This window comes from Serinibacter salmoneus (assembly GCF_002563925.1).
Taxonomy (GTDB): domain Bacteria; phylum Actinomycetota; class Actinomycetes; order Actinomycetales; family Beutenbergiaceae; genus Serinibacter; species Serinibacter salmoneus.
In genome coordinates this window covers 2,465,464-2,521,644 of sequence record NZ_PDJD01000001.1, presented here as the reverse complement: position 1 = coordinate 2,521,644, position 56,181 = coordinate 2,465,464, and the positions used below count along the sequence as shown (strand labels likewise).

Annotated in this window: 56 protein-coding genes, 1 tRNA gene and 1 pseudogene (2 of these 58 cut by a window edge); 43 read left to right on the top strand and 15 right to left on the bottom strand. The window is 70.8% G+C overall.

The window, feature by feature from the left end; translation table 11 throughout:
• Positions 1-36, bottom strand: partial view of a helix-turn-helix domain-containing protein gene (locus ATL40_RS11300; protein ID WP_245867035.1) — the start only. It extends 414 nt beyond the left edge of the window; only the first 36 of its 450 coding nucleotides appear in the window; its start codon is at positions 34-36; its stop codon lies beyond the left edge, outside the window.
• 61 nt (positions 37-97) lie between these two features.
• Here ATL40_RS11300 and ATL40_RS11295 point away from each other — a divergent pair, with 61 nt between their 5' ends.
• The 4 genes from ATL40_RS11295 (at position 98) to ATL40_RS11285 (ending at position 3,669) form a co-directional block, all read left to right on the top strand.
• Complete coding sequence (locus tag ATL40_RS11295; protein ID WP_169925953.1) at positions 98-1,726, top strand: alpha/beta hydrolase; 1,629 nt, start codon at positions 98-100, stop codon at positions 1,724-1,726.
• Positions 1,727-1,834: 108 nt separating this feature from the next.
• On the top strand, positions 1,835-1,960 hold the full coding sequence (locus tag ATL40_RS15590) for a hypothetical protein (RefSeq protein WP_281254901.1): 126 nt from the start codon (positions 1,835-1,837) through the stop codon (positions 1,958-1,960).
• A gap of 123 nt (positions 1,961-2,083) precedes the next feature.
• Positions 2,084-2,740 carry a hypothetical protein gene (locus ATL40_RS11290; RefSeq protein ID WP_098469617.1) on the top strand — a complete coding sequence of 219 codons (657 nt, stop codon included), beginning with the start codon at positions 2,084-2,086 and terminating at the stop codon, positions 2,738-2,740.
• 410 nt (positions 2,741-3,150) lie between these two features.
• Positions 3,151-3,669: a hypothetical protein gene (locus tag ATL40_RS11285; RefSeq protein WP_143556953.1), complete on the top strand. Its 519-nt coding sequence runs from the start codon at positions 3,151-3,153 to the stop codon at positions 3,667-3,669.
• A gap of 43 nt (positions 3,670-3,712) precedes the next feature.
• Here the strand turns inward: ATL40_RS11285 and ATL40_RS11280 are convergent, their stop codons facing one another.
• From ATL40_RS11280 to ATL40_RS15470, 5 genes are all read right to left on the bottom strand, one after another.
• Positions 3,713-4,087, bottom strand: a complete 375-nt coding sequence (locus ATL40_RS11280; protein ID WP_098469615.1) for a type II toxin-antitoxin system death-on-curing family toxin — start codon at positions 4,085-4,087, stop codon at positions 3,713-3,715.
• A complete protein-coding gene (locus ATL40_RS11275; RefSeq protein WP_098469614.1) occupies positions 4,084-4,287 on the bottom strand; it encodes a ribbon-helix-helix protein, CopG family in 204 nt (67 codons plus the stop codon). The genes ATL40_RS11280 and ATL40_RS11275 overlap by 4 nt, the downstream gene beginning before the upstream one ends.
• Positions 4,288-4,348: 61 nt before the next feature.
• The gene (locus tag ATL40_RS11270; protein WP_281254900.1) at positions 4,349-4,738 is read right to left on the bottom strand and encodes a type II toxin-antitoxin system PemK/MazF family toxin; all 390 of its coding nucleotides are present in this window, start codon (positions 4,736-4,738) and stop codon (positions 4,349-4,351) included.
• Positions 4,735-4,986 carry a ribbon-helix-helix domain-containing protein gene (locus ATL40_RS11265; RefSeq protein WP_169925952.1) on the bottom strand — a complete coding sequence of 84 codons (252 nt, stop codon included), beginning with the start codon at positions 4,984-4,986 and terminating at the stop codon, positions 4,735-4,737. Before ATL40_RS11265 ends, ATL40_RS11270 begins: the two co-directional genes overlap by 4 nt.
• A 158-nt stretch (positions 4,987-5,144) precedes the next feature.
• Entirely contained in the window at positions 5,145-5,585 is a 441-nt protein-coding gene (locus tag ATL40_RS15470) for a hypothetical protein (RefSeq protein WP_098469612.1), read from the bottom strand.
• Here ATL40_RS15470 and ATL40_RS15705 point away from each other — a divergent pair.
• Together ATL40_RS15705 and ATL40_RS15465 are read left to right on the top strand one after the other, a co-directional pair.
• Positions 5,574-5,693: pseudogene (locus tag ATL40_RS15705) on the top strand (DUF2510 domain-containing protein); the annotation flags it as partial. The gene ATL40_RS15470 and the pseudogene ATL40_RS15705 overlap by 12 nt on opposite strands.
• Before the next feature lie 165 nt (positions 5,694-5,858).
• Positions 5,859-6,161: a hypothetical protein gene (locus ATL40_RS15465; RefSeq protein WP_245867031.1), complete on the top strand. Its 303-nt coding sequence runs from the start codon at positions 5,859-5,861 to the stop codon at positions 6,159-6,161.
• Positions 6,162-6,235: 74 nt separating this feature from the next.
• On the opposite strand, the gene ATL40_RS11250 is transcribed toward ATL40_RS15465, so the two are convergent.
• Genes ATL40_RS11250 through ATL40_RS15040 form a run of 3 tightly spaced genes read right to left on the bottom strand, consistent with a single transcriptional unit; the run spans position 6,236 to position 7,810 of the window.
• Positions 6,236-6,703 (bottom strand): hypothetical protein, encoded by a 468-nt coding sequence (locus ATL40_RS11250; RefSeq protein ID WP_098469610.1) that lies wholly within the window; start codon positions 6,701-6,703, stop codon positions 6,236-6,238.
• Positions 6,700-7,488: a hypothetical protein gene (locus ATL40_RS11245; RefSeq protein ID WP_098469609.1), complete on the bottom strand. Its 789-nt coding sequence runs from the start codon at positions 7,486-7,488 to the stop codon at positions 6,700-6,702. Before ATL40_RS11245 ends, ATL40_RS11250 begins: the two co-directional genes overlap by 4 nt.
• A gap of 40 nt (positions 7,489-7,528) precedes the next feature.
• Complete coding sequence (locus ATL40_RS15040) at positions 7,529-7,810, bottom strand: DUF3892 domain-containing protein (RefSeq protein ID WP_169925951.1); 282 nt, start codon at positions 7,808-7,810, stop codon at positions 7,529-7,531.
• A 198-nt stretch (positions 7,811-8,008) separates the two neighbouring features.
• On the opposite strand from ATL40_RS15040, the gene ATL40_RS11235 reads away from it, so the two are divergent.
• The 7 genes from ATL40_RS11235 to ATL40_RS11205 all read left to right on the top strand — a co-directional run bounded on the left by ATL40_RS11235 (position 8,009) and on the right by ATL40_RS11205 (position 18,969).
• Entirely contained in the window at positions 8,009-10,003 is a 1,995-nt protein-coding gene (locus ATL40_RS11235) for a thioesterase domain-containing protein (RefSeq protein WP_169925950.1), read from the top strand.
• Positions 10,004-10,034: 31 nt separating this feature from the next.
• On the top strand, positions 10,035-11,612 hold the full coding sequence (locus ATL40_RS11230; protein WP_098470458.1) for a type I restriction-modification system subunit M: 1,578 nt from the start codon (positions 10,035-10,037) through the stop codon (positions 11,610-11,612).
• A complete protein-coding gene (locus tag ATL40_RS11225) occupies positions 11,609-12,793 on the top strand; it encodes a restriction endonuclease subunit S (RefSeq protein WP_098469606.1) in 1,185 nt (394 codons plus the stop codon). The genes ATL40_RS11230 and ATL40_RS11225 overlap by 4 nt, the downstream gene beginning before the upstream one ends.
• 303 nt (positions 12,794-13,096) lie before the next feature.
• Positions 13,097-13,465, top strand: coding sequence for a hypothetical protein (locus ATL40_RS11220; RefSeq protein ID WP_098469605.1), 369 nt, complete (start codon positions 13,097-13,099; stop codon positions 13,463-13,465).
• Positions 13,466-13,704: 239 nt separating this feature from the next.
• On the top strand, positions 13,705-15,072 hold the full coding sequence (locus tag ATL40_RS11215) for an SNIPE associated domain-containing protein (RefSeq protein ID WP_245867028.1): 1,368 nt from the start codon (positions 13,705-13,707) through the stop codon (positions 15,070-15,072).
• 82 nt (positions 15,073-15,154) lie between these two features.
• Positions 15,155-15,661: a helix-turn-helix domain-containing protein gene (locus ATL40_RS11210; RefSeq protein ID WP_098469603.1), complete on the top strand. Its 507-nt coding sequence runs from the start codon at positions 15,155-15,157 to the stop codon at positions 15,659-15,661.
• Entirely contained in the window at positions 15,658-18,969 is a 3,312-nt protein-coding gene (locus tag ATL40_RS11205; protein ID WP_098469602.1) for a type I restriction endonuclease subunit R, read from the top strand. Before ATL40_RS11210 ends, ATL40_RS11205 begins: the two co-directional genes overlap by 4 nt.
• Positions 18,970-19,011: 42 nt before the next feature.
• On the opposite strand, the gene ATL40_RS11200 is transcribed toward ATL40_RS11205, so the two are convergent.
• From ATL40_RS11200 to pepN, 3 genes are all read right to left on the bottom strand, one after another.
• Positions 19,012-19,848, bottom strand: coding sequence for an aldo/keto reductase (locus ATL40_RS11200; RefSeq protein WP_098469601.1), 837 nt, complete (start codon positions 19,846-19,848; stop codon positions 19,012-19,014).
• A 207-nt stretch (positions 19,849-20,055) separates the two neighbouring features.
• A complete protein-coding gene (locus ATL40_RS11195; RefSeq protein ID WP_169925949.1) occupies positions 20,056-21,861 on the bottom strand; it encodes a glycoside hydrolase family 30 protein in 1,806 nt (601 codons plus the stop codon).
• Positions 21,862-22,217: 356 nt separating this feature from the next.
• A complete protein-coding gene (gene pepN, locus ATL40_RS11190) occupies positions 22,218-24,845 on the bottom strand; it encodes an aminopeptidase N (protein ID WP_098469599.1) in 2,628 nt (875 codons plus the stop codon).
• 114 nt (positions 24,846-24,959) lie between these two features.
• Here pepN and ATL40_RS11185 point away from each other — a divergent pair, with 114 nt between their 5' ends.
• The 6 genes from ATL40_RS11185 (at position 24,960) to topA (ending at position 32,459) form a co-directional block, all read left to right on the top strand.
• Positions 24,960-25,193: a hypothetical protein gene (locus ATL40_RS11185; protein ID WP_245867025.1), complete on the top strand. Its 234-nt coding sequence runs from the start codon at positions 24,960-24,962 to the stop codon at positions 25,191-25,193.
• A gap of 4 nt (positions 25,194-25,197) precedes the next feature.
• Positions 25,198-25,461: a DNA polymerase II gene (locus tag ATL40_RS11180; RefSeq protein ID WP_098469598.1), complete on the top strand. Its 264-nt coding sequence runs from the start codon at positions 25,198-25,200 to the stop codon at positions 25,459-25,461.
• A 93-nt stretch (positions 25,462-25,554) separates the two neighbouring features.
• Positions 25,555-26,346 (top strand): non-homologous end joining protein Ku, encoded by a 792-nt coding sequence (gene ku / locus ATL40_RS11175; RefSeq protein ID WP_098470456.1) that lies wholly within the window; start codon positions 25,555-25,557, stop codon positions 26,344-26,346.
• Between the two features lie 3 nt (positions 26,347-26,349).
• On the top strand, positions 26,350-28,353 hold the full coding sequence (gene ligD / locus ATL40_RS11170) for a non-homologous end-joining DNA ligase (RefSeq protein ID WP_098469597.1): 2,004 nt from the start codon (positions 26,350-26,352) through the stop codon (positions 28,351-28,353).
• 250 nt (positions 28,354-28,603) lie between these two features.
• Positions 28,604-29,455, top strand: a complete 852-nt coding sequence (locus ATL40_RS11165; protein WP_169925948.1) for a phosphatase PAP2 family protein — start codon at positions 28,604-28,606, stop codon at positions 29,453-29,455.
• Positions 29,456-29,591: 136 nt separating this feature from the next.
• Positions 29,592-32,459 carry a type I DNA topoisomerase gene (gene topA / locus ATL40_RS11160; protein ID WP_098469595.1) on the top strand — a complete coding sequence of 956 codons (2,868 nt, stop codon included), beginning with the start codon at positions 29,592-29,594 and terminating at the stop codon, positions 32,457-32,459.
• A gap of 263 nt (positions 32,460-32,722) precedes the next feature.
• Here the strand turns inward: topA and ATL40_RS14775 are convergent, their stop codons facing one another.
• A complete protein-coding gene (locus tag ATL40_RS14775; RefSeq protein ID WP_143556952.1) occupies positions 32,723-33,355 on the bottom strand; it encodes a DUF559 domain-containing protein in 633 nt (210 codons plus the stop codon).
• A gap of 734 nt (positions 33,356-34,089) precedes the next feature.
• Between ATL40_RS14775 and ATL40_RS11150 the strand changes: the two genes are divergently transcribed.
• From ATL40_RS11150 to ATL40_RS11130, 5 genes are all read left to right on the top strand, one after another.
• The gene (locus ATL40_RS11150; protein WP_098469593.1) at positions 34,090-35,130 is read left to right on the top strand and encodes a Gfo/Idh/MocA family protein; all 1,041 of its coding nucleotides are present in this window, start codon (positions 34,090-34,092) and stop codon (positions 35,128-35,130) included.
• A gap of 15 nt (positions 35,131-35,145) precedes the next feature.
• Positions 35,146-36,654 carry an LssY C-terminal domain-containing protein gene (locus tag ATL40_RS11145; protein WP_098469592.1) on the top strand — a complete coding sequence of 503 codons (1,509 nt, stop codon included), beginning with the start codon at positions 35,146-35,148 and terminating at the stop codon, positions 36,652-36,654.
• Positions 36,651-37,283, top strand: a complete 633-nt coding sequence (gene tmk / locus ATL40_RS11140; protein WP_098469591.1) for a dTMP kinase — start codon at positions 36,651-36,653, stop codon at positions 37,281-37,283. Before ATL40_RS11145 ends, tmk begins: the two co-directional genes overlap by 4 nt.
• Positions 37,280-38,452, top strand: a complete 1,173-nt coding sequence (locus ATL40_RS11135; protein WP_098469590.1) for a DNA polymerase III subunit delta' — start codon at positions 37,280-37,282, stop codon at positions 38,450-38,452. Before tmk ends, ATL40_RS11135 begins: the two co-directional genes overlap by 4 nt.
• Positions 38,453-38,553: 101 nt before the next feature.
• The gene (locus ATL40_RS11130) at positions 38,554-39,039 is read left to right on the top strand and encodes a DUF1269 domain-containing protein (RefSeq protein ID WP_098469589.1); all 486 of its coding nucleotides are present in this window, start codon (positions 38,554-38,556) and stop codon (positions 39,037-39,039) included.
• 117 nt (positions 39,040-39,156) lie between these two features.
• Here ATL40_RS11130 and ATL40_RS11125 read toward each other — a convergent pair whose 3' ends face one another.
• On the bottom strand, positions 39,157-40,128 hold the full coding sequence (locus ATL40_RS11125) for a DUF4862 family protein (RefSeq protein ID WP_098469588.1): 972 nt from the start codon (positions 40,126-40,128) through the stop codon (positions 39,157-39,159).
• 154 nt (positions 40,129-40,282) lie between these two features.
• On the opposite strand from ATL40_RS11125, the gene ATL40_RS11120 reads away from it, so the two are divergent.
• The 17 genes from ATL40_RS11120 (at position 40,283) to ATL40_RS11040 (ending at position 54,284) form a co-directional block, all read left to right on the top strand.
• A complete protein-coding gene (locus tag ATL40_RS11120; protein WP_098469587.1) occupies positions 40,283-41,350 on the top strand; it encodes a TRAP transporter substrate-binding protein in 1,068 nt (355 codons plus the stop codon).
• 28 nt (positions 41,351-41,378) lie between these two features.
• Positions 41,379-41,882 (top strand): TRAP transporter small permease, encoded by a 504-nt coding sequence (locus tag ATL40_RS11115; protein WP_098469586.1) that lies wholly within the window; start codon positions 41,379-41,381, stop codon positions 41,880-41,882.
• Positions 41,883-41,893: 11 nt separating this feature from the next.
• Positions 41,894-43,198, top strand: a complete 1,305-nt coding sequence (locus tag ATL40_RS11110) for a TRAP transporter large permease (protein WP_098469585.1) — start codon at positions 41,894-41,896, stop codon at positions 43,196-43,198.
• A gap of 118 nt (positions 43,199-43,316) precedes the next feature.
• Positions 43,317-44,147 carry a 5-dehydro-4-deoxy-D-glucuronate isomerase gene (gene kduI / locus ATL40_RS11105; protein WP_098469584.1) on the top strand — a complete coding sequence of 277 codons (831 nt, stop codon included), beginning with the start codon at positions 43,317-43,319 and terminating at the stop codon, positions 44,145-44,147.
• 21 nt (positions 44,148-44,168) lie between these two features.
• Positions 44,169-44,933, top strand: coding sequence for an IclR family transcriptional regulator (locus ATL40_RS11100; protein WP_245867229.1), 765 nt, complete (start codon positions 44,169-44,171; stop codon positions 44,931-44,933).
• Between the two features lie 86 nt (positions 44,934-45,019).
• Positions 45,020-45,769 (top strand): SDR family oxidoreductase, encoded by a 750-nt coding sequence (locus ATL40_RS11095; RefSeq protein WP_098469582.1) that lies wholly within the window; start codon positions 45,020-45,022, stop codon positions 45,767-45,769.
• Positions 45,766-46,794 carry a C-terminal binding protein gene (locus tag ATL40_RS11090; protein WP_211283109.1) on the top strand — a complete coding sequence of 343 codons (1,029 nt, stop codon included), beginning with the start codon at positions 45,766-45,768 and terminating at the stop codon, positions 46,792-46,794. The genes ATL40_RS11095 and ATL40_RS11090 overlap by 4 nt, the downstream gene beginning before the upstream one ends.
• Positions 46,791-47,840 (top strand): zinc-dependent alcohol dehydrogenase, encoded by a 1,050-nt coding sequence (locus tag ATL40_RS11085; RefSeq protein WP_169925947.1) that lies wholly within the window; start codon positions 46,791-46,793, stop codon positions 47,838-47,840. The genes ATL40_RS11090 and ATL40_RS11085 overlap by 4 nt, the downstream gene beginning before the upstream one ends.
• Positions 47,837-48,589, top strand: coding sequence for an SDR family oxidoreductase (locus ATL40_RS11080; RefSeq protein WP_098469580.1), 753 nt, complete (start codon positions 47,837-47,839; stop codon positions 48,587-48,589). The genes ATL40_RS11085 and ATL40_RS11080 overlap by 4 nt, the downstream gene beginning before the upstream one ends.
• Positions 48,589-49,521, top strand: coding sequence for an NAD(P)-dependent oxidoreductase (locus ATL40_RS11075; protein WP_098469579.1), 933 nt, complete (start codon positions 48,589-48,591; stop codon positions 49,519-49,521). Before ATL40_RS11080 ends, ATL40_RS11075 begins: the two co-directional genes overlap by 1 nt.
• Positions 49,522-49,557: 36 nt before the next feature.
• Entirely contained in the window at positions 49,558-50,307 is a 750-nt protein-coding gene (locus tag ATL40_RS11070; RefSeq protein WP_098469578.1) for an IclR family transcriptional regulator, read from the top strand.
• 90 nt (positions 50,308-50,397) lie between these two features.
• Complete coding sequence (locus ATL40_RS11065) at positions 50,398-51,039, top strand: bifunctional 4-hydroxy-2-oxoglutarate aldolase/2-dehydro-3-deoxy-phosphogluconate aldolase (protein ID WP_098469577.1); 642 nt, start codon at positions 50,398-50,400, stop codon at positions 51,037-51,039.
• 100 nt (positions 51,040-51,139) lie between these two features.
• Positions 51,140-52,264 carry a sugar kinase gene (locus ATL40_RS11060; RefSeq protein WP_098469576.1) on the top strand — a complete coding sequence of 375 codons (1,125 nt, stop codon included), beginning with the start codon at positions 51,140-51,142 and terminating at the stop codon, positions 52,262-52,264.
• 206 nt (positions 52,265-52,470) lie between these two features.
• The gene (locus ATL40_RS11055) at positions 52,471-53,136 is read left to right on the top strand and encodes an SDR family oxidoreductase (protein WP_098469575.1); all 666 of its coding nucleotides are present in this window, start codon (positions 52,471-52,473) and stop codon (positions 53,134-53,136) included.
• Positions 53,137-53,229: 93 nt separating this feature from the next.
• Positions 53,230-53,302, top strand: a tRNA-Thr gene (locus ATL40_RS11050).
• 152 nt (positions 53,303-53,454) lie between these two features.
• Entirely contained in the window at positions 53,455-53,748 is a 294-nt protein-coding gene (locus ATL40_RS11045) for a DUF2277 domain-containing protein (RefSeq protein ID WP_098469574.1), read from the top strand.
• Positions 53,745-54,284, top strand: a complete 540-nt coding sequence (locus ATL40_RS11040) for a GNAT family N-acetyltransferase (protein WP_098469573.1) — start codon at positions 53,745-53,747, stop codon at positions 54,282-54,284. Before ATL40_RS11045 ends, ATL40_RS11040 begins: the two co-directional genes overlap by 4 nt.
• A gap of 138 nt (positions 54,285-54,422) precedes the next feature.
• Here the strand turns inward: ATL40_RS11040 and ATL40_RS11035 are convergent, their stop codons facing one another.
• Complete coding sequence (locus ATL40_RS11035; RefSeq protein ID WP_098469572.1) at positions 54,423-55,187, bottom strand: glutamine amidotransferase; 765 nt, start codon at positions 55,185-55,187, stop codon at positions 54,423-54,425.
• A 138-nt stretch (positions 55,188-55,325) separates the two neighbouring features.
• Between ATL40_RS11035 and ATL40_RS11030 the strand changes: the two genes are divergently transcribed.
• Positions 55,326-55,931, top strand: coding sequence for an RNA polymerase sigma factor (locus ATL40_RS11030; protein ID WP_098469571.1), 606 nt, complete (start codon positions 55,326-55,328; stop codon positions 55,929-55,931).
• Between the two features lie 108 nt (positions 55,932-56,039).
• Positions 56,040-56,181: the 5' end (the start) of a hypothetical protein gene (locus tag ATL40_RS11025; RefSeq protein WP_098469570.1), read on the top strand. 1,397 nt of this gene lie beyond the right edge of the window; only the first 142 of its 1,539 coding nucleotides appear in the window; it begins with the start codon at positions 56,040-56,042; the stop codon falls past the right edge of the window.

Below are 56,181 nucleotides of genomic sequence, written 5' to 3'. Positions count from 1 at the left end.
CTGGTGGCGGCGCTCGCGCAACTCGGTGGCCTCCACGGACCCATGATAGCGCCGCGCTATCGCGGCAGTCATGGCGACGTTCCCGCAGAATGGAGCCGTGCCCCGACGACGTGTGCCCCACACCCCGCACCGCCCTCGGCCCCTCCGCGCGCTCGCGGCCCTCGCCCTGGCAAGCACGCTGGGACTGGCCGGCTGCACCCAGGAGGCTGCGCCGTCGGGCACCTCGGCTGCGCCAGAGACCACCACCGCGGAGCCGACCGCGACCCCCACCGCCGCCGCCGGCTCGGGCACGGATGTGCACCTGCTCGCGGGCCCGAGTTCCACCAGCATCGACTGGGAGAACTGCGGCGGCCGGTTCGAGTGCGCCACCGTGCTCCTCCCGCTGGACTACGCCGACCCCGAGGGTTCCCAGGTCGAGATCGCGCTGAAGCGCCTGCCCGCCTCTGGAGACGCGCTCGGCTCCCTGTTGGTGAACCCGGGCGGGCCGGGCGAGTCGGGGGTGGAGTTCGTGGAGTCCGCCGAGTACGTGATGGACCCGGACGTGCGGGACCGGTACGACATCGTCGGCTTCGACCCGCGCGGCGTGGGGGCGTCCACCTCGGTGGTGTGCCTGCGGGAGGGGCAGGACGATCCGACCGCCGTGGACGTGGACCTGACCACCGAACTCGGGGTGCAGACCCTGCGCGCCGCCTACCAACAGCTCGCGGCGCTGTGTCACGAGCGTTCGGGCGCGCTCCTGGACTTCGTCGGCAGTGACGAGGTGGTGCAGGACATGGAGGCCCTGCGCGGCCTGCTCGGCGAGGACACCCTGAACTACCTGGGCTACTCCTACGGCACGCTGCTGGGCGCACTGTACGCCGACCGCTACCCCGAGCGGGTGGGGCGGATGGTGCTGGACTCCGCGGTGGACCCAGCGCTGGACTACGAGACGTTGCAGCGTGAGCAGGTCGAGGCGTTCGACGCCGCGTTCGCCCGCTATCTCGCCGAGTGCCACGAACAGGAGGGCTGCCCGCTCGATGCCGACCCCGCGGCCGCGACCGCCGAGATCGAGGAGATCGCGGCCGAGCTGGACGAGTCGGCGGTGGACGAGGACGACCTCACCGGGGCCGACCTGATCGCCGAACTCAGCGACTCGCTGTACTCACCCGAATTGTGGCCGGTGGTCACCGAGGACCTGACCGCGCTGCTCGGGGACCCCGAGGGTTTGGAGGATCTCGAGGTGGGGGATCTCGACTGGGACGAGAGCGAGCTGGACGACGAATCGGGGGACGACGGCGATGCCGCCTCTCCCGGCGACCTCGCCTCGGACGATCCGAACTGGGCCCTGTGGTTCACGGCCGTGGACTGCAGCGACTACCCGGTGACGTCCACGTTCGCGGAGGTCGTGCAGCACAGCCTGGAGTTGGCGGAGGCCTCGCCGGTGTTCGGCGCCGGCTCGCTGGCCGAGGCCTCCTGCGTCGCGTGGCCCTCCAATCCGACCGCGGAGCGCGGTCCGGTCTCGGGGGAGGGCGCCGCGCCGATCCTCATCATCGGGAGCATCGGCGACCCCGCGACGCCGTACGCGTGGTCGGTGTCGCTGGCGGATCAGTTGACCTCCGCCCGCCTGCTCACCTACGACGGCGACGGTCACGCGATCTACGGCGGCCGGTCTGCGTGCGTGGATGTCGCCGTGGACGAGTACCTGGTGACGGGGGAGTTGCCCGCGGAGGGCGCCGTCTGCACGTGAGTCTGTGGGCGGGACGGGAAAGTGCCGTGAGAACGGACCTCCGGCGCCGAGCCTCGCTGAGGGAGGTCGACCCCTCGCTCAGGGAGGAAGCACCGCTCTCTCTTCTCCGTGCGCAGCCGCATCCTCGCTGGTCACGGGGTTGAGGGTGTGGATCGGGATGCGCAGTCGGGCAAGTCCACCTCCCTGAGCGAGGGCCTCACCTCCCTGAGCGAGCCTCCCCGCGACGACGCGTGATGCCCGATCTGTCGCGCGGTCCGTGCGATTCGGTCGCTCGGTTCTCCACAGGGGGCGAACTCGTTTCCCCCACGGTCTCGATGGTTCCCATAGCGTGGCGTCAACGCGCGGGAGGGGACAACCATGCAGGGATGGACGGGCCGCGGCCTGCGGATTGCGACCACATCGGCGGCGGTCTTGGTGTCCGTCGGCGCTCTGGCTGCTTGTTCGGACGGCGGTGGCGACGCCGAGGGCGCCGACCCCGCGGCCAGCGCGGCCGAGGCTACCCCGGCAGCGCCTGCGACCACGGAACCGGCAGAACCGGAGACGACGGCGGAGCCCACCTCGACCGAGACGGAGACCTCCGAGTGGACGGCGGAGGAGCAGGCCCTCATCGATGAGGCCGAGGCGTTCTATGCAGAAGCGAATGACGCGTACGTCCGACAGGCGCAGGCGGGTTTCCAAGACGACTCAGCTGCTACTCGTCTGATGGAGATGTACAGCGGAGACGCTGCAGATCAGGTGTGGTCTCTGATGGGACGCGTGAGGGAAGCTGGGCTGCACATGGAAGGTACACCGCGCATTTGGGACACGGTCGCGGAGTCCGTCGTCCTGGACGGCGACGGGGCGACAGTCATTCTCGCTTCATGCGTTGATTCAACGGGTGTGGTGTTCGTCGACGACGACGGCGAAGGTAACCCGTCCACTGGCCTGACGTACGAGCTACGCGATCCCGTGGTATTTGACGGCACCGCGTGGGTGATCGATGGTGGGCTGGACTCAGGTGAGCGCGAATGCTGAGAGGCCGCCCACGCGCAGCCGCCGTCTCGCTGATGCTCGCGTTCCTGGTCGCACATGGGCCTGCGGCCACGGCAGATCCCGAGACTGATTGCCGCCTGGGAGCTTGTGACGTGGACGTCGGTGTAGGCGGCTCGGGCGGCGACACGATTCATCCGATCGTGGACGAGGGCGACGAAGATCGCAATGCTGGCGGTGGCTCACCCGATGAACCCCGCGTGTGCGTCTCGCCCGTCACTCGTGTCGAGGTTCCCTGTGAAGTGAATGGCCTCGTGTGGGTGTCGAGCGAGCAATGCTATGTCGACCCGGCGCCCGTCACTCTTGAGGGCGACGGTAGCGGCGGGACATTCCGGTGCTATTTGGGTGGTCCGGAACAGACAGTCAGCGGTGTCTCGAGGCTGATCTGACTCCCCGTGGCCCCAGTTGCGGAGACCCCGCCCTCGCCGGCAGTCCTGGCGCAGCGCGCGGTGGATTCGATGGAGTTGCGTGCTGTTGAGATCGGTATGGCGCCGGAGCCGGACAACGCGGATCCGAACATCTTGATCCGGATGCCGAACCAGGTGTTCGCTGCGGACGCCGGCCCGCAGACCACGGGTCCGAACTCAGCCTCGGCATCGGCGGGTGGGGTGACGGTCACGGCGACGGCCAGCCTCGTTGAGGTGATGGTGGACGCTGGCGACGGCACACCGTCGGTGGCGTGCACTGCCGATCAGCTTGCGACCGAGCAGCGTGCCCTGGAGGGTGCGGGGATCTGCTCAGTGGCCTGGGAGCGTACGAGCTACGAGCAGCCCGCGGGCGTCTACGCACTGACAGTGTCCTCTTCGTGGGAGGTGGAGTGGTCCGGTGGTGGGGAATCCGGGATGATTCCGCTCGACCTGGTCAACTCCCGAGACGTCGCGGTCCGCGACCGCGCCGTCGTGCTCGTCCCATGAGGCTCTGGCCGCGAGACGGACTCCAAGCGACTGCGGGCGGCCCTCAGGGAGCGGTCGTGACCCAGCGCTGCAGCTCGGCGGCGACCTCGTCGTAGGGCCGATGTCCGGCAGCGACCGAGATCACGAGGTCGTACGCCGGGTCGTCCGGAGCGTCGAGTTCCAGACCGTTGAGGCCGTAGAAGACGACGACGGCGAGCCACCCCAGACGCTTGTTCCCGTCCAGGAGTGGGTGGTTGCGCACGATCGACTCCATCAGCACAGCGGCCTTGGTGTGGACGTCGCCGTACACCGCGGTGCCCCGCCACGTTGCCGCGGGTCGATCGGCGGCCGCAGCCAGAAGGCCCAGGTCCCGCACCGGGCGTACGTGGAGCAGATCCACGAGGTCGTTGAGGTCCTCGGCGCTGAGGTAGTCGGTCACTGGCCGAGCCGATCGAGCAGGTCACGGTAGCGCTCGATCCCCCGTTCTCCGAGCGCCGCGACTGTCGCGCGGTGATGGCGGCGCGAGGCGCTTTCCACGATCGCCCTGCGCACTGCCTCCTGCTTGCTGATCCCGTCCTGCTCGGCCAGCAGATCCAGCGCGGCCTGCGACTCGTCGTCGAGCCTGAGTGTCATCGCCATGGTGCGCCTCCCTCGGGTTGGTATCATGATGATACCGTCGGCATGGTCGCGGCGACGGGGCTCAGGCGGCGGGTGCGCTGGGAGCCAGTCCGAGCGCCAGCCCGAGCCCGGCGTCGACCTGCGTCATCAGGTGCGGCGGCATCCTCCCCGCGGCGGGGTCCTCCAGTTCGTAACGATTGAGGGTCACTGCCTCCGTGACCGCGATGACGCTGTCCCGCGGCAGCCCCGACTCGGCGGCGGGCAGCAGCACGTTCCCGGGCAGGCCTGCCCGCGCGAGGTTCGAGGTGATTGCGACGACGACGACGGTCGGCAGGCGCGAGGCGTTGAAGGCATCAGCCTGGATCACCAGGACGGGTCGGCGCTTGGCTGGGCGGTGGTCGCCCGGGGTCGTGTCTCCCGAGTCCACCCAGTGGATGTTGTCCACCCAGTGGATGCCGCCGCGCGTGATCACCAGTCTTCGCCCTCGGCGGTCTCCGCGAGGTGCGCTCGGGAGCGGGCCGTCACCCAGGAGTCCCGCGTGTCGCCGTCGAGGCGTGCGAGGTGCTGGTCGATCCGATGCGTGAGCGCACCCGCCTCCACCTCGACGGCGTACTTCAGCCCTGCGGTGCGGAAGAACTCCGAGCGGTTCTGCCCGAGCGCGGCTGCGGCGTCGTCGATGCGACGCAGTGCCTCGTCCGGCAGCGAGATGGCGACCTTCATGCCCGGATCATACCGTGTCATACCGCCCGCCTGCTCTGGTGGGATGCGTTGATCGTGGCTAGGGTCTCTGCAACACGCCATTCGCGAAGACTCCAAGGGGCACCATGGTGAGGAAATACTTCAGTGCTGACGTCCCGGACGGTGCCGAGTTGGCATCGTCAGCGGATAGCTCCGAAGGTGTGCGCGGCTATTTCCGAGATGCGGGTGGACGCAGGATCGCGGGGCATCTCGATCTCCAGGAGTTCGATCCTGATGGCAGCGAGCCCCAGTACTTCAGTGCGGGAGACGACCGCCCCCTCGAGCCCGACAGCAGCGGCATCGAGGCAGCCGTCGTGGTAGGTGGGCTCGCCATCGCTGGCGCGGTCGGTGTCGGTGCGTTCCTGGCTAACCGTGGTGAGAAGAAACGGCTCGAGCAAGAGAGCATCCGCGCGCTTCAAGAGCAGCGCGAGCGTGAAGAGCGCGAGGCCAAGGCACGGGAGAAGCGCGAGAAGCGTGAGGCTCGTGAAGCGCGCCTGGAGCGCCGGGAGATTCGCCGTGAGCAAGCCCGCGAACGTGCAGAGGCGCAGCGCGCTGCAGAGGATGCCCGCATGCGGCAGCACGCCGGCGCGACGCAGGCGTCGCCCGGCTGGTACCCCACTACGCACGACGGCTCGCAGCTCCGGTATTGGGATGGCTCGGCGTGGACGGACCGCGTGGCGCAGGCGCGGCCAGCATCGCCGCCCGCGGGCTGGCACCCAGACCCCTGGGGCGCTGCCCACCTCAGGTACTGGGACGGAGGTGCATGGACCTCCCATACCCACGGTCATGGGCGCGGTGCGGCCCAGTGGCAGCCGGGTGCTGCTCCGCCTGCGACACCGCAGGCTCGCCCGGTCATGACCAGTGAGGAGTGGCAGCAGTGCTTCCAGGGTTGGGCAACCTCGACCGCGCTCTCCGCCCAGCTCTGGGACGTCCTGGTTACGGCTGAGATCCGCGATGCGGACGTGCACATCTTGGAGGCGCAAGCCAGGATCGCGTCGGTCGGCGAGAGTGAGGGCATTGCCCGTATTCGGTCGATGCTTGAGTCGCACCCTGGGATGGCGACCACGCTGGGCGTTCGAGATCTGACCCTCGCGCTCGCCGCTCAACTGCCGCCCGCGATCCTCCCCTCGAGGAGGGCGGGTTCCATCGAGCGCTGACAGGCCCTCGAGCACCCTCACAAGGTGTCGAAGGTGACCAACGGCGCGGCGTGTGGAGGGGCGCTCCCGTCCCACTACCCGAGCTCGCACACGACGGTGAAGGCACGCTCCACCGCCGCCACGGGGTAGCGCTCGTCTGCTGCCATGTCCGTGTTAATGGCCACGGTAATCTCCTCCGGGCCCACGGCGACGAATGTCGCGCACAGGTCCTCGACGACGTCCGCTGGGCGTTCCAGGAGGGCCGTGGCCAGGCCGTATGCCTGAAGGGCGACCATGTCGTCCTCGGACAGGGGCTCCTCGGTCGGCGCCGTGTCGCTTGGCTCCGGGCTCGCCGTGGGGGTCGGGGTGCTCGTCGGGGTGGGGGATGGCGTCGCTGACATGGTGGGCGGGTCCTCGGGCGTAGGCTCGGCGCTCGCACCTGCTGGCGCCCCGAGGTCCTCCCCGCCTGCGTCAACCTCCGCCGGAGCCTCCTCCGCGGCCGAGCAGCCTGCCATCAGCGCGGTGAGCAGAAACGTCGCTGCCCAGCCCCGCGCGACACTCACTCCACGCTCCAGTCGCCGTCGGCGGTGATGACGATGACGGCGGGGCCGGACGTGATCGCGTGCGTGCCGGAGTACGCGCCGATCTCGTTGATCAGCAGGTCCCGCTGGTCGCCGTAGCTCCAGACCGCAAAGTTGCTCTCGCCGCTGTGGGTGAACGTGGGCGTCGCGGCGGCGCCACGGTAGAGCAGCACGCTGTCCCCGGTGCCGCTGCGCGGCATGACCAGCTCGGCGGCCGAGAGCAGCGGTTCGAAGGTGATCGACCATGGCCCGTCAGCCTCCACCTGGATGGAGCTGGCCTCGGTGTCGTAGGTCAGTCCCCACGGCGTGGTTCCGGAGTACGCGCCGATGGTGTTGACCAGCAGGTCCACCTGGTTGTTGTCCCCGTCCAGGCTCCAGAGAGCGAAGTTGCTCGAGCCCTCGTGCGTGGCGGTGACAATGCCGATGTCGGAGCCCTCGGGCATGGCGACGACACCCGCGCCCACGCCGGTGTGCGTCACAGGTTCGAAGTCGTTCGGATCCTCGGTGGGTTCCGGCTCCGGCGTAGGAGTCGGCTCGGGGGTGGTGGCCTCCTGCGTGGGCTCGGAGGTGGCCTCCTGCGTCGGCTCGGGCGTGGTCTCGTCCTTGGTGACCTCCTCGGTGACCTCCGTGGACTCGGTCTCCGAGGCGCTCTCAAGGGCGTCGGTCAACGCTTCCGAGGAGCATCCGGCGAGGACGAGTGCGAGTGAGGCGCCGAGGGTGGCGAAGGCGGCACGGCCTCGCAGGCTGCCGCGGGTGGGGATGGACACGGTGGTGGCTCCGTTCGTCTCAGGGTGGGGTGGCGTGCACTCAGAAGTACGGGAGGGTGAGGAGGTTGTCCGTCTCGCGGCCGTTGGCGACTGTCGCGATGTACCGCGTTCCCGCCGGGCTGACCCGGGCGTCGACCTGGGCGCTTGCACCGGTGACGGGGTGCTCGGTGCGGAAGCTCCGGCCCTGTTGGATCCAGGCGTGCACCTGTTCTCGGCTCGCGAACCGCGTGGTGCCGCCGCCGGCGGGCCGGAAGCGCACGTAGGTGATGTGTTCGCACGTGGAACCGGGTTCGCTCATACGTACCCGCTCGATGGTGTTCACGGGAAGTCCTCCAGGTATGCGGCGCCGGACCGGGTTCCGGCAGGTTCGGGATGGATGCGCCCGGCGGCCGGTGCAGCGACCGCCGAGCGTGACAGCGATGGTGCCGACTCTGGAGAGCGAAGACCATGCGAACCCTGATAAGGGGAGATAACGCACGGTGTAGAGCGCAACTACTGGGTGCTCCCATAGGCTCACCCCATGACCGCGCCCCACATCGAGCTCGCCGCGAGCGACATCGCTCGCGCCCTCGATGTGCAGCGCCCCCTCATCTCGATGTGGCGCTCCCGCTACGCCGGGAGCCCTCACCCTTTCCCGGAAGGAGACCGCGTGACCTCGCACGATCTCCAGGCCTGGCTCGCTCACACCGACCGCCTGCCCGACCGCGTCGGCCCCGTGCTCGCCCTGCACGGTGAGCTCGTGGTCCGTGGCCTCAATGCGCAGATCGTGGACGACGGCGTGGAGGCGCTTCTCGTCCTGGCCCGACTGAGCGGTGAGGCCCTGGGCAGCCTCGGCGCCGCGGGTGTGCACTCCCTCGCCGACGACATCGACCCCGACGACCGGAGCCTCACCTCCGAGATCCTCGCCCTCGGCGGCAGCGCCGGTGCGGTGGCGAACCTCGTGGCCACCATGCTCGATGCCGTGCCCGACGCCGGAGCGGCACTGGAGGTCCGGCGGCGCCGCTCGCATCCCTCACCAGAGCTGGCCACCGCCGCCGCGGAGACCGTCACCCGCCTGGCGCTTGCCCTGGCCGAGTGGGAGCCGGGTGCGGCGGCACGATTCCACGATTCGTTCCCCGCAGAGGGGGCCCTCCCGGCCGCGATGCCAGCCGCTGCCGGCGGTTGGGACCTTCCGGAGCTCAGTACCCCGCCCCTGGGTGAGGGTCGAGCGGCCCGACGGCTACGCCGTCGACTCCTCGCGCATGGGTGGCTGCTTCGTGAGCTGCCGGAGGGGGATCCCGAGCCCGGCGAGCTCACGGTTAGTGACCTCACGGGCGTGGCGGATCCGGAGGAGGCCCTGACCGCCGCGGAGCGGATCGCTCTGAGCCTGCCCGAGGGTAGCCGTGCCGTGGTCCTGGGCCGCGCGTCGGCGCTTGTCGCGCGGCTCGACGGCGCAGCGGACTCCGTGCGCGCCGACCTCCTGAGAAGCGGTCGGGTACGGGCCATCGCCCGCACGCCGGCCGGGTGGGTGCCGGGCCGGTCCCGGGAGATCAGTGCGATCTGGGTGCTCGGCGACCCGATGGACGGCATGCCGCTGGCGAAACGCCGCACCACCCTGGTGGACCTTGGCCCGCTCGCGGCCCCTGGTGGCACGCTGCCGTACGGGGTGGTGAACGACCTGGTCACGGACGTGCTCGCCGCCGTGGAGGGACTGGAGTCCATGGCGCGGCACGCGTTCGCCCGCTCTCGGGTGGTGCTCACCTCGCGCCTGCTCGCCAAGGGCGGCGACCTGCTGGCCGGCCTGCCGGACCGCTCGGTCTCCCGCGCCGGTGCCAACCGGGACCGGGTGGCCGAGGTGGGCGAATTGGTACGTGCCACGCACCGCGAGGGGCAGGAGGCACTGCCGCTACGGGTGGAGGCGCACGACGGCGCAGCCGCCCGGGAAGTGAGCGTCGCCGACCTGGTGGCCCGGGGTGCTCTGCGTGCATTCCCGGGCAACCGGCGCCCGGAGCGGCTCGGCCTGGTGGAGGGCGGCGGCATCGGCCTGGTCTCGGCCGCGGACGTCGCGGCGGGCGTGCTCGATCAGTCGGAGTCACTGCGGACCACCGCGGCGGAACTCGGGCAGCGGATGCCCGCTGCGCGCCTGACGGAACCGGGCGACGTGATCATCGCGACGGCGCCGCGCCCGGCCGCAGTGCTCGATGTGGCGGGCGGCCATGTGGTCCTCGCCCCGGCCAGGGTGCTTCGACCGGTGCCGGGCAAGGGAGTGGCGGGCGGCGCCGTGGTCCATGCCGTCCACGCGGCCGGTGCGCAGGACAAGCGATGGCGGGCCTGGCAGATCCCGGTGCTCGCACCGGATCAGGCCCAGGAGTTGCACGAGGCGTCGCTCGCAATCGAACGGCGGCGGATCGAGGCCCGCGAGGAACTGCTCCGGATGAACGCGGTGGCGGCGGGTCTCGTAGCCGGAATGTCAGTGGGAACCATGAGGATCAGCAGCACAACGGACGAAGGGATGGCCGGTGGCCAAGCGCGGTGAGGTGGTGGAGCAGCTCGCGCTGCCCTCCTCGATGAAGGAACTGAAGGACACGTTGTGGAAGGCCGCGGACAAGCTCCGCGGATCCCTGAGCGCTGCGGAGTACAAGGACGTGGTGCTCGGGCTGGTGTTCCTCAAGTACGTCTCGGACTCCTTCCAGGAGCGCCGCGACGCACTCGCGGAGGAACTGCATGCCGATGGCATCGGTGAGGACCAGCTCGAGTCGTTCCTTGAGGACATCGACGAGTACCGGGGCGCCGGGGTGTTCTGGGTGCCGGAGACCTCGCGGTGGGGATATCTTGCGCAGCACGCCAAGGGCCGCAGTGCGGCGGTGGGCATGCCGGCCGCGAGCATCGGGGAGTTGGTGAACGGCGCGCTGGAGCACGTGATGGGCTCCAACCCGAGCCTGGCGAACACCCTCCCGCTGATCTACAACCGGGACACGATCGACCAGCGCCGCCTCGGCGAACTGATCGACCTGTTCAACGCGATCCGGTTCACCGGCGAGGGCTCCACACGTGCGCGGGACGTGCTCGGTGAGGTGTATGAGTACTTCCTCGGGAAGTTCGCTGCCGCGGAGGGCAAGCGGGGCGGGGAGTTCTACACGCCCCCGGGCGTGGTGCGGGTGCTGGTCGAGGTGCTGGAGCCCTACGCCGGGCGGGTATACGACCCGTGCTGCGGTAGCGGCGGCATGTTCGTGCAGGCGGAGAAGTTCATCGAGCGGCACGGTGCGGACCCGCAGGCAATCAGCGTATACGGGCAGGAGTCGAACAACGGCACCTGGCGCCTGGCGAAGATGAACCTCGCGGTGCACGGCCTCACGGCGAACCTCGGCCCGAAGTGGGAGGACACGTTCGCGCGTGACCTGCACCCGGGCGTGCAAATGGACTACGTGATGGCCAACCCGCCGTTCAACGTGAGGGACTGGTCGCGCAACGAGGAGGACGCGCGCTGGGTGTACGGCGTGCCGCCAGCACGGAACGCGAACTACGGCTGGATCCAGCACATCATCAGCAAGCTCGGCCCATCGGGAACCGCCGGCGTGGTGATGGCCAACGGGTCCATGAGCTCCAACTCCGGCGGCGAGGGGGACATCCGCGCGAACCTCGTGGAGACTGATCTCGTCTCCTGCATGGTGGCGCTGCCCGGGCAACTCTTCCGGTCCACTGCCATCCCGGTGTGTGTGTGGTTCTTCGCGAAGGATAAGACCGCGGGCGATGGGGGAGCGACGGACCGCTCCGGGCAGGTGCTGTTCATCGACGCCCGCGACCTGGGGCACATGGTGGACCGCGCGGAGTGTGCGCTGGGCGAGGAGGACATCGCCCGGATCGCGGACACGTTCCGCGCCTGGCGCGGACATGCCGCCGCGGTCGAGGCGGGGACCGAGTACGAAGACGTGCCGGGATTCTGCTACTCCGCCACGACGGCGGAGATCAAGGACGCGGGCTACGCCCTCACGCCCGGCCGGTACGTGGGAAGCGCCCCCGAGGAGGAGGACGGCGAACCCATCGAGGAGAAGATCGCCAGGCTACAGGCGGAACTCTTCGCGGCGTTCGACGAGTCCGCTCGGCTGGAGCGCGTGGTGCGCGAGCAGCTCGGGAGGGTCCAGTGAGCGGGGCACTGCCCGAGGGGTGGCGGGGAGTGCGTCTGGGCGACGTCGTCACAATATCCCATGGCTTTGCGTTTCCTGGCGCGGGATTTGGCTCAAATCTCGATTCTCCACAAGTTCTGACGCCTCGCAATTTTCGTGTCGGTGGAGGATTCCAGAGTGCACGCCCAAAGTCCTTCGAGGGAGAGTATCCTGCGAAGTTCCTCCTAAGGGGTGGCGAGTTGGTCGTTTCCATGACGGACCTGAGCAAGGCGAGCGACACTCTCGGCGCCGTTGCGGTGCTGCCAAGGGGGCAGTCTTTCCTGCACAATCAGCGCATTGGTCTCCTCGAATGTGACCCAGGGGTTATCCCGCGATTCCTGGAATATCGCCTTCGATTAGGCGACTACCGGAAGTATGTCCTCTCTGGTGCCACTGGCTCGACTGTTAGGCATACGAGTCCGGGGCGAATTCAAGCGTTCCAGTTTCTCTTGCCACCCCTCGCGCAGCAGCAAGCTATTGCCGACGTCCTGGGCGCCCTCGACGACAAGATCGCCGCCAACGCTAGGACTGCAGACATCGCCCAGCGCCTCGCGGCCGGTCTTCACCAGCGTGCGGTTCAAGGCTGTGCCTCGCGCAGAGTGGTGGAGCTGGCAGTCGTGACGATGGGGACCTCCCCGAAGGGTGCAGAGCTTAATGAGTTGGGAAATGGACTCCCCTTCTACCAAGGGGTTCGTGACTTTGGACTGCTCTTTCCCTCGCGGAGGGTCTACACCACAGCACCGGTTCGCACTGCAGTGCAAGGTGACGTTTTGCTTAGCGTCCGGGCTCCCGTTGGTGAGTTGAACTTTGCGACCGAATCCTGCTCGATTGGGCGTGGTCTCGCGGCACTCACGGCCATAGGTGGGCTGAAGAGAACGCTGTTTTTCTCGCTGAAGGCGGAGGGGTCGCTATGGTCGGAGTACGACTCGACCGGTACGGTCTTTGGTTCAATCAGCGGTCCTCACTTGCGAAACGGGGCAGTTAGGTGGCCCTCGAACCCGGAAATGCTGGAGAGCCAACTCGAGCCGTTGATGGCTCGGGCGGAGTTCGCGGAGCTTGAATCGGCCAGCCTCTCCGAGGTCCGCGACGCGCTGCTCCCTGCCCTCATGAGCGGTCGCCTCACGGTTCGCGAGGCCGAGCGAGTCGCCGAGAACGTCACTTGAGCCTCACTCACCCCCGAACAAGGAAGCGTCATGACTACCCCCCATGATCCCCGATACCCCGACTCTCACCCCACGGGCGGCAGCGGTTCAACGGCGAGCCCAGGCTCGCAGTCAGCCCAGCAGGCGGCAGGTGCGGCACAGAAGCCGTCGTTCGCCGAAGGCGTGAGCCTGGGAGGCGGCAATACTGCGTTCGAGCAAGCGCCTGGAGTGCCGGGAGACCCGGTAGCGCCGCCCCCCGCGCAGCCGAGCGCGTCCCGCCCGGCCTGGGTGCTTCCGACTCTGACCGGGGCAGCCGGAGTCGTCGTGGGCGTACTGGGAACCGTTGGTGTCTCGGCAGCGCTCGGCGCGTCGCAAGCCACTGCCCAGCAAGCGGTGCTGACGGACGCGGTTGCAGCCTGCGGATCTGCCAGTGCACCGGGGATCACACTGGGTGATGACGGCCAGAGCCTCACCTTCGACATGCAAGGCGAGGACGAGTTAACCGGAGCCAACGTGATTGATGTCTACTGCCTCTTCAGCGCGCTGGAGATGCCCGCAAGCGTCGACAGTCACATCGGCCAAACTACGTCCATGGACGGCCGCCAGAGCGCGACCTGGGGCAACCTCGAGATCCAGTGGTCCTACCACCCCGACCGCGGACTCGACGGCGTGATCACGGTGGTGGACGACTGATGGCTACCTGGAGATTCAACTCCCCTCCCGGATGGCCCGAACCACCCGCAGGATGGCAGCCTCCGGAGGGCTGGACGCCGCCTGCGGACTGGCCGCCCGCGCCGGACGGCTGGCAGTTCTGGGTGCCCGCGGAGCCCCACCCGGAGAGCGACGCCGACCCGCAGGAGAGTGCACCCCCGGACGCGGACGTGGGGGTCGCAGCCACACCCGTAGCGGAGACCCGCAGGTCGCGCCGTGCCATGAGCGCTGGCGAGCCCGGCGCCGCGGCTTCGACAGCCCCGCCGCCCGCCGTCAGCGTCGATGGCACCCCGGCAAGCATCCCTGTGTTCGGCGCCCGGAAGCGTGCACGCGAACTCGACGCTGAGGTGCGGCGCCTGCGCGCCGAGGTCGAGCGGCTCGGCGCCATGGAATCCGTGCAGATCCAGCAGGAGATCCAAGCGCTACGCGAGCAGAGGGCTCGGGAGCACGCCGACGCACTGCGGGAACGTGCCGAGATCGACATCGAGATCACTCGCTTGCGCAGCACCGCATCCGCGATCCAGGCCCAGATCGTTCAGATGGAGGAGACGGCCATCCTCCAGGAGGTTGGCATCTACGAGTATGCCCACCCTCTGGCCGACGCAGCCGCCTACAAGGACCGGCTCACGATGATCCGCGATCGCATGAAGGAGGCGGCGCGCAAGGACGGTGGTGCGATCGAAGCGGCAACCGGATGGACCGTGAACGGTAGCCAGGCGGAGGGCAAGCGCATGGTGGCCCAGACCTCCAAACTGATGTTGCGCGCATACAACGCCGAAGCCGATCACCTGGTCCGCAGCCTCAGGCCCCACCGCCTCGACGCGAGCCTCGACCGGCTCGGGAAGACCCGCGAGACGATCGCCAAACTCGGCAAGTCCATGTCGATCCGCATCTCCGACTACTACCACCGGCTCCGGGTCGAGGAACTCCGCCTCACTGCGGACTACCTCGCCAAGGTCGCGGAGGAGAAGGAAGAGCAGCGCGCAGCGCGGGAGGCACTCCGCGAACAGCGCAAGGTCGAGAAGGAGATGGCTGCGGCGCGGGAGAAGCTCGCCAAGGAACGCGAACACTACGAGAATGCCCGTGCGGCCCTCCTTGCCAAGGGCGACGCCGAAGGGGCCGCGCGCCTGGACGAACAACTCGCCGACGTCGCGCGGGCCATCGAAGACGTGGACTACCGCGCAGCCAACCAGCGGGCGGGGTACGTTTACGTCATCTCCAACCTCGGTGCCATGGGTCCCGGCATGATCAAGATCGGGATGACGCGCCGCCTCGAGCCCATGGATCGGGTTCGTGAACTCGGCGACGCCTCCGTGCCCTTCGGGTTCGACGTGCACGCCCTCTTCTTCGCCGAGGACGCGGTGGGAATCGAAGCCGAGATGCACCGCAGGCTCGATGATCGCCGGGTCAACCGCGTGAACCTGCGCCGCGAGTTCTTCTACGCCACGCCGACCGAAGCCCTCGCGCACCTCAAGGATCTCGCGGGCGAGGTGCTCACCTTCACGGAGCTTCCCGAGGCACTCGAGTACCACCAGAGCCAGAACATCGTGGCGGCCTCAGCGGGAGGACAGGCTCCGACGCATGCCTGACCTCCTCACGCGTCCGGCCGCACAGGAGCCGACATCTACCCTCCGTGCTTGCGCTTCTTTCGTTTCGTGGTTGGGTGATGCCATGCCGAACTCACCGCGGAGCCTCGGTCATCGCACCACGAGGGCCGTCCTCCCGCCCGAGGATCCCGCGTCCCTGGACGCGGTGAGCGCTGCGCTCAGCAGTGAGAGCGCCGTCCTCGTCGGCCCCGACGGCACCCACGCCGCGATTCCGCCCGAGATCCAGGAGTTGCTCGTCGACGTGGTGAGCGCACTGCGTAATGGTGATGCCGTCACGGTCGCTCCCATCGCCACCCGCCTCACCACGAGTCAGGCGGCGGACATCCTCGGCGTCTCACGTCCGACCCTGGTCAAACTCCTCCAGGATGGAGCGATCCCGTACGAGCAGCCTCGGCGGCACCGACTCCTCCGGCTCGACGATGTGCTTGCCTATCGCGACGAGCGCAGTCGCCAGCGCGCAGCCAAGCTCACGGAGATGACGCGGCAAGCAGCCGCGGACGGACTCTACGAGGACACCCCGGAGGACTACCTCGACGCCCTCCGCGACCAGCAATCACCAGGAGCATCATGAGTTTCGACGAGTCCGACCTCGAGGAGATCTTCCTGGAGAACCTCGCTGACCTCGGCTGGACGCCGCTGCACGGCAACCAGATCGCCCCCGGCAGCACCTGGCAGGACGCCGTGGGCCAGGAGCGACCGAACCGGGAGTCCTGGGGCGACCTCGCGATCCCCTCCCGCGTGCGCGACGCCGCCCGCCGACTCAACCCCGAGGTGCCCACCGGCCACCTCGACACCGCCATCGCGGAGCTCCTCCGACCCGAGTCCAACGATCCCCAGGCCGAGAACCACCGGCTGCACAACGCCGTCGTCCAAGGATTCCGCTTCACCTACGTGGACGAGACCGGCCAGGAGCGCAATCCGACCATCCGACTGCTCGACCTGCACACGCGCGAGGGGAACACCTTCCTCGCGGTCAACCAGGTGATCATCCGCAGCAGCGAACACGAGCGCCGCCTCGATGTGGTGCTGTATGTCAACGGACTCCCGCTCGTGATCGTGGAACTCAAGGACGCCGCCGACCCCCAGGCCACCATCGACTCCGCGCACGCCCAACTCGCCACCTACCTACGCGAGTTCCCCACCGCCTTCCGCGCCTGCGCCGCCACGATTGTCTCCGACGGCATCACCGCCCGCTACGGCACCCCCTTCACGCCGCTCGAGCACTACTCGCCGTGGAACGTGGACCACGAGGGCACCCCCCTCAAGGACGGCCAGGGCGCGCAGGCCGCCGACGGCGTGACCCGGCAGGATGGCGAGATCCCCGACGCAGCCCAGCCTTCGCCGTCGCTCACCACGGACTACGACCCGCCCCAGCTCGCCCTCGACCGCCTCACCGACGGACTGCTCGACCCCACCACGTTCCTCGCCTTCCTCGACGGCTTCATCGCCTTCGATGCCGGAGAGGACGGCCTGACCAAGCGGATCGCGAAGCCCCACCAGTTCGCCGCCGTCAACGCGGCCGTCGCCGCGACTCTCGCCGCCGTGGCCGGCGACGGGCGCGCGGGAGTCGTCTGGCATACCCAGGGCTCGGGGAAGTCCATGGAGATGGAGCTCTACGCCGCCAAGGTGATGCGCGAGAACGCGCTCCTCAACCCCACCCTCGTGGTGGTGACCGACCGCACCGAACTCGACGGCCAGCTCTACGCCACCTTCGAGCGAAGCGAACTCCTGCCTGAGCAGCCCCGCCGCATCCTCACCCGTCACGAACTGCGAGAGGAACTCAGCACCCGGCGCACCGGCGGGATCCTCTTCACCACCCTGCAGAAGTTCGGCCTCACACCGGGGGAGAAGGAACGGCGTGCCAGCCACCCCGTGCTGAGCGAACGCAGCAACATCATCCTCATCGTCGACGAGGCCCACCGCAGCCACTACGACGACCTCGACGGCTACGCCTGGCACCTCAAGAATGCCCTGCCGAACGCCACCCTCATCGCCTTCACCGGCACCCCACTGCGGGAGAACGACCGCGACACCCGCGCCGTCTTCGGGAACGTGATCCACACCTACGACCTCACGCAGGCCGTCATCGACGGTGCCACCGTGCCCGTCTACTTCGAGCCGCGTCTCATCCGTGTGCTGCAGTCCGAGGAGATCACCGCCGAGGAGGTTGACGAACTCGCCGACCTCGCCACCGTCGGCCTGGACGAGACCGAACGGGACCGGATCGAGAAGGGTGTGGCGCGCGTCAACGCCGTCTACGGCGCACCCAAGCGCGTCCACGCTCTCGCGGAGGACATCGTAACGCACTGGGAGGAACGGCGGGACGCAATGCACGCGCTCGTGCGCGCCGAGAACAGCGACATCGCTCCCGGGAAGGCACTGATCGTCGCCGCCACCCGCGAGATCGCCGCCGCCCTGTATGAGGAGATCGTGGCGCTGCGCCCAGACTGGCACAGCGACCAGGACGCCGAGGGCGTCATCAAGGTCATCTACTCCGGGGACGCCACCGACCCCGAGGCCCTCGCGAAGCACGTGCGCCCCGAGTCCGCGATGCGGGCGGTGCGGGAGCGCCTGAAGAAGCCGGATGATCCGCTCCAACTCGCGATCGTCAAGGACATGCTGCTGACCGGGTTCGACGCCCCGCCGCTGCACACCCTCTACCTCGACCGGCCCATGAAGGGGGCGCTGCTCATGCAGACCCTCGCCCGCGTGAACCGCACCTACCGGCGCAAGAACGCCGGGCTACTCGTGGCCACCGCCCCCGTCACCGAGAACCTCGCGGCCGCCCTCCAGGAGTACAGCGCCGACGATCAGCAGGACCGGCCCGTGGGGCGCAGCGTGGACGCCGCGGTCGCCCTCGTGCACGAACTCCTCGCCGAGATCGACCTGCTCCTCGCGCCCACCCGGTGGCGGCGACTCCTCGCCGAGGCCGGCGACAGCGTGCGCGCCTACTCCCGGGCGATGCTCACCGTGGCGAACTACCTGCGCGCCCCGGACCCGCAGGTGGCCGACGGCGCAGCGCACCCGGAGCAGGGCGCCGCGCCGTCTCGATCGGTCACCTTCCGCACCCTGGCGGGGCGGCTGCAGCGCGCCTGGGCGCTCGGCGGCCGGCAGGCGGAATTGAGGGACCTGCGTGAGCAGGTGGTGTTCCTCTCCGACGTGCGCGTGACCATCGGGAAGCTCGACGCCGAACAACGGCGCTCCGAGGGTGGTGCCGTGCCCGGGGAGATCGAGGAGCAACTGGCGGGCCTCGTGGCGCGTTCGGTGGACTCCGAGGACAGCCTCGACATCTACCGTGCCGCCGGCGTGGAACCGGTGCGGATCGACACGCTCAAGGAGCAGGCGCTCGCGGCCCTGGCCGAGCGGCCGGATCCGCACGTGGCGATCGAGCAACTCCGCAACCTCGTGGCCGCCGAGTCCCAGCGCGTCACCGGGGCGAATCTGGTGCGCCAGCAGGCGTTCAGCGCACGGCTCGGCGAGATCATGGCGAAGTACACCAACTCGAACCTGTCCTCCGCGGAGGTCATGGCCGCTCTGTTCGAACTCGGGCAGGAGGTGCGGCACGAGGCATTACGGGGCAACGACTTCGACCCGCCGCTCACCACGGACGAGTTGGCCTTCTACGACGCCGTCGCCACCAACCCCTCGGCGCTGGAGCTCCAGGGCAAGGACACCCTCGCCGCGATCGCGCGCGACCTGGTCGCCGTGATGCGGCGCGACGCCAAGACCGACTGGAGCCAGCGCGAGGACGTCAAGGCCAGGCTCCGCTCGTCGGTGAAACGGCTCCTGGCCAAGCACCGCTATCCGCCCGACCAGCAGCCCGCCGCGGTGCAGCTCGTAATCGAGCAGATGGAACTGCTGGCGCGGCGGGCTGCTTAGATCCGGAGTCGGACTCAGTCGACCTGGATCAGGTCAACCGGCTCAGTTCAACTCGCTCGGGTGCGTGCCCACCCGGCCGGAGCCGTCCTGCGGGTCGAGGCCGTCGATCGCGGCCATCTCCTGCGCGCTCAGCTCGAAGCCGACCACGTCGAAGTTCTCCGCCATGCGCTCCTTGCGGGAGGACTTGGGGAACACGATGAGGCCGTTCTGCAGGTGCCAGCGGATCACGACCTGCGCCGGGGTGGCCCCGTGGGCCTCGGCCGCGGCGGTCACGACCGGGTTCTCCAGGAGCGGGTACTTGCCCTGGCCGAGCGGACCCCAGGACTCCACGTGCATGCCGTGGGCCTTGCCCCAGGCCTGCACGTCGCGCTGCTGGTAGGCGGGGTGCAGCTCGACCTGGTCCACGGCGGGGACCACGCCGGTGGCGGCCACGATCCGGTCCAGGTGCTCCGGGAGGTGGTTGGAGACGCCGATGGAGCGCGCGAGGCCGGCGTCGCGGATCTCGATCATGCGCTCCCACGCGTTGACGTACTGGTCGTTCGCGGGCGCGGGCCAGTGCACGAGATACAGGTCCACGGCCTCCAGGCCGAGCTTGTCCAGGCTCTCGCGGATGGCGGCGTGCGGCTCGGACCCGGCGTGCCGGTCGTTCCACAGCTTGGTGGTGATGAACAGGTCCTCACGGGGGAGACCGCTCTTCGCGATCGCGGCGCCGACGCCCTCCTCGTTGCCGTAGATGGCGGCCGTGTCGATGTGGCGGTAGCCCACCTCGAAGGCCTCGGAGACGGCCCGCTCCGCCTCGTCGGCGGGGACCTTGAAGACGCCGAAGCCGAGCTGGGGGATGGCGTGGCCGGAGTTCAGTGGGATGGTGGGGATGCTCATGCCTCGACCCTACGGCGGTCATGACCGCTGGTGGGAGTCCCTCGCGAGACCTTCGCGCACAGCGGACAACGGAACAGCCGTGCCATCCAGTGGAACACCGGGTGCGGCCGACGGCTTCTGAGGGCGAGCCGGGGGCTGGGCCCCCCACAAGGTCCAGTCCCCAACTCGCCCTCACGAGACGCCCATCCGGGCGCCTCCCTCAGGGGGTCAACGGAACACGCGGAACTCTGCCGCGTCCCAGGCATTGCCCGAGTCCGCCGGCACGCTCACCCGCACGTACTTGACCCACGTCCGATCGAAGGCGGAGTAGGCGCGCAGCGCGGGCCCCTCCCCGCGCGCCACCTCCGTCCACTTCTGCCCGTCCCAACTGGTCTCCACGACCCACCGGTCCGCCTCGCTGCCGCGCGCATCCCCGATATCGAGGGAGACCGCGGAGACCGAGCGCACCCGCCCGAGCGCCAAGGTCACCGTGCGCATGCCGGAGGCCCCCGACGACGCAGCCTGGCTCCCGCTCGTGGGCTCGGTGGTCACCTCCGCCCCCGCCAGGTCCACCGGGGCGGTGGGCTGGGGCATCCCGGCGGCGTCCCAGGTGAAGGTCGCCACGCCGCCGCCCGGCAGCTCGTACTCCAGGACCTGCTCCCCGAACGCAACGGCGACGCTGCGCGGGTCGTCGTGCTGGTTGTGCACGAGCAGCGCGTACGTCCCATCGGGGTTGCGGAACGCGACGCTCATCGGCCGCCCGTCCCAGCTCGTGGCGCCCCAGGAGGTCGAGTCGATCCGGACCGCGCCCACGTCCACGAAGGCCGAGAGGTGCGCGAATGCGTAGTACTCCGCGTTCGGCGTCACCGTCATCCCCTCGATCGTGAGGAATCCGGTGCAGGTGCCGCAGCCGCCCAGGTAGGGGCCGTGGTCGGCGTCCAGAGCAATGTTCCACCCGACCACGCCACTCGCCCAGTTGCGCATCGAGCCCACGGTGAGCATCCGGGTCTGCCAGGTGAAGGTGTCGTGGAACGCCTTCGCGTCCGAGTCGCCGGGGGCGTGGGAGCCGCTGCACTCCGTGACCCACAGGTCCTCACCCGGATGATCGGCGTGGAAGTCGGTCATTGCGCTCGGATCGCCGTAGTAGCAATGGAACGCGATGCCATCCATTGCCCACAGGCCCTCCTGTGCCATGAGAGTGCGGGCGTAGTCGGGATCGTTCGCCGCGCCGTCGGTGCTGGTGGTGTCGTTCGGGTGCAGTGCCCAGTTGTGGTCGAACCCGAGTACCGCGGTGTCTAGATCCCGCAGGTAGAGCTGGGGGCCGAGGTGCCGGATCACCTCCGCCGCTGCCAGGGGATCCAGCCCCGAGGTGGTGTACCCGACGGCGGCATCGTGCTGCGGCTCGTTCTGCACCGTGAGGTAGTCGATCGGCACCCCCGCCTGCGCGTATGCCTCGGCGGCCATGGCCAGGTAGCGGGCGTAGGCCTTCGGCACCCCGGAGTCGCTGCGCAACCGGCCGCCGTCGAGCGACCCACTGGTCTTCATCCACGCCGGCGGGCTCCACGGGGTGGCGATGATCGTCAGCTCCGGGTTGATCTCCCGGGCCTCCCGCAGCAGCGGGAGCACGGTCTCCTCATCCGGGGAGAGGTCGAAGGAGGTGATACCGGGATCCTCGTCGGCGGAGTCCGCGAGGGTGAAGTGCTCGCTCGTGGGCGTGAAGTCGCTGGACCCGATCGGCTGCCGCAGCACCGAGAGCCCGATGCCCTCCTCTGGGTCGAACAGCATCTCCATGACCTCGCGGCGCTGGGCGTCCGGCAGCGCGTTGATCAGCGCCGCCGAACTGTGCGTGATCGAGGCACCCACGCCACGGAAGGTCTGGAAGGTGGTGTGAGGGTCGACGACGATGGTGGGCAGGGCGCTGACTCCCGCCTCGAAGCTCACCTCGTCCGGCTCCAGGAGCAGGGCGCGGTCGGAACTCGTCACGGTCACCGAGACGGGTGTGGTCGCCGCGGCTGCGGGCGGGGTGGGGGACATCGTGGCCAGTGTGCCGCCGAGCGCGAGCCCAGTGGTGATCGCCGTCGCTGTGCGCAGCGGCGAGTGGCATCGGGAGGGCCGAGGTCGTCGGCCCGGGAGTGGCGCGGTGCGAGGAGTGGGGTGCGTGCGTCGACGCGGGATGAGGCGTGAGCCGAGATGGGACATCAGGTGCCGACCTTTCGGTTGGCAACTCCGTGAGGAGCTGGCCCCCTGATGCTGGAGCGCCCTGCGCGCGTTCCCGGGTGGAACGTGACCTATTCCTATGAGACGCCCGTGCGAGCCGCGCCGCAACTCGGGAGATCCCTGGCATCGGGAGAATGGCCGGCGCAGTGCCGCCCTTGCGCCCGGACCCCACCTCAGCCGGCGGCGCGCTCCTGCGCCGCGATCGCGCGCCGTGCCTCCGTGAGGCCCTCCACGACGCAGGCGCGCAGCACGCTGGGCGCGTCGCCGTTCGCCTCGAGCCACGACTGCGCACGCTCGACCACATCGGCGCCGGGTCGCCCGGCCGTCACCAGCGGGAAGGTCGCGTTCACCACGCGCTTGGCCACGTTCGGGGAGGTGGAGGCCCAGAAACCGCGCAGCGAGTCGAACCACTGCGGCACCAGGTCCACCAAGACCGCCGGGTCGCTGACCCGCATCAGCCCGCCGGCCACGGCGAACATCGTCGCGTTGGCCAGTTCCTCGCCGTCGGCCCCGATCAGGGAGCGCCACGCCGCGGCCTTCGCCTCGGGGGTCCCGACGGCGGCCCGCACCCCGGCCGCGCGGCGTCGCCCGGCCGCGGTGTCGTCCGCCGCTAGTGCCGCCGCGACGTCGGCCTCGCTCGCGGCCCCGCACGCCACTGCGCCCTGCAGGATCTCCCAGCGCAGGTCCACGTCCACGCTCACCCCGCCCACCGGGGACGTGCCCGCCAGCAGCGCCATCGCCCGCTCGCCCTGCGCCGTCGTCCCCATCACCGCGAGGTAGCCCCGCAGCAGCTGCAACTGCGCATCGCTGCCCTCGGCCGAGGCCAGCACCAGCGCCCACAGCGCGTCGGCCACCGAGGCTCGCACCTGCGCCGAGCGCGCGGGCGTCACGTACTGCGCCACCGCGGTGGCGAGGTGGCCGCAGGTCGCGGAGATCGTGGTGGAGTTCCCGGCCACGGCGAGGATCCCGAGCGCCGCCGGGAGGTAGTCCTCGGCGTCCAGGCGCCCGTCCCGCACGGCGTGCCACAGCGAGGTGAGCACCAGCGACTGCAGCATCGGGGCGGCCACCGCGCCCGGGTGCTGAAGCACCGTGGCGAGGGAGACCTCATCCAGCACCACCTTCGCGTAGGTGAGGTCGTCGTCGTTGACCATGAGCAGGTCCGGGCGCGCTCGGCCGGCGACGTTCGGCACCTCGCCGGCGCCGCCCGTCACCGAGACGTCCTCCACCCACTCCCGTTCCAGCACGCCCTCGCGCAGCGCGTAGCCGGCCACGTTCAGACGGTGGGAACGGTGCGGCTGCGGGGCGGGGATGCCCTCGCCGCTCGGCAGCGACTCGACCACCCGGATCGCGGCGAGCGCGCCGGACTCCTCCTGACTGATCTCGGCCGTCAGGGTGGACAGCCCTGCCGTGGCGAGCCACGCCGTCGACCATTCCCCGAGGTCACGCCCGGAAGCGCGCTCCAGCTCGGCCAGCAGCTCGGTGAGGGTGGCGTTCCCCTCCGCGTAGGCGCGCAGGTAGGCGCCGATCCCCGCGAAGAAGACCTCCTCGCCCAGGGTGTGGGCGAGCTGGCGCAGCACGGAGGCGCCCTTGGCGTAGGTGATCATGTCGAACGCGCCGGTGGTGGCCTCCACGCTCGGCACGTCCCCGATGACCGGGTGGGTGGTGGGGAGTTGGTCGATCCGGTAGGCCACGGACTTGCGGTGTACCCCGAAGGAGACCCAGGCATCGGCGTGCTCGGTGACGCGCTCCCCGGTCAGGGTGCCGGCGAACTCCGCGAAGGACTCGTTCAGCCACAGGTCGTCCCACCAGCGCATCGTCACCAGGTCGCCGAACCACATGTGGGCGAGCTCGTGCAGCACCACCACGGTGCGGAACTCCTCCTGCGCCTGGCTCGGGCGGGAGCGGAAGAGCAGGGAGTCCTCGGAGATGGTCACGCAGCCCACGTTCTCCATGGCGCCGAGGTTGTACTCCGGCACGTAGACCTGGTCGTAGGAGTCGTACGGGAACGGCACGCCCATCGCGGCCTCGTAGAACCGCAGGCCCGCCTGGGTCGCCTCGAAGACCTCCGCGGCGGCCAGGTGCTCGCGCAGCGCGGGGCGGCCCCACACCCGGGCGGGCACGGCGCCGGCCAGCGTCTCCAGGGTGGTCTCCTCGTAGGCGTACGGGCCGGCGACCACGGCCATCACGTAGGTGGACATCCGCGGGGTCTCGTCGAAGGACCAGCGGGCGACGGCGTCGCTCGACTCCGCCGCACTGCCGCCGTGGCCGGCGATCACCTCGGGCTCGGGGGAGCGGGCGTTGGAGATCACGGCCCAGCGGGCGGGGGCGAGCACGCCGAGCTGCCAGGACGCCTTGATGTCCGGCTGGTCGAAGCAGGCGAAGACCCGCCGCGCGTCCATCTCGGCGAACTGGGAGTACAGGTAGGTCTCGCCGTCGGCGGGGTCCACGAACCGGTGCAGGCCCTGCCCGGTGCGCACGTAGCGGCAGTCGGCCTCCACCACCACCTCATTCCGCTCGCCGAGGTCCGTCAGGGCGATCCGCCCGGCCGCCACGGCCTCGGCGGGCAGCGCTGCGCCGTTGAGGGTGACGCGGTGCACGCGGGCCGCGATGAGGTCCAGGAACGTGCTCGCACCCGGGGTGGCGAGGAAGCGCACGGTGGTGCGGGAGACGAACTCCTCGCCGCTGGCGGTGAGGTCGAGGTCGACGGCGTAGCTCACCTCGTGCACCACGCCCGCGCGGGTGGCGGCCTCCTCGCGGGTCAGATCGGCGATCGGGTCAGCGGGGGCGGGAGTGCTCGTCATGTCTCGATCATCTCAGGTGCTGGACGGTGGGTGGCCTAGTGACCGGTCCATTTTCGTACTACGCTGGTGTCGTACGTATTGGGGGTGTGGATGCGTGTCCGGGTACATCCGAGGGTGACCGCGAGGCACCCCAACGTCTCGCCGGCAGACGTGGTGGCCGCGTTCGAGGGAACCCTGCGGTCCCGGGCGCGAGACACGCACCCGGTGCAGTGGGTCGGCGTGGGTCCGGACAGCAACGGCCGGTTGCTGGAGTACATCGCGGTGGAAGTGGAGCCGGACGGCTGGCTCGTCTTCCACGCGATGGCCGTGACGAGGAAGGTGCTCGTCGAGGTGGGGCTAGGGAGGTAGCGACATGGGTAAGTACACCGACGTGAACGGCGCAGAGTTCACGGATGAGGACCTCGAGCGGTGGGCGGCACAGGCCGAGTCGAGCGCGGGGTACGAGGGGGAGCACCTCGGGCCCGCGGTTCCCGGGCGCCCCATCAGCGTCGGCGCGCAGGCGCGCCCCTTCACGCTGCGATTGGACGCCGCACGGCGCGCCAAGCTGGCCGACGCCGCGCGGTCGCGCAACACCACGCCGTCGCAGGTGATGCGGGACCTGATCGACAGTCTCTAGCGCTGCCCACGGGCGCAGTGAGACCACCCTGCGTCCGCCGCGGGCGGGATGGGGGTGTTCCCCTGGGAGGTGTCGCCGCGTCACAATGGCGTGATGCGCAGCATCTGGAAGGGATCGGTGGCCTTCGGCCTGGTGAACGTGCCGGTGAAGGTCTACTCCGCCACGGAGGACCACGACGTCTCCTTCCACCAGGTGCACGCCGAGGACGGCGGCCGGGTGCGCTACCAGCGCCGCTGCGAGGTCTGCGGTGAGGTGGTCTCCTACGACCAGATCGCCAAGGCCTACGACTCCGAGGACGGCCAGCGGGTGATCCTCACCGCGGAGGACTTCAAGAGCCTCCCCGAGGGCATCAAGCACGAGATCGAGGTACTGCAGTTCGTGCCGAACGAGCAGATCGACCCGATCCTGCTGGACAAGAGCTACTACCTGGAGCCGGACTCCCGCTCGCCCAAGGCCTACACCCTGCTGCGCCGCACCCTGCAGGAGACCGACCGCACCGCCGTCGTCCACTTCTCCCTGCGGCAGAAGACCAAGTTGGCCGCGCTGCGGGTGCGCGGCGACGTGCTCGTGGTGCAGACCATGATCTGGCCCGATGAGGTCCGCGAGGCCGAGTTCCCGGCGCTTCAGGAAGAGGCCGCCGTCACCGACAAGGAACTCGCGATGTCCGCCAGCCTCGTGGAGTCCATGGCGGAGGACTTCGACCCGAGCGCCTTCACCGACACCTACACCGCCGAGCTCAAGCAGCTGCTGGAGGACAAGCTCTCCGGCGGGGAGTCCTTCACGGCCACGGAGACCGAGGAGAAGGAGTCGGGCGACGTGGTGGACCTCGTGGCCGCGCTGCGCCGCAGCGTCGAGGAGCGCAAGCGGGCCCGCGAGGCCTCCTGACCCATGGCCGGCTCCACCGGTGGGGCGGGTCGGGGCGCGCAGGCCGTGCGCGTCGGCGAGCGCACCCTGCGGCTGACCAACCCGGACAAGGTGCTCTTCCCCGGCAGCGAACCGGGGGCGCTCGGTACCACCAAGGCCGAGCTGATCGACTACTACCTGCGCATCGCGCCGGTGCTGCTGCCGCACCTGGACGGGCGGATCGTCACCCGCAAGCGCTGGCCGCACGGAACCGCCGAGGGGCAGCAGCCCTTCTTCACCAAGAACCTCGACTCCGGCACCCCGGACTGGGTGCCGCGGGCCGCCGTCGTGCATCACCAGCGCACGAACACCTATCCGCTCCTGGAGGAGGAGGCGGCGCTGGCCTGGTGCGCCCAGCTCGGCAGCATCGAACTGCACGTGCCGCAGTGGCGGCTTCCGGAGGTGGTGCGCGCGGGCGAGGAGTCCTTCGTGCTGGACGGCGCGGACACCCGGCCCGACCGGCTCGTGGTGGACCTCGACCCCGGACCCGGCGTAGGCCTGGGGGAGTGCTGCGAGGTGGCGCTCGCGGCCCGGGAGCTGATGGCCGCCGTCGGCCTGACCTGCGTGCCGGTGACCTCCGGCAGCAAGGGCATCCACCTGTACGCGCATCTGCAGGACCTCGGCGCCGCCGAGGCGAGCGCGTTCGCGGCCGAACTGGCGAGCTCGCTCGCCTCCGAACTGCCACGGCTGGCGATCGTGCAGATGAAGCGCTCCCTGCGCGAGGGCAAGGTCTTCGTGGACCACACCCAGAACAACGCCGCCAAGACCACGGTCTCGCCCTACTCGGTGCGGGGCCGACTGGAACCCTGGGTAGCGGCGCCCCGCACCTGGGAGGAGATCGAGGCCGGCGGCCTGGGCCAGCTGCGGATCGAGGAGGTGCTGGAGCGCGCCGCGGACGGCGACCCCCTCGCCGCCCTCGCGCCCACCCCCACCCCGCCCCCGAACACCATTCGCGAGGCAGTTGTGCCGCCACCGCGAGGTGGTTCTGCAGGTTTCCCCGCTCGCACCACGTCCCCGGTCGCCGCCCGCCCGACCAGCCGGCGCCGCGCCCCCGAGCCGATGCTCGCCAGCGGCTACGACCCCCTCGCCGTCGACATCACCCCGCAGCGCTGGCGCCTGGAGCACAAGTGGGACGGCTACCGCGCCCTCGTCGTCCTCCCCGGGAGGCCCGACGGCGCCGCTCGCCTGGTCTCGCGCACCGGCCGGGAGATCGGGGCCGAGTTCCCCGAACTGCTCACGCCGCCGGAGCCGCTGGCCTCCCACGAGGGGGTGCTCGACGCCGAGATCGTGGCGCTCGCGGGCGACCAGGTGAGCTTCCACGCCCTGCAGCACCGCGACTCCCCGCCCCGGCCGCCGCTGCGCCTGGTGGTCTTCGACGTGCTCGAGCTCGACGGCGTGGACCTCACCGGCCAACCGCTTGCCGCCCGCGCGGAGGTCCTGTCCGCACTCGACCTCCCCACCGCCCTCCCCGCACGCGGTGAGGGCCTTCCCGAGGGCGAGGGCGGGTGGCTCGCCAGCCCGGCCCTGCCCGGCAGCCTCGCCGATGCGCTCGAGGCGAGCCACGCCGTCGGCGGGGAGGGCGTGATGGCCAAGCGGCTGGACTCCCGCTACCTGCCCGGACGGCGCAGTCCGGCCTGGGTGAAGGTGAAGCACCAGGCCGAGGCGCGCGTCGTCGTCGGTGGCTGGCGGCCGGGGCAGGGTCGGCGCGAGGGCGGCATCGGATCGCTGCTGCTCGGCATCGCGGGGGAGGGGGACCACCTGCGGTATGTCGGGAAGGTCGGGACCGGGTTCACTGACGCGGAACTGGACCGGTTGCTCGCGCTGCTGGAGCCGCTGCGTGAGGATGCCAACCCGTTCACCACCCCGGTCCCGGATCCGGAGGCCCGGGTGGCGGTGTGGGTGCGGCCCGAGGTGACCGGTGAGGTCACCTTCGACTCCTGGACGCCCGACGGCGTGCTGCGCGCCGCCCGGTGGCGCGGCCTGGCGTAGCCCTCGGGTGGGCGCAGGCCATGCGGCGATCGTGTGCAGAGTTCGCGCACAACCGGACCACGCGGGGCGTCTCCAGGGAATCTCCAGGATCGTGGCCGTATCGTTATCCGCCATGGATTCGACGCGCGCGCTGCCGACGTCGGCCGGCCACCCAGGCTCCGCCGGGCCGGTCGGCCACCGTGGTGTGCCCACGGCTACCGGCTCCGGCACTCCCGGCACTCCCGGGCCGTCGTGGGGGCCGGGTTCTCCGGTGAGCGATCTCTCCCCGACTCCACCGGCCACCCGCTGGCTGTTCGCCCTGCTGGGTGGACTCGTGAGCATGGCCGTGGTGGTGGGCCTGGCCGCGGTGTTCGTCAACACCACTCCCGGGCAATGGGTCGAGCAGGTCGCACTGCGCGGCAGCGAACTGGGCCGTGAGAGCGTGCAACCGCTGACCAGGTTCGTGCTCGGACTCGTCTCTGTCCCCTTCCTCCTGGCCGGCGCCGCTGCGTGCGCGGCAGTGGCTCTGGTGCGGCGCCGTTGGGGCGACGCGATCCGTGTCGCCGTGATCGTGGGCGGGGCCAACCTGACCACCCAGGTCCTCAAGGACGTGATCGAGCGCCCCGCACTGCTCGAGGAGTGGAAGGGGATGGCCTCCTATCCCTCCGGGCACACCACGGTTGCGGCCTCGCTCGCCGCTGTGGCGCTCCTGGTCGCTCCGCGCGTGGCGCGACCCGCCGTCGCGCTGGTCGGGGCCGGATACATGATCGCGACCGGCGTGGCGACCGTCTCCCTGGCGTGGCATCGACCCTCCGACGTGGTGGGCGCGTTCGCCGTCGTCACGGCCTGGTCGTTGCTGGCGATGATCCCCACCCGCGGCGCGAGGGCAGACGGTGAGCCGGGGACAGCCGGGCGCGTCGTGGTCGGGTGGCTGCTGGGCGCGCTTGCCGTGGCGGGTCTGGCCATCGGGGCGGTGGCGGCGTTCGTCGCCGCGAACGCCGCGGCCGGGGCACCGGCGGATGCCTCCGCGACCACGTACTACCTCGCCTACCTCTCCTCGAGCCTCGGCATCGTGGGAGCGGGCTGCCTGGCGCAGTGGGCGTTGCTGCTCGCTCGGCGCTGAGACGGCACCCTCGGGTGGGCGCGGGAGCCGTGCCCGTGCCCGTCGTGTCCACACCGCGCGGAGCGATCCGGTTGCACGATCCCCATCGTCGCGATGTACCGTGCGCACAACCCCACCGAGCGCGGAAGGTCGCACGTTGTCCACGTCCCAGAAGCTTGTGATCGTCGAGTCCCCCACCAAGGCGCGCACCATCGCGCCCTTCCTCGGGTCGGACTACGAGGTCGAGGCGAGCGTCGGCCACATCCGTGATCTGCCGCAGCCCAGTGAGTTGCCCGCCGAGATGAAGAAGGGGCCGTACAAGAAGTTCGCGGTCGATGTGGAGAACGGGTTCGACCCGTACTACGTGGTCGACGCGGGCAAGAAGAAGAAGGTCGCCGAGCTCAAGCGGCTGCTCAAGGACGCCGACGAGCTCTACCTCGCCACCGATGAGGACCGCGAGGGCGAGGCCATTGCCTGGCACCTCCTGGAGGTCCTCAAGCCCAAGGTGCCGGTCAAGCGCATGGTCTTCCACGAGATCACCCGCGAGGCCATCCAGCGCGCCCTGACCAACACCCGCGAGCTCGACACCCGGCTGGTGGACGCGCAGGAGACCCGCCGCATCCTGGACCGCCTCTACGGCTACGAGGTCTCCCCGGTGCTGTGGCGCAAGGTCGGCCCGGGCCTCTCCGCCGGCCGCGTGCAGTCCGTGGCCACCCGCCTGGTGGTCGAGCGCGAGCGCGAGCGGATGGCCTTCCGCAGTGCCACCTACTGGGACGTGACCGGCACGTTCACCGGAGGCCGCGGCGAGACCGAGGGCACCGCGTTCACCGCACGCCTGGCCTCCCTGGACGGCCGCCGGGTGGCCACCGGCCGCGACTTCGATGACGCCGGCCAACTGAAGTCGCGCGAGGTGGCCCATCTCGATGCCACCGCAGCCGAGGCGCTGGTGGGGGCGTTGACCGAGGCGAGTTTCGCCGTCGTGGGCGTGGACACCAAGCCCTACACGCGCCGTCCGGCCGCCCCGTTCACCACCTCCACCCTGCAGCAGGAGGCCAGCCGCAAGCTGCGGATGAACAGCCGGGCGACCATGCGCACCGCGCAGTCGCTGTACGAGAACGGCTACATCACCTACATGCGTACCGACTCCACCACGCTGTCCGCGGAGGCGATCTCCGCGGCGCGTCGGCAGGCGGCCGACCTGTACGGCCCGGAGTACGTGCCCGAGAAGCCCCGCGTGTACGCGAACAAGTCCAAGAACGCCCAGGAGGCGCACGAGGCGATCCGCCCCGCGGGGGACTCCTTCCGCACCCCCGCGCAGGTGGCGGGCGCCCTTTCCGGCGACGAGTTCAAGCTGTATGAGTTGATCTGGAAGCGCACCGTCGCCTCCCAAATGGCCGACGCCAAGGGGTCGACCGCGTCGATCCGCCTCGGAGCGAGCACGACGGCGCAGGTCACCTCCGGTGAGGCGGCGGCGCTCCCGCTGGACCTCGCCCCGGGCGCCACCGCCGAGTTCACCGCGTCGGGCACCGTCATCACCTTCCGCGGATTCCTCGCCGCGTACGAGGAGGGTCGCGACGCCGGTCGCTACGAGGACGGCGCCGGTGCAGCCGGCTCGAGCAAGGGCGAGGCCCGGCTGCCGGACCTGGAGAAGGGCGACGACGTCGCCTCCAGCGACCTCACGGCCGCCGGCCACGAGACCTCCCCGCCGCCGCGCTACACCGAGGCGTCCCTCACCGCGGCGCTTGAGGAACGCGGCATCGGCCGCCCCTCCACCTACGCGGCGACGATCTCGGTGATCGTGGACCGCGGCTACGTGCTGCGGCGCGGGCAGGCGCTCGTGCCGAGCTGGCTGGCGTTCTCGGTGGTCCGCCTGCTGGAGGAGCACTTCGGCTCGCTCGTGGACTACGACTTCACCGCCGCGATGGAATCCGACCTGGACCGCATCGCGGCCGGCACCCAGGACCGCGTGGAGTGGCTGACGCGGTTCTACTACGGCGACGGTGCCCGCTCGCAGGAGACCGGCATGGCCGTGGCCGAGGTGACCGGGGAGGACCTGGGCCGCGTGGAGAAGGCCGGGCTCAGCCGGTTGGTGGAGAACCTCGGGGACATCGACGCCCGCGCCATCAACTCCATCGACGTGGGTGACGGCATCACGCTGCGCGTGGGCCGCTACGGGCCCTACCTCGAGGGAGCGGGCTCGGACGGCAGCGCGCTGCGCGCCTCGGTGCCGGACGACGTCGCCCCCGATGAGCTCACCCCGGCCAAGGCCCGGGAGATCCTGGAGACGCGCTCCGACGGCGACATCGAGCTCGGCGAGGACCCGGAGACCGGTCGCCAGATCGTCGCGAAGAACGGACGCTACGGGCCGTATGTGACCGAGGTGATCCCGGACCCGCCGGCGGCCGCGGAGACGGCGCCCGCCGAGGGTGAGAAGCCGAAGGCGCGCAAGAAGGCGCCGGCCAAGCCGAAGCCGCGGACCTCCTCGCTGTTCGCCTCGATGTCCCTGGAGACCCTCACGCTGGAGCAGGCGCTGCGGCTGCTGACGCTGCCGCGCGTGGTGGGAACCGACCCGGAGTCGGGCGAGGAGATCACCGCGCAGAACGGCCGGTACGGGCCCTACCTGAAGAAGGGCACGGACTCCCGATCGCTGGAGACCGAGGACCAGATCTTCGACATCACCCTGGAGCAGGCGCTGGCGATCTACTCCCAGCCCAAGCAGCGCCGCGGGCAGCGCGCCGCCGCCGCGCCGCTGCGTGAACTCGGCACCGACCCGGTCTCGGAGAAGCCCGTGGTGGTCAAGGACGGGCGGTTCGGTCCGTACGTCACCGACGGCACCACCAACGCCACGCTGCGTAAGGACGACTCGGTCGAGGCGATCACGCCGGAGCGCGGGTTCGAACTGCTGGCGGAGAAGCGCGCCAAGGGGCCGGCGAAGCGCCCGGCCTCGCGGTCGCGCAGCACCGCCGCGAAGAAGACGCCCGCCAAGAAGGCACCGGCGAAGAAGGCGGCTCCGAAGAAGTCCTGACGCGCTCGGTGCGGCTCGCCTCGCTGAGGGCGAGCGGCCGCGCCCGGCCTGGGCCTCGCTGTGGGCGGTGGACCCCTCGCTGTGGGCGAGCCGCCGCGCCCGGCGTCGGCCTCGCTGTGGGAGGTGGGCCCCTCGCTGAGGGAGGTCGACTTGGTCCTTTGGCTCTCGGCGAGCCTTGCTGCGTCCCGCTGACCTGTAACAACGTCCGCTCGGGCGGACAACAGAGAGCGGTGCTTCCTCCCTCAGCGAGGGGTTCACCTCCCTCAGCGAGGGGTTCGCGGCGCGTTGTCCGTCAGCGCCGACGCGGGGCGAACCCCGGAGGTCGCACTCCACGGGACGATCGGCCCCATCGTCCGACGGACTTCGCTGGCGTCGAGGCCGGTGAGATGACGCCATCCCGTCGCGAACGACGACGGTGCGGTCCACGACTCGCGCTCGTGCTGGAGGAACCTGAGGAACTCACCGGGAAGATCCGGGCGCGGGCGCACGGGAGCGAGCCGGAGCGCCTCGCACACCGGGGTGATCTCGCGCTGGATACGTGCCGGGTCGCAGTCCTCGAATGCGAACCGCATTGTCGGGAACCCGTACCGCAGAGCCTGGCGATCACGGCGTCGGTCCTGTTTGAAGGCTCGCCGATCACTGTGGAACTGGAAGCCGTCGAGCTCGACAATGAGCGCACCCTCCACCACGAAGTCGACCTCACCCACACCGGGGACCACGGGTGCGGCAGCAACCGCGAAACCGCTCCTGCGCAGGTGGAGGCGCACCGCGGTCTCGATCGGCGAACGCGCTCGACCGTCCACGTCGAGTCGGAGCGCCGCCGCGCGAGCGGGGCGTCTCTTGCGGACCCGGGCGAGCACGTCGTCCAGGAGTTCCTGCCCGTGTCGGTGAGTCAACCGATCCAGAATGGCAACGGCGGAGTCGTACGACTGGCACTGTGCCGCGCGGGCTGCCGCATCCTGGAGGCACACGAGCCGAAGGTCGCCGCGTCGTGTGGCGTGCTCGTAGTGCACGCGCACCCCTGTCTGATGGTCCCGGTGTCCCCGCGACGGTGGCGCCGAGAGGTGCGGGCCGACCGCATTGCCCCTCGGGATCTCCTTGTCGTACACGCGGAGGGCAGACACGCACGAGACGAGCGTGTTGGAGAGGACCGCGGCCACGAGGTCGGCCGGCGCTCCAGGGACCGCGTAGCAACCGCGTGCCGGTTGCGTCAGAATGCCGTGTGCGACGAGGCGGTTCAGTTCGTACCGAGAGGCTCCGATCTCGGAGAAGCGCGCGGCGCCTCCCAAGTGCTGAATGCGCTCGAGCGGTGTCATGCGCAGGAACCTAGCGCCGACCGCGACACCTCTGCTGGCGCCCTGTGGACAACTCCGAGGCCGGTGACCCGCCGAAGAGGTCGGGGCAGCCCTCGCTAGAGGAGGTAGACCCCTCGCTCAGGGAGGTGAACACGCGTGGATGCGGCGCCAATCGCAGCCCCAAGATCCCCCTGACCTGCGGCGACTCCGCCAGGGGCCGGCGACGGAGAGCGGTGCTTCCTCCCTGAGCGAGGGGTCCACCTCCCTGAGCGAGGGCGGGCGCAGCGCGGCGCGCGGCCGGGTGCGGCGCGGCCGCCCGGCGTAGGCTCGCGGGTATGACCGCCGATGCCGCCGCCCTCCTGCACACACCCGCCGACTACCCCGACCCCGCGGCCGCGCCCGCGCTGCGGTGGGGCATCCTCGGAGCAGGAGGCATCGCGCGGAAGTTCGCCACCGACATCCCCGCCCACACCGCCTCCACCATCGCGGCCATCGGCTCCCGTGACCTCGGCCGCGCGCAGGCCTTCGCGGCCGAGATGCAGGTCCCGCAGGCCTACGGCTCGTATGAGGACCTCGTCGCGGACCCGAGCCTGGACGCGATCTACATCGCCACCCCGCACTCCGAGCACCGCGACAACGCCCTGCTCGCGCTGCGCGCAGGCAAGCCGGTGCTCATCGAGAAGGCCGTCACCCGCAACGCCGCCGAGGCGCGCGAGGTGTTCGACGCCGCAGCCTCCGCAGGCCTGTTCGCGATGGAGGCGATGTGGGCCCGGTTCCTGCCGCACTACCGGGCCAGCGTGGACGCGGTCACCTCGGGGGTGATCGGCGAGGTCATCGGCGCGTTCGCCACCCACGGCCAGCACCTCGTGTTCGGCCCCGAGCACCGCCTGTGGAACCCGGCGCTTGCGGGCGGCGCCCTGCTGGACCTCGGCGTCTACCCGGTCTCCTTCGCCCACGCCCACCTCGGCGTCCCGGACGAGATCCACGCCCACGGCCGGCTCTCGGACCTCGGCGTGGACACCGACGAGACCGTGATCCTGCGCTACGGCGACCGCACGACGGCGATGCTGCAGTCCTCGATGGAGTCCGCCATGGTCAATTCCGCCTCGATCGCCGGCACCCGCGGGCGACTCGACCTCGCGCGCACCTTCTACGCTCCGAGCGCCACCGAACTGACCCTGAACGACGGCACGAGCACCCGGGTGACCTCCGAGCACGTCACCGGGGGCTTCGAGTTCGAGGCCGCCGAAGCCGCCCGCTGCATTGCCGCCGGTGAGCAGTCCTCGCCGCTGATGACCTGGCAGGCCTCCGTGGAGGTCATGCAGATCATGGACACCATCCGCGAGCAGCTCGGCGTGACCTACCCGGGGGAGTAGGGAGGCAACCGCGCGATGGCCGACCTGACGCTGCGGCGCCGCGCCCGCATCCGGCAATGGGTGGACACCTTCTGCTTCGTGTTCGCGGGCCTCGCGGCGGTCTGGCTCGCGATCCTGCTGCTCTCGGACACCTGGAGTCTGGGCTGGTTCAGCGGGTTCGGCCTGCTCGCTTTCTGGGGGCTGCTGGCCTACCTCGTGCTGCCCAGGCTCACGCGCATCATCACCAGCATCTACACCCCGGACTACTTCATCGGGCGCGCCCGCACGAGCGACGGCCTGCTCGGCGACCCGATCAACCTCGCGGTCCTGGGGTCGCAGGAGGCGCTGCACGAGGTGATGACCAGGGCCGGGTGGACCCGCGCCGATGAGGTGTCCCTGGCCACGAGCTGGCGCATCATCACCTCCACGCTGACGCGGCGCAGTTACAGCGAGGCCCCGGTCAGCCCGTTGTACCTGTTCGGTCGCATCCAGGACGTCGCCTATCAGCAGGAGGTCGACGGCAACCCCGCCAAGCGCCACCACGTGCGGTTCTGGCGGTGCCCGCCGGGCTGGCTCCTGCCGGGCGGCACCCGGGTGGACTGGCTCGCGGCCGGCACCTTCGACCGCGCCGTCGGCCTCTCGCTGTTCACCCTGCAGGTGACGCACAAGATCGAGGCGGACATCGACGTCGAACGCGATCACATCGTGGCCACCGTGCTGCGCGGGGCGCCGGAGACCCGCATCCACCTGCTGAAGGACTTCTCCACCGGCTACCACTCCCGCAACGGCGGCGGTGACTCCGTCCACACCGACGGCGACCTGCCGGTCATCGTGCTCCCGAGCGCGCGGGGCGAGGAGCCGCACCCGGCACCCACCGGATCGCAGGTGGTGGAGGTGCACGCCGTGGCACCCGAGCGCGAGGCCGCGATCGCCGACATGGTGCGTGGCGAGCACACCGGCAAGCGCGGCGCCTTCGAGGACCCCCGCGCGGAGGAGGTCGAGAGCGAGGTGGCGCAGCGGCGGGCGGACGCCGCGCCGAGCGACGACGCCACCGGCCCGGCCACGCCGCCACCCGGCCGCCCGTCCACCATCGTCTTCGGCGTGGTGACGGCGTTCCTGCGGGCAGCGGCCATCCTCGGCTTCGTCCTGTACCTCGCGATCACCGGGGAGGAGGGCCTGCGGGCGATGCTCGAGTCCCTGGGCGCGGACGCCTCCTTCGACGCCGACCCCACCACCTGGTCGGTCCTGCTGATCCTCGGCGCACTCTCCGCCCTGGTGCCGGCCGCCTTCGGCGTGGCGGTGCTGCGCGGGGTGGACGGCGCGCGCCTCATCATCCTGGTGGCGGGCTGCGTCTCGATCTCGAGCCAGTTCGTGGCCTGGTGGTCCGGTGGGGTGCGGATCGAGTTCGGCCTGTCGTTGATGGTCCTGGCGATGGACATCCTCACGCTGCTCGCGCTGTCGGGGAAGCCGGCCCGGGAGTTCTGCCGCCGGCCCCGCCCGGCCCGCCCACGCCGTCGCGCACCCGCCACTACCCTGGGCGGGTGAGCAGCACAGCGCACCCCGGCGTCTTCGTCTCCTTCGAGGGGGGCGACGGCGCAGGCAAGTCGACCCAGTCCCGTCTCCTGGGGGAGTGGGTCGAGCGGGAGTTCGGGCGCGAGGTGGTCCGCACCCGGGAGCCGGGTGGCACCGCCATGGGCCTGCAGTTGCGCCAGCTCGTGCTGCACGGGGAGGACGTGGACCCGCGCACCGAGGCCCTGTTGTACGCCACCGACCGCGCACACCACGTGGCCTCCTTGGTGCGGCCGGCCCTGGAGCGCGGTGCCGTGGTCATCACCGACCGTTACCTCGACTCCTCGCTGGCCTACCAGGCGGGTGGCCGCGAACTGGGGATGGAGGAGTTGCGGGACCTGCAGATGTGGGCGGTGGGTGGTCTACTGCCCGATGTGACGATCCTGCTCGATCTCGACCCCGCCCTGCTGCCACAGCGACTGACCGGCGCCCCGGACCGGTTGGAGCGCTCCGGGGAGGAGTTCCACCGCCGCACCCGGGATGCCTATCTGGGCCTGGCCGTCGCCGAGCCGCAGCGCTGGACGGTGCTGGAGGCGAACCGGCCGATCGACCACCTCGCCGTGCAGGTGCGCGAGCGGGTGGCGCCGCTGCTGGGGTCGGCATGAACGCCGATGTGGCGGCCGCGCCCGAGGCGGACGTCTGGGCCGATGTGGTCGGCCAGCCCGACGCGGTCCGCGTGCTGCGACGCGCGGCCACCGACCCCGCCTCGATGACCCATGCCTGGCTCATCACCGGTCCGCCCGGGTCGGGCCGCTCCGTCGCGGCCCGCGCCTTCGCGGCCGCGCTGGTGGGCGGGGAGGGCGACGACGCAGCCTCCCTGGCCACGCGCCGTCGGGTTCTCGCGGGCAACCACCCGGACGTGCGCGTGGTCGCCACGGACAAGACGATCATCACGGTCGCCGAGGTGCGCGACCTGGTCACCCTCGCCCAGCGCACCCCGGGGGAGGGGGAGTGGCGCGTCATCGTGGTGGAGGACGCCGATCGGATCGTGGAGCGCAGCGCGAACGCCCTGCTGAAGTCCATCGAGGAGCCGCCGGCGCGGACCGTGTGGGTGCTGTGCGCCCCCAGTGAGCGCGACGTGATCACCACCATCCGCTCCCGGTGCCGGCACCTGTCCCTGCGCATCCCCCCGGCCCAGGCCGTGGCGGACCTGCTGGTGCGGAGGCACGGGATCGAGCCGGAGGCGGCCCTGACCGCGGCGCGAGCCGCGCAGAGCCACATCGGGCTCGCGACGTCCCTCGCGCTGAACCCGCCCGCGCGGGAGCGGCGCGACCGGGTCCTGGAGATCGCCGCGCGGGTGCGCGGGGTCGGGGACGCGGTGCTCGGGGCGGCGGAGCTCGTGGAGGTCGCCACCGCGCAGGCGAGTGCCTCCCAGACGGAGCGTGACGCCCTCGAGCGCGCCGAACTCATGCGGGCGCTCGGCGCGGATGCGGAGTCCGGCACCCTGCCCCCGGCGGTGCGCAGTCAGATCCGCCAGCTCGAGGAGGACCAGAAGCGCCGCGCCAAGCGCGCGGTCGTGGACGGGCTGGACCGCGCGATGACCGACCTGCTGTCCTTCTACCGCGACGTGCTCGCGCTGCAGGTCTCCGCGGACGTGCCGGTGGTCAACGCCGCCCAGGCCGGTGACGTGCGCGCGGTGGCCGAGGCGAGCAGCCCGGAGCAGTCGCTGCGGCGGATGGACGCGATCGCCACGGCCCGCACCCGGTTGGCGGGCAACGTCGCGCCGCTGCTGGCCGTCGAGGCGATGATGGTGGCGCTGCGCCCCCAGGGCTGAGCGGGTGGGTCCTGGAGGGTGAGACGCCCCGGTTCGGCATGCCGCCGCCGCGCCGACGCGGCACAATGAGCGCGGTCGATCCCCCACGCAAAGGAGCCGTCATGGCCACATTCACCGCCTGGAAGTACGAGACCGCCGAGGGCGCGGCGGAGGCGCGCGCGATCCTCAAGCGCGCCGCCGGAGAGGGCCTCATCAAGGTCGAGGACCAGGCCGTGCTGTCCTGGCCGGAGGGCGCCCCGCGTCCCGACGTGAACCACGGCCACGAGGACGGCTGGCGCGACACCGGGTGGGGCGCCCTGATCGGCGGCCTGGTGGGCACGCTGTTCTTCGTCCCGTTCCTCGGGATCGCGGCGGGTGCCGCGATCGGTGCGGTGTCGTCCCTGGCTGACGACTACGGCGTCACCAAGGACGAGATCGAGGTGCTGAAGAACGAGCTCGCGCCCGGCACGAGCATCCTGCTGGCCGTGACGAGCAACGGTGACCTGGATCGCGTGGGTGAGCGGTTCCACGGGCTCAAGGCGACCCTGGTCGCCACGAACCTCAGCGGCGCCGAGAAGCGCGACGTGGAGCAGGCGATCGAGAACTGAGGCGAGGCGCGGCCGGCCCATCGTGGCGGCCGCACGCACCGTCTGCGCGAGGGCGCCCGGATCATCGGATCCGGGCGCCCTCGTGCGTCTGCTGTGGGGCGGACGGCAGCGGGCGGGTCAGCCCACCTCGCGGGAGCCGGCGAGCGCGGCGCGGGTGAACTCGACCGTGGCACGGGCCACCGCCAGCAGGTGCGCCTCGTCGCGGGCACCGCGCGTGGCCACCTTCGCGGCGAGAAGATCGGGCCGGGCGGCGGCGAGGAACGCCGTCGCCGATCCGAGGTCCAGGAGGCTCTCGCGGGGCAGCGCCGGGTCGTCCCCCCGTGGCGGGATGTGGGTGTCGCTCCATGGCGCGCCCCACTCACTCTGGGTGTCCGTGGCCCCGGAGAGCACGGCGCCGACCGGAAGACCGGAGGCGGTGGCCAGGCGAGCATGTTCGAGCGGTGTGCACACCGAGCGGCCCTCGATCGCGCTGCGCCCCCAGTTGAGGCAGAGCCCGAGGGTCCCGGGTGCGGCGTCCACCGCGGCGATGGCGGCGATCTCGGTGGGAAGGTCGAGGAACCCCTTGGCGGCGCGCTGATGGGGCACCGCCGCGTCACAGTGCTCCAGGAGGATCATGGTGCCCTCGGGCGTGTCCGCCGCGAGGGTGGCGAGCGAGGCGGTGAGGGCGGCGGCCTCACCCTGCCCCGGGGCGGAGGGGACCTCGACGGCGACCACCCGCGGCTTGCCGGAGATATCGGCGAGTTCTCGCGCGACCTGCAGCGCGAGCCCCACGTCCGCGATCGCGCGCTCGCGAGAGGACTCCAGCGGGGAGGCGAGACCGTAGCGATCATCCCGCTTCAGGGCCGGCATGGTCACCGGGATCATCGTGAGGGCGAACACCCAGGACGCCGGTGTGACGCGATCCAGGTGGGTCGCGATGGTCCGGGCATCGGTGAGCAGGTCCGGCCCACCGTCGGTGGGGAACTCCAGGCCGGTGACGCCGAGGGCCTCCAGTTGCTCGTACCACTCCTGCGAGTCGTGGCCGGGCAGGGCGTAGGAACCGAGCAGGAGACCCGGTTCGGCATGGTGTGGTGCGGTGGGAGTGGTCATGGCTCCTCCTCGAGCGTGGTTGCGGTCGCGATCCGACCCCGCTAGTGTTCCACGAGATGGAACTAGGTTCTACTAGGTGGATGAAACTTAGTTCCGCTGGATAGACCGACCGCAACCCCCGCGGCGGACTCAGTGACGAGTGCAAGGAGCGACGATGAAGCGCACGATCCTGACGGTGGCAGCAGCCGCCGCGACCACCCTGACCCTCGCCGCCTGTGGTGGCGGCTTCGAGAGCCCCGCTGACTCCGGGGACACCGCGGACACCGAGTCGGAGGCGGCGGACTCCGGGAGCGTGAGCGCCGCGGACGCCGAGACCGTCTACCGGGTGGCGTTCAACCAGAACGACCAGCACCCGCAGTTCGTCTCCATCACCAACCTGGGGCAGCGGATCGCCGAGGCGACCGACGGCATGTGCTCCCTGGAGGTCTACCCGAACGAGACCCTCGGCACCCAGAAGGACACCATCGAACTGGTGCAGGCGGGCACGCTGGACTTCGCGATCATCGCGGGCCCGCTGCTGGAGAACTTCAACACCGACTTCGCCGTGTTCAACCTGCCGTACACCTTCGACTCCCAGGAGCACCAGCGCGCCGTGCTGGACGACCCGGAGATCACCGGTGAGCTCTTCGCCTCCATCGAGGACCAGAACATTGCCGTCCTCGCCGGTATGCACGGCGGCATCCGGAACGTCTACAACTCGATCCAGCCGGTGAACACCCCCGAGGACCTGGACGGGATGAAGATCCGCGTGATCGAGTCCGACACCAACCTGCGGATGATGGAACTCATGGGTGGATCGGGTAGCCCGATGGGCCAGGGCGAGGTCTACACAGCGATCCAGTCCGGCGTGATCGACGGCGGCGAGAACAACCCCTCGATCTTCGCGAACCTCAAGCACGACGAGGTGGCTCCGTACTACTCCTACACCCAGCACCTGATGTTCCCCGACTACCTGATCTCCAACCCCTCCGTGCTGGAGGACATGGACCCGGCATGCAACGAGGCTCTGTTCGCCGAGCTGCCCGCCGCGCTCGTGGAGGAGGGCCAGCTGTGGGTCGAGGAGGTCGAGGCCAGCACGGCTGCTGCCGAGGAGGCCGGTGCCGAGTTCAACGAGGTGGACCTGGAGGCCTTCCGTGAGGCCGTCGCCCCGCTGGTCGAGGAGAGCCTGACCAACGAGACCACTCAGGAGCTCTACGACAAGGTCCGCGCCGCCGCCGAGTGAGCGGCCGCACGAGGACTGGGGAGCCCCGATGACTCGATTCAAGGAAGGCCTGGACAAGGCGCTGGAGTGGCTGTGCGTCGTGCTGTTCGCACTGCTCGTGGTCACCGTCGCCTGGCAGGTGTTCACCCGGCAGGTGCTGAACGACCCGAGTGGCTGGAGTGAGGAACTCGCGAAGTACACCTTCATCTGGCTCGGCCTGTTCGCCGCCGCCCTGATGTTCGGGGAACGCGGCCACATCGCCGTGGACTTCGTGGTGCGCAAGATGCCGGCCGGCGTGCAGCACTGGATCGGGGTCTTCGGCCAACTCGTGATCGCCCTGTTCGCCGTGATCGTGATGATCTACGGCGGCTACAAGGTCTCCGCGCTCGCGTGGAATCAGAACCTCACGGGGCTCCCCGTCAACGTCGGCTGGCTCTATACGGCCCTGCCGGTCGCGGGCGTGCTCATCCTGTTCTACTCCGTCTACCACCTGATCTCCCTCCTCCGGCACCGCGAGAGCGCGCTGGAGGAGGGTGATCCGGAACTGATCTGAGAGGGGGCGACATGGAAGTCGCTGCGCTCGCCGCACTCATCCTCGTCGTCGGGATCTTCGTCCTGCTGATCCTCGGTATCCCCATCTCGGTGGCCGTCGGCCTCTCGAGCGCCCTGGCCGCCGCGTCGGCGCTCGGCTTCGAGAACGGCATGCTGACCTCGGCGCAACAGATGTTCCGGGGCATCAACAACTTCTCGCTCCTGGCCATCCCGTTCTTCGTCCTCGCCGGCGTCATCATGAACAACGGCGGGATCGCGCTGAAACTCATCAACGCCGCCAAGGTGATGGTGGGCCGGGCGCCCGGGTCCCTCGCGCAGACCAACGTGGCAGCGAATGCGCTCTTCGGTGCCGTCTCCGGGTCCGCGGTCGCCGCCGTGGCGGCCGTGGGTTCCACGATGGGACCCCTGCAGGCCAAGGAGGGGTACAACAAGACCTTTGCGGCCGCCACGAACGTCGCCTCGGGGCCGGCGGGCATGATCATCCCGCCCTCGAACCTGATGATCGTCTACTCGCTCGTCTCCAGCAGCTCGATCGCGGCGCTCTTCGTCGCCGGGTACATCCCCGGGATCCTGTGGGCGCTGGTCTGCATGCTCGTGGTCTACTTCTACGCCCGCAAGCGCCCGGAACTGAAGATCACGGAGCGGGTCTCGATCGGGGCCAAGGCGCGGATCGTGCTGGACGCCGTGCCCGCGCTGCTGCTCGTCGTGGTGGTCATCGGCGGGATCCTCGGGGGCATCTTCACCCCGACCGAGGCCTCCTGCATCGCCGTGCTCTACTCCCTGGCACTCGCCTTCATCTACCGGGCGATCAAGGTGCGCGACCTCAAGCCCATCCTGCTCGAGTCCGCACGCACCACCGGGATCGTGCTCTTCCTCATCGCGGTCTCCACCGTGATGAGCTGGGTGATGTCCTTCGCCAAGATCCCGGCGATGGTTGCCGACGCGCTGTTCTCCGTCAGCTCCAACCCGTACGTGATCATCCTGCTGATCGTCGCGGCCCTGCTGATCGTGGGGATGTTCATGGACCCGGTCCCGGCCGTGCTGATCTTCGGCCCCATCCTGCTGCCCGTGGTCACGGCGTTCGGCATGAGCCCGATCCACTTCGGCATCTTCATGGTGTTCGCCCTGTCCATCGGCACCATCACGCCACCGGTGGGACCGGTGCTGTTCGTCGGCGCCCGAATATCGGGCGTGCGGATCGAGGACGTCAGCCGGCAGATGCTGCCGTTCTTCGGGGTGCTGATCCTGCTGCTCGTGGTCGTCGCGTTCACCCCGGCGCTGTCGATGTGGCTGCCGACCCTGATCGGCCTCGCCTGACCCTCACTGCCGGGCAGTGCCGGACCGTATGACCCCCTGACCCTGTGACCGTCCACACTGCCTGACACCGGCTCGCCGTGAGGCGCCCGGCCCCGATCCTGCGATTGGAGACCCCCTGATGGACCAGCGTTACGCCACCAGCCCGGACCAGATCCCGGGCATGGACACCGCCGAGATGCGTCGGCGGTACCTGGTGGAGGACCTCTTCGTGGCCGACGAGGTCCGCGCCACCTACACCCACCACGACCGGGTGGTGCTTGCGGGCATCATGCCGGTGGCCGGCGAGGTGCCGCTCGTGGGCTTCCCCGAGATCCGCTCGGAGGAGTTCTTCGACCACCGCGAGGCCGGCATCGTCAACGTCGGCGGCCCCGGGGCGATCGAGGTCGACGGCACTCGCTACGACCTCGAGCACACGGGGTGCCTGTACGTGGGGCGCGGCGCGTCGCGCGTGGTCGCGAGCTCCGCCGGGCCTGAGAACCCCGCCAAGTTCTACATCGTCTCGGCGCCCGCGCACACGAGCTACCCGACCACGGCCGTTGCGCCGGGTCAGGGCACGGTGCGCGAGCTCGGGGACCCGCTGACCTCCAACCGGCGCACGCTCAACCAATACATCCACGAGAACGGCATTCGTTCCTGCCAGGTGGTGATGGGCGTCACAACCCTCCACGATGGGAGCATGTGGAACACGATGCCGGCGCACACGCACGATCGGCGGATGGAGGCCTACCTGTACTTCGACCTCCCGCAGGACGCGCGCATCATCCACATCTTCGGCCGGCCGCAGGAGACCCGGCACCTGGTGATGGCGAACGAGCAGGCGGTCATCTCCCCGAGTTGGTCGGTGCACTCCGGCGTGGGAACATCCGCGTACTCCTTCGTGTGGGCGATGGCGGGGGAGAACCAGGCGTTCGACGACATGGACACCTTCCCCGTCGCCGAGATGCGCTAGCGGAGCAAGGCGGTGACCGTGATGGACGGCGTGCAGCTCACGGCGGGCGAGAAGACGCTCGTCGTGCTCGAGAAGGCGATCGAGCATCGACGCTTCACCGATATCGTCGCCGCGACGGGCCTGGCCAAGGCCACGGTGCATCGCATTCTCGGCACGCTGGTCGAGCGGGGTTTCCTCGCGCCGACACCCGAGGGCGACTACCTCCCCGGTCCGCGATTCCTGTCCCTCACCGGGCGGGCGTTCGAGGAGATCGACATCGCCCGCCTGGTGGAACCGCTCGCGGCCGACCTGGCGTCCCAGGTGCACTGCACGGTGCACGTCGGGGCGAGGGTCGGGGACGAGGTCGTCTACCTCGTTCGCGCCGACTCCGACAAGCCGTACCGGATGCCGTCCCGGGTCGGGGCGACGATCCCGATGAACACCTCGGGTATCGGCAAGTCGATCCTCGCCCAGGTCGAGGACAGCGAGGTGATGCTCTACGCCTCGCGGGCCGGTCTCGTGCGCCGCACGGCGCGCACCCTGAGCACGGTGGAGGACCTCCTGGCCGAGTTGCACGACGTGCGCCGGGAGGGCTTCTCCTTCGACCGCGAGGAGAACGTTCCCGGGGTGGTGTGCATCGCCGCGCCGATCTGGGACCACACGGGGCGATGCATGTACGGGCTGTCCATCTCCACTCTCGCCCTGGAACACGACGAGGACCAGTTGCGCGCGATGGCGCCAGAACTGCTGACGACGGCGGCCGCGATGTCGGCCGTCCTCGGGGGCGCCGCGCCGTCCCACCCCTGACCGCCTAATCGCGCGGTCCACCCACGATGAGTCACGGAAGGGCAAGAATGTATACCGATCCAGAAGTGAACCGGTTTACCGGCGGGATGTTCGCCGTCACCGGCCAGCGAGCGGTGGTCACCGGTGCCAATCGCGGCATCGGCCTGGCGATCGCGACGACCCTCGCGAACGCCGGAGCCGACATCATCGCCGTGAGTCACTCCATTCCCGATGGGGAGAGCGAGGCGCGCACCGCCGTGGAGGCCGCGGGACGCTCCTTCACCCCGATCCGCGCCGACCTCGCCGACCGCGGCGCCGTGGCCGACCTCGCCTCCCGCCTGGCCGAGGAGGAGGTGGACATCCTCGTCAACAACGGGGGCACGATCCGGCGCGCGCCGGCGGCCGACCATCCGGACGCCGACTTCGACCACGTGATGGAGGTCAACCTGCGATCCGCCTGGGTGCTCTCCCGTGAGGTGGGTCGCAGCATGCTCCAGCGCGGGCGCGGGAAGATCATCAACACCGCCTCCCTGCTGAGCTTCCAGGGTGGCATCACCGTGCCCGGGTACACCTCCTCCAAGCACGCCATCGCGGGCCTGACCAAGGCGCTGGCGAACGAGTGGGCGCCGCGCGGCGTGAACGTCAACGCCGTCGCCCCCGGGTACGTCGAGACCGACAACACCCAGGCGCTGCGGGAGGACGAGGACCGCTCCGCGGCCATCCTCGAGCGCATTCCCGCCGGTCGTTGGGCCGGCGCCCAGGACATCGCGGGCGCGGTGCTCTTCCTGGCGGGTCCTGCCTCGGACTACGTACACGGCACGGTCCTGCCGGTCGACGGCGGATGGCTCGCCCGATGAGCGCCGCGACGAACCGGGCTCCCGGCGCCGGGCTGAACGTGGTGGTCACCGAGTGCGACCACGACGCCTTCCTCGAGGAGGCCGAGGTCGCCGCAAAGGCGGGCATCTCCTTCCGGGTGGAGCAGTCCACCCCGCAGACCCTCGTGGAGCGCTGCGCTGACGCGGACGGCATCGTGGTCCAGTACGCCCGGATCGACGCTGCGGTCATGGACGCGATGCCCCGGCTACGGGCCATCGGGCGCTACGGCGTCGGGGTGGACTCGGTGGACGTGCCCGCGGCCACCGAGCGCGGCATCGTGGTGTGCAACGTGCCCGACTACGGCACCGAGGCGGTCTCCGACCACGCCATCGGTCTCGCCCTCGCGGTCGCCCGCGGCATCCCCCGGATGGACCGCGGGCTGCGGGCCGGGCGCGTGGACCTCCCGGCCGTTCGCCCGCTGCACCAGACCCGCGGCCGCGTGTTCGGGGTGATCGGCCTGGGCCGGATAGGAGCCGCCACGGCACGCAAGGCCGCGGGACTGGGCTACGAGGTCATCGGCTACGACACCCTCGCCGAGATCGGATCCGTCCACCACGGCGTGCGGGCCGTCTCGCTGGAGGAGGTCCTCATGCGCTCCCAGGTGATCTCGCTGCACGTCCCCCTCACCCAGGACACCCGCGCCATGATCGGCAGCAGCGAACTCGCCCTGATGCGCCCCGATGCGATCCTGGTCAACACCGCACGCGGCGGCGTGATCGACACCGCCGCGCTGGTGGCCGCGCTGGAGGCCGGGCGGCTCGGCGGTGCCGGCATCGACTGCCACGAGATCGAGCCCCTTCCGGCGGACCACCCGCTGACCACGTTCGACAACGTGGTCCTCACCCCGCACCTGGCCTGGTACTCCGAGGAGTCCTACGGCGAGCTCAAGCGCCGCACCATGCAGGGCGTGGTGGACGTCCTGACCGGTGTCGAACCCCGCAACCCCGTCAACCCCGAGGCCCTCGCATCCCCGCGCCGGGTCGTGACCGAGGAGGTCAACTCGTGACCACGCAGACCACCACCCCGCAGGCGGCGATGCCCGCCGCCCAGTGGGTGGACACCGACACGATCACGGTGGCCGAGGTGCCCACCCCGCAGATCCCCGACGGCTGGGCGCTCGTCGAGGTCGCCTACAACGGCATCTGCGGGACCGACCTCGCGATCCTGCACGGCAAGCACCCGCGGGCCCAGCACGGCCTCATCCCCGGGCACGAGCTCTCCGGCCGCGTGGTCGTGGCGGGCGACGGCGGACCCGGGGTGGGCGCCCTGGTCGCCGCCGAACCGCTCATCACGTGCGGGAAGTGTCGGGCGTGCCGCACCGGATCCAGCCACGTGTGCCGCAACCTCGGGTTGTACGGCATCGACACCCCCGGCGCCCTCGCACGCTACGTCGCCCTGCCCCCGCAGGTGCTGCACGAGGTGCCCGGCGACGTCGACCCCAAGCTCGCCGCCCTGGTGGAGCCGCTGGCCGTGGCCGTGCACGCGGTGGAGCAGTCCGGCCTGCAGGAGGGTGACACGGTCGCCGTCGCGGGCGCCGGGCCGATCGGGATGCTGACGGCGCTGGTGGCGCGGCACGCCGGGGCCTCCCGGGTGATCATCAGCGAACCGAGCGCCTGGCGGCGCGAGGTGGCCGCCGGGTACGGGTTCGACGTGGTGCCCGAGGGCTCCACCCTGACCGAGGCGGCGCTCGCGGCCACCGACGGGGAGGGTGCGGACATCGTCTTCGACTCCGCCGGTCACCCCGCCGTGGCCCCCGAACTCACCACCGCGGTACGGGTGCTCGGCACGATCGTCATCGTCGGGGTGCACAAGGCGCCCGCGCCGATCGACCTGCGCGACGTGTGCTTCAAGGAGCTCACGATGCACGGGGTTCGGGTGTACACCACGCAGGATGTGGCCCGCGCCGTCGAACTCGTCGCCTCCGACGCCCTGGAACTCTCCCGCCTCCCCGTGACCGTCTTCCCCCTGGAGCAGGCCGCCCAGGCCTTCGAGGCGGCCGCCTCCGGCGCCGACAGTCTCAAGGTGCTCGTGACCCCGGGGGTGGCCCAGTGAACCCCTTCGACCTCACCGGGCGCACCGCCGTGGTCACCGGCGGTGGCCGCGGCCTGGGCCTGGGCATCACCCGCTACCTGCTGAACGCCGGTGCGGACGTGGTGGTCCTGGCGCGCAGCCCGATCAGCGACGAACTGCGGGAGGAGGCCGCCGCCCTCGGCCGCACGGTGGACGCCGAGAGCGTCGACCTCAGCGACCGCGACTCGATCGCGGCCGCGAGCGAGGCGGTGCTCGCCCGGCACCGGGTGGACATCCTCGTCAACAACGCCGGCACCCAGGACCGTCACCCCGCCGTGGAGTTCCCACTGGACGCCTGGGACCAGGTGCTGCAGGTGAACCTGCACGCCGTGATGCAGCTCTGCCAGGCGTTCGGTGCCCCGATGCTCGACCGCGGCGAGGGCAAGATCGTGAACCTGGCCTCGCTGCTGAGCTTCCAGGGCGGGATCACCGTGCCCGCCTACGCGGCGAGCAAGGGTGCGGTGGCGCAGCTGACGAAGGCGCTGGCGAACGAGTGGGCTGCCCGGGGCGTGAACGTCAACGCGGTGGCGCCCGGCTACATGGCGACGGACATGAACACTGCTCTGCTCGCCGATCCGGTGCGCAGCGAGCAGATCCTCGTGCGCATCCCGGCCGGTCGGTGGGGTTCCCCGCAGGACATGGGCGGCAGCGTGGTGTTCCTTGCCTCCTCGGCCGCGGACTACGTGCACGGCCAGGTGCTGGCGGTCGACGGCGGATGGCTGGGTCGCTGATGGCGGCAGCCGGCGAGCATCACCCGAGCGAGGCGGTCGGGGTCATCGGCCTGGGCGCCATGGGCGAACCGATGGCGCGCAACCTGCGCGCCGGGCTGCCCGCCTCGCGCGAGGTGGTGCTCACCTCCCGGCGGCACCGTGGCGTGGAGTCCGAGCAGGACGGCGTGACCTGGGTGGACTCCCCCCGTGCGCTGGCCCAGCGCGTCGGGGTGGTCATCGTGATGCTCCCGGACCTGCCGCAGCTGCGGGAGGTGCTGGAGGGGCCGGACGGCCTGCTCGCCGGGGTGACCGGCGAGGGGTCGGCCGAGGGCGGGCTGACGCTGGTGGTCTCCTCGACCACCTCACCCACCGGTCTTCGGGATCTGGCCGCGGAGCTGACGCAGCGCACCGGTGGCTCGTTGCGGGTGGTGGACGCCCCCGTGAGCGGTGGCGTGGAGGGCGCCCGCGAGGGGAGCCTGGCCATCATGGTGGGCGGCGCCGCGCAGGACGTGGACCCCGTCCTCCCGGTGCTGGCGACGATGGGCCGGCCGGTGCACCTGGGGCCGCTGGGCGCGGGTCAGGTGGCCAAGGCCGCCAACCAGGTGATCGTGGCCGCGGAGGTGGTGGCATTGGCGGAGGCGTCGTTGCTGGCCGAGCGGGCGGGCCTGGACGTGGCCGCCATGTTCGACCTCCTCGGGGGCGGCTACGCGGCCAGTCGCATCCTGGAGGTGAAGAAGCAGAAGTTCGTCGATCATGACCACACCGTGGCGGGGGCGGCGCGCTACATGGTCAAGGACCTCACCGCCGCGCAGGAGGAGGCCGAGAGCACCCACACCTCGACCCCGCTGGCCGCGGTCCTGCTGGAACTCTTCGCCGGCCTGACCGAGGCCGGTCTGGGCGACCTGGACACGACCGTGGTCCAGGAGTACCTCGCCGGTGGACCCACCCCGTGATGGCCGTGGCGCCCGAGGGCCTGGCAGTGTGGTGTCGTGACTGAGAAGCCGCCCGTCGAGGCCATCGACCGTGCCCTGCTGGTGCTGACCGAGCTCGCCGCCGCGGGCCCGTCCGGCCTCACCCTGGCGCAGATCGCGGAACGCCTCGGGGTGAACAAGTCCACGGCGCACCGCGCGCTGGCCGCCCTGCGCTTGCGGGACTTCGCCTCCCAGGACAGCGGGGGCCACTACCTCCTCGGTGCGGCGGCCGTGACCCTCGGGGACGGCTACTACGCCGAGGAGCATCTCGCGGCCGCCGTGCACCCGGCGTTGGTGGCGCTGTCCGGCGAGGTGGACGAACTCGTGCACCTCGGAGTGCTCGCCGGGGGGCAGATCGTCTACCTCGACAAGGTGGAGCCGGAGCGCCCCGTGCGCGTCTTCTCCGCGGTGGGGCGCCGGATGCCGGCCGCGACCACGGCGCTGGGTCGGGCGCTGCTGGCTCGGCGGGTGCACGAGGACTCCGCCCTCGCCCCGTACGTGGCGGGCATGCCCGAGCGCGCCGACGCGGTCACGGCGGCGCTCGCCGCCGCGCGTGAGCGCGGATGGGCCGGGGAATGGGAGGAGAACGAGCCAGGCATCGCGTGCGTCGCGATGGCTCTGGAGCGCGCCGGAAGCCCGATCGCCGCGGTCAGCGTCACCGCCCCACGGGATCGGCTGGAGGGCGAGGGGGCGCCCCGCGTCGTCGCCGCCATGCGGCGGATCCTGCCGGGGCTGCTGCCGCCCGGCTTGAGTATCGCGGGGGACTGAGCCGGGTCTTCCGTTCTGCCGCCCGATGTGGCAGAATATTCACACAACGAAACGAGCGTTCCGCGCAGCGAAACGCAACGAAGGAGAACGATGTCCGACGTCCTCACCCAGCTCGCACAGGCGCGACTGGTCCCCGTGGTGGTGCTCGACGACGCGGCCGACGCCGACGGTCTGGCCGGCGCCCTTGTCGACGGCGGCCTTCCGGTCGCCGAGGTCACCTTCCGCACCGCAGCCGCCCCCGAGGCGATCCGCCGCATGGCCGACCGCGGCGACATCCTCATCGGTGCCGGCACCGTGCTCACCCCCGCGCAGGTCGACAAGGCGGTGGACGCCGGGGCCCGCTACGTGGTCTCGCCGGGCCTGTCCCGCGCGGTCGTCGAGCGCTGCCACGAGCGCGGCGTGCTCGCCCTGCCCGGCACCGTGACCGCCACCGAGATCCAGGCGGCCCTCGAGCTCGGCCTGTCCACCGTGAAGTTCTTCCCCGCCGGGACCTCCGGTGGCGCCCCGGCCATCAAGGGCTTCGCCGCGGTCTTCGGCGGACTCTCCTTCGTGCCCACCGGTGGCGTTAGCCCGGCGAACCTGCAGGACTACCTCGACATCCCCGCCGTCAAGGCGGTCGGCGGGTCCTGGATGGTGCCGCAGAAGCTCGTCGCCGCGCACGAGTTCCAGGCCGTCACGGACCTGGTTAGCGAGGCCGTCGCCCTCGCGGAGAAGCTGCGCCCGAGCGTCTGAGCACGTCCCGGTCGGGCGCGCCGATGCGCCCGGCCCACCGGGCGCCGTCGCGCGCCCCGCACCGCATCCGACACCGCCGTCCCACCCGAATGGAGACCCCATGACCACCCTTCCCGCCGAGGTCGCCGCGCTGAACCTGCGCCCCGCCTCCGAGTGCCGCTACGACGTCGTCTCGCTCGGTGAGGTGATGCTGCGCCTGGACCCGGGCGAGGGCCGCATCCGCACCGCCCGCAGCTTCCGCGCCTGGGAGGGCGGCGGCGAGTACAACGTGGCCCGTGGCCTGCGCCGCGCCTTCGGCCTGCGGGGCGCCATCGTGACCGCCCTGGCCGACAACGAGATCGGTCACCTCGTGGAGGACTTCATCTTCCAGGGTGGGCTGGACACCGAGTTCATCCACTGGATGCCCTACGACGGCATCGGCCGCACCGTGCGCAACGGCCTGAACTTCACCGAGCGCGGCTTCGGGGTCCGTGGCGCCGTGGGCGTCTCCGACCGCGGCATCACCGCCGCCTCGCAGCTGCGCGCCGAGGACGTGGACTGGGACCGGCTGTTCGGGGAGTACGGCGCCCGCTGGCTGCACACCGGGGGCATCTTCGCGGCGCTCTCGGAGGTCTCGGCGGACACGGTGATCGCCGCCGTCAAGGCCGCCAAGAAGCACGGCACCGTGATCTCCTACGACCTCAACTACCGCCCGTCGCTGTGGAAGTCCATCGGCGGCCAGGCCAAGGCCCAGGAGGTCAACCGCGCCATCGCGCCCTACATCGACGTGATGATCGGCAACGAGGAGGACTTCACCGCCTCCCTCGGGTTCGAGGTGGAGGGCGTGGACGAGAACCTCGCCGAGCTCGAGACGGACTCCTTCAAGAAGATGATCGAGACGGCCGCCGCCGCGTTCCCGAACTTCAAGGCGATCGGCACCACGATGCGCGGCGTGAAGACCGCCACGGTCAACGACTGGGGCGCGCTCGCGTGGTCCCCGGCCACCGGCGTGGTGGAGTCCGTGCACCGCCCCGGGCTGGAGATCATGGACCGCGTGGGCGGCGGCGACTCCTTCGCCTCCGGTCTCATCTTCGGGCTGCTGGACGGCCAGAGCCTGCAGACCGCGGTGGACTACGGCGCCGCGCACGGCGCGCTGGCGATGACCACCCCCGGTGACACCACCATGGTCACCAAGGCCGAGGTGCTCAAGCTCGCCGGCGGCGGATCGGCGCGCGTGGACCGCTGAGTCCCGACCAGCCGCCGAGTCCTCACGACTCACAGGGCCCGCACCCCTCGTCCGGTGGTGCGGGCCCTGTGTCGTGCGGGCCCTGTGTCGTGCGGGCCCTGTGTCGTGCGGGGCAGACGAGGCGGGGGCAGTCGGCGGGAGGTGAGTGCCCCGCCGGCTGAGCCAGACCCCTTGGGTGCGCGCCGCCGTCGTGCACACAATGAAGGATGACTTCGACGATCGCCATTGTCGGCGGGGCGGGCCAGATCGCCCGCCTCCTCACCCCGATCCTGACCCGCGAGGGCCACACCGTGGTCCCGCTGGTCCGCCGCGAGGCGCAGGCCGCCGAGTTGCGCGGCCCCGGAGTGGAGCCCCGGATGCTGGACATCGAGACCTCCGGCGAGGAGGCCTTCGCCGCGGCGTTCGACGGCGTGGACGCGGTCGTGTTCGCGGCCGGCGGCGGGCCGGACGGGAACATCGAGCGCAAGCGCACGGTGGACCTGCAGGGTGCGCTGAAGTCGGTGGCCGGGAGCCGCGCCGCCGGGGTGCGCCGGTACGTGCAGGTCTCCGCGATCGGCGTGGACGACCCGCTGCCGCCTGACGTGGGGGAGGTGTGGGCGGCCTACGTGGCCGCCAAGCGCGACTCCGACGCCGCCGTGCGCGCCAGCGACCTGGACTGGACCATCATCCGGCCCGGTGGGCTGACCGACGAGCCGGGCACGGGGCGGGTGGCGCTCGCGCCCGAACTGCCCCGCGGGCAGGTGCCGCGGGCCGACGTCGCCGCCGTCATCGCCGAGGTGCTCGCCTCGCGCGGGTCGATCGGCAAGCAGTGGACCCTCGTGGGCGGGGACGTGCCGGTGGCGCGCGCCGTGGCGCAGGCCGCCGGAGCCTGAGGCGGGGCGGGAGGGGCGCGATCGCCGGTTTGGGCCAGCGTGCGCGCTCGGGTACAGTGGTCGCCGCTGCCCGGGCGACCCTCGGGCCGCGTCGCCGCCTTAGCTCAGTCGGCAGAGCGATTCACTCGTAATGAATAGGTCGCGGGTTCGATTCCCGCAGGCGGCTCACGCAGAAGGCCCGGAACCCAGGGGGTTCCGGGCCTTCGTGGCTCTCCGCGGCGCTGAGGCGTCGGAGGTCTGCGCCGTTGATGCGACAACCAGCGTGCGCAACGGAAACACCCTTGACGACCTGGGCTGTGCGCGAGCACGCTCGCAGGCATGTGCCGCAACGTGACGCTCCTGCGAGGACTCGAGCCGCCCGCCACCGAGGACGAGATCGAGGCGGCCGCGCGCCAGTACGTGCGCAAGGTCTCCGGGATCACGCATCCCAGCGCCCGCACGTCCGAGGCGTTCGAGGCCGCGGTAGCGGAGGTCGCCGCGGTCACTCGCCGACTGCTCGCGGATCTGCCGGAGCGGCAGCAGCCGGCCAAGATCCTCCCGCCGCTGCGCCGCCCGGAGGTGCAGGCGAGGATCGCCGCACGCCAGGCGCGACAGGCGCCCCAGGGCACGTGAGGGCAGCGCTACGCCCCTGGCACGCGGACGACGCGTTCGTGCTGAGCGCCGTGATGCTGCAGGCGAGTGATCTGCACGTGCAGGTGGGGGAGAGCGATCTGTCCACACCGCTGCTGGCCAAGCGGTTCATCGATGAGGCGTTGCGCAGCGATGAGAGGGCGCGGCACTGGGCCATCGTGTGGGAGGAGGAGGTGGTCGGGAACGTCTCGCTGTCCGCGATCGAGCGCCGCCACGGCACGTGCTGGGCCTCCTACTGGACGGTGCCAAGGGCCCGTGGCCGAGGCCTGGCGGCACGGGCGCTCGCGGGCGCTGCGCAGTGGGCGTTCGAGCGCGATCTGTACCGGGTGGAACTCGGGCACCGCACGAACAACCCGGCCTCGTGCGCCGTCGCCCGCCGAGCGGGATTCCCCGTGGAGGGGCTGGAGCGGGAGAAGCTGCGCTACGGCGAGGAGCGGTTCGACGTCGAGCTGCACGCGCGTCTGCGGACCGACCCGACGCCGCCGATCGCCGCGCTCGCGCTCCTCGAGAACCCCTGACCCCCATGCACCCGCGAGGTGGTTCTGCAGAACCACCTCGCGGTGGCTGCAGAACCACCTCGCGGTGGCTGCAGAACCACCTCGCGGTGGCTGCAGAACCACCTCGCGGTGGCTGCAGAACCACCTCGCGGTGGTGGGTCAGCCGTAGATGCGGGCGAAGTTGCGCAGCACCCCGGCCGAGGCGGTCACATCGGCCGACTCCACGCGCGCGATGACGGCGTCGATCTCGGCGGGGTCGTAGTACCCCTTGTCCCGGTAGGCGCGCAGGCGCGAGACGATGCCCGGGGCGTCGAGCTCCGGGTGGAACTGCGTGGCGTAGACGTTGCGCCGGTACCGGAGCATCTGCACGGGGGCGCCAGGGGAGGAGGCCAGCAGCGTGGTCCCCGGCGGTGCGGCGCGCAGCGCCTCCTTGTGTCCCACATACGCGTCGAACACCGGGGGAAGGCCCTCGAGCAACGGGTCGCTCAGCCCAGCGGCGTTCAGCGCGACCGGCACCGCACCCACGGGCTCCCCGTACGTGGTGTCGACCACGCCGCCCAGGTGCACGCCGAGCGTGCCCACGCCGTAGCAGGCCCCGAGGAACGGGATGTCCCGCTCGCACACGTCCATCAGCAGCGCGCCGATCTCGCGCTCCACACGCTTTTGCACCTCGGACTTGCTCTCCGGGGGGTCGGAGGAGGTGAACGGGCTCCCGGCGACCACGATTCCGGCCACGGTGTCCAGGTCGATCGCGGGCATCGGCCGCTGGTCCAGGCGGATGCGCCACAGGCGCTCGGCCGGCAGTTCCATGAATCGGCAGAACGCCTCGTACTCCTCGTCCGCCACGGGCTGCTCGGATCGTGAGGCGAGCAGCACGAACGGACGGTGCTGGGCCGTGGGCCCAACCCCCGTGTCCTCGTGCATGGGGGACAGTCAACCGCATCCGAGGTGATCGGGGCACCTCGCGCGCCGCAGGTCTCAGTTCGGCGACGACTTCGCTCACCGCTGCAAGAAGCGGCGGCGGTGGGACATAGTCGGATCAGGCAACGAAGGAGCGAGGGGATGTCGGAACCGACGCCGGGCGACGTCGTGGCCTTTCGCGTGCCCGCAACCGGCCCGGCTGTACGACCCGGGGCCGACCCCACCGACGCCGAGGCACCCCGGACGAGCACGGAGGGTGAGGCCGTGTGGTTCACGGGACTCACGCGGGAGAATCTCACACCGCTCGTGCGCTACTTCGCTCGGCGGACAGCGCCCCAGGACGCCGAGGACCTCGCCTCCGAGGTGTTGCTGACCGCCTGGCGGCGTCGCGCCGATGTGCCCCGGGACCGTTCCCCGCTTCCGTGGCTCTACACCACGGCCGGGTACGTGCTGGCGAACCATCGGCGCAAGGCCCGCGCGCTGCCGGTGGCGGAGGTGCCCGAGGACGACGACGTCGCTCACCTGGCGGATCCGGCTCTCGCGGCCGTCGCGGACGACGAGGTGCGCCGCGCACTGGGGCGCTTGTCCGAACGCGATCGCACGATCCTGGCTCTGCACGCCTGGGAGGGCCTCGGCGGTGCGGAGCTCGCGCAGGTGCTCGGGATCTCCCGTGGCGGCGCGGATGCGGCACTCTCCCGTGCCCGCTCCCGGTTGCGCGAGGCGTGGGGGGACCAGGCGACGGGATGAGGCCCCCGACCTTGCCCGCAGGAGGGAGCCTCTCGTGCTCGCTGGTGTGCAAGAACGCGCCGCTGCGAGACATGGTGAGGGCAGGAACACGACGCACTGGGAGGTGCCATGTCCGGCGATGACGACCGCACTGGTCCGTCCCCGAGCGCGCAGGAGGCCCTTGCGCGGCTGCGGGCTGCCGACCCCGCGGCCGAGCGCGAGCCGCGCGAGGACCTGGCCGCGCAGATCATCGCTCGGGCCGTCGGCTCGA

Excerpts from the sequence above, each read along its gene's own strand:
- ATL40_RS11290 (WP_098469617.1), top strand. The coding sequence starts at position 2,084 with ATGCAGGGATGGACGGGCCGCGGCCTGCGGATTGCGACCACATCGGCG.
- ATL40_RS11275 (WP_098469614.1), bottom strand. The coding sequence starts at position 4,287 with ATGGCGATGACACTCAGGCTCGACGACGAGTCGCAGGCCGCGCTGGAT.
- ATL40_RS11265 (WP_169925952.1), bottom strand. The coding sequence starts at position 4,986 with ATGAAGGTCGCCATCTCGCTGCCGGACGAGGCACTGCGTCGCATCGAC.
- ATL40_RS15465 (WP_245867031.1), top strand. The coding sequence starts at position 5,859 with ATGACCAGTGAGGAGTGGCAGCAGTGCTTCCAGGGTTGGGCAACCTCG.
- ATL40_RS11235 (WP_169925950.1), top strand. The coding sequence starts at position 8,009 with ATGACCGCGCCCCACATCGAGCTCGCCGCGAGCGACATCGCTCGCGCC.
- ATL40_RS11230 (WP_098470458.1), top strand. The coding sequence starts at position 10,035 with ATGAAGGAACTGAAGGACACGTTGTGGAAGGCCGCGGACAAGCTCCGC.
- ATL40_RS11215 (WP_245867028.1), top strand. The coding sequence starts at position 13,705 with ATGAGCGCTGGCGAGCCCGGCGCCGCGGCTTCGACAGCCCCGCCGCCC.
- ATL40_RS11210 (WP_098469603.1), top strand. The coding sequence starts at position 15,155 with ATGCCGAACTCACCGCGGAGCCTCGGTCATCGCACCACGAGGGCCGTC.
- ATL40_RS11205 (WP_098469602.1), top strand. The coding sequence starts at position 15,658 with ATGAGTTTCGACGAGTCCGACCTCGAGGAGATCTTCCTGGAGAACCTC.
- ATL40_RS11200 (WP_098469601.1), bottom strand. The coding sequence starts at position 19,848 with ATGAGCATCCCCACCATCCCACTGAACTCCGGCCACGCCATCCCCCAG.
- ATL40_RS11195 (WP_169925949.1), bottom strand. The coding sequence starts at position 21,861 with ATGTCCCCCACCCCGCCCGCAGCCGCGGCGACCACACCCGTCTCGGTG.
- pepN (WP_098469599.1), bottom strand. The coding sequence starts at position 24,845 with ATGACGAGCACTCCCGCCCCCGCTGACCCGATCGCCGATCTGACCCGC.
- ATL40_RS11180 (WP_098469598.1), top strand. The coding sequence starts at position 25,198 with ATGGGTAAGTACACCGACGTGAACGGCGCAGAGTTCACGGATGAGGAC.
- ku (WP_098470456.1), top strand. The coding sequence starts at position 25,555 with ATGCGCAGCATCTGGAAGGGATCGGTGGCCTTCGGCCTGGTGAACGTG.
- ligD (WP_098469597.1), top strand. The coding sequence starts at position 26,350 with ATGGCCGGCTCCACCGGTGGGGCGGGTCGGGGCGCGCAGGCCGTGCGC.
- ATL40_RS11150 (WP_098469593.1), top strand. The coding sequence starts at position 34,090 with ATGACCGCCGATGCCGCCGCCCTCCTGCACACACCCGCCGACTACCCC.
- ATL40_RS11145 (WP_098469592.1), top strand. The coding sequence starts at position 35,146 with ATGGCCGACCTGACGCTGCGGCGCCGCGCCCGCATCCGGCAATGGGTG.
- ATL40_RS11135 (WP_098469590.1), top strand. The coding sequence starts at position 37,280 with ATGAACGCCGATGTGGCGGCCGCGCCCGAGGCGGACGTCTGGGCCGAT.
- ATL40_RS11130 (WP_098469589.1), top strand. The coding sequence starts at position 38,554 with ATGGCCACATTCACCGCCTGGAAGTACGAGACCGCCGAGGGCGCGGCG.
- ATL40_RS11125 (WP_098469588.1), bottom strand. The coding sequence starts at position 40,128 with ATGACCACTCCCACCGCACCACACCATGCCGAACCGGGTCTCCTGCTC.
- ATL40_RS11120 (WP_098469587.1), top strand. The coding sequence starts at position 40,283 with ATGAAGCGCACGATCCTGACGGTGGCAGCAGCCGCCGCGACCACCCTG.
- ATL40_RS11115 (WP_098469586.1), top strand. The coding sequence starts at position 41,379 with ATGACTCGATTCAAGGAAGGCCTGGACAAGGCGCTGGAGTGGCTGTGC.
- ATL40_RS11110 (WP_098469585.1), top strand. The coding sequence starts at position 41,894 with ATGGAAGTCGCTGCGCTCGCCGCACTCATCCTCGTCGTCGGGATCTTC.
- kduI (WP_098469584.1), top strand. The coding sequence starts at position 43,317 with ATGGACCAGCGTTACGCCACCAGCCCGGACCAGATCCCGGGCATGGAC.
- ATL40_RS11100 (WP_245867229.1), top strand. The coding sequence starts at position 44,169 with ATGGACGGCGTGCAGCTCACGGCGGGCGAGAAGACGCTCGTCGTGCTC.
- ATL40_RS11095 (WP_098469582.1), top strand. The coding sequence starts at position 45,020 with ATGTTCGCCGTCACCGGCCAGCGAGCGGTGGTCACCGGTGCCAATCGC.
- ATL40_RS11090 (WP_211283109.1), top strand. The coding sequence starts at position 45,766 with ATGAGCGCCGCGACGAACCGGGCTCCCGGCGCCGGGCTGAACGTGGTG.
- ATL40_RS11075 (WP_098469579.1), top strand. The coding sequence starts at position 48,589 with ATGGCGGCAGCCGGCGAGCATCACCCGAGCGAGGCGGTCGGGGTCATC.
- ATL40_RS11065 (WP_098469577.1), top strand. The coding sequence starts at position 50,398 with ATGTCCGACGTCCTCACCCAGCTCGCACAGGCGCGACTGGTCCCCGTG.
- ATL40_RS11060 (WP_098469576.1), top strand. The coding sequence starts at position 51,140 with ATGACCACCCTTCCCGCCGAGGTCGCCGCGCTGAACCTGCGCCCCGCC.
- ATL40_RS11055 (WP_098469575.1), top strand. The coding sequence starts at position 52,471 with ATGACTTCGACGATCGCCATTGTCGGCGGGGCGGGCCAGATCGCCCGC.
- ATL40_RS11045 (WP_098469574.1), top strand. The coding sequence starts at position 53,455 with ATGTGCCGCAACGTGACGCTCCTGCGAGGACTCGAGCCGCCCGCCACC.
- ATL40_RS11035 (WP_098469572.1), bottom strand. The coding sequence starts at position 55,187 with ATGCACGAGGACACGGGGGTTGGGCCCACGGCCCAGCACCGTCCGTTC.
- ATL40_RS11030 (WP_098469571.1), top strand. The coding sequence starts at position 55,326 with ATGTCGGAACCGACGCCGGGCGACGTCGTGGCCTTTCGCGTGCCCGCA.